The 55,438-nt window shown below is 70.8% G+C and carries 53 protein-coding genes (1 of these 53 cut by a window edge); 23 read left to right on the forward strand and 30 right to left on the reverse strand.

Translation table 11 applies throughout. From position 1 onward, the window contains the following. Positions 1-171: 171 nt before the first annotated feature. The 5 genes from ACFFR3_RS06760 to ACFFR3_RS06780 all read left to right on the forward strand — a co-directional run bounded on the left by ACFFR3_RS06760 (position 172) and on the right by ACFFR3_RS06780 (position 3,399). The gene (locus ACFFR3_RS06760) at positions 172-1,062 is read left to right on the forward strand and encodes an ABC transporter ATP-binding protein (protein ID WP_379482777.1); all 891 of its coding nucleotides are present in this window, start codon (positions 172-174) and stop codon (positions 1,060-1,062) included. A gap of 47 nt (positions 1,063-1,109) precedes the next feature. Then, complete coding sequence (locus ACFFR3_RS06765) at positions 1,110-1,829, forward strand: ABC transporter permease (RefSeq protein WP_379482778.1); 720 nt, start codon at positions 1,110-1,112, stop codon at positions 1,827-1,829. A gap of 257 nt (positions 1,830-2,086) precedes the next feature. Then, complete coding sequence (locus ACFFR3_RS06770) at positions 2,087-2,239, forward strand: hypothetical protein (protein WP_355424685.1); 153 nt, start codon at positions 2,087-2,089, stop codon at positions 2,237-2,239. Further along, positions 2,236-2,970: a GOLPH3/VPS74 family protein gene (locus ACFFR3_RS06775; protein ID WP_345405222.1), complete on the forward strand. Its 735-nt coding sequence runs from the start codon at positions 2,236-2,238 to the stop codon at positions 2,968-2,970. Before ACFFR3_RS06770 ends, ACFFR3_RS06775 begins: the two co-directional genes overlap by 4 nt. Before the next feature lie 219 nt (positions 2,971-3,189). Further along, positions 3,190-3,399 (forward strand): hypothetical protein, encoded by a 210-nt coding sequence (locus ACFFR3_RS06780; RefSeq protein ID WP_379482779.1) that lies wholly within the window; start codon positions 3,190-3,192, stop codon positions 3,397-3,399. 2 nt (positions 3,400-3,401) lie between these two features. Here the strand turns inward: ACFFR3_RS06780 and ACFFR3_RS06785 are convergent, their stop codons facing one another. Beyond that, positions 3,402-3,809, reverse strand: a complete 408-nt coding sequence (locus tag ACFFR3_RS06785; RefSeq protein ID WP_345405224.1) for an ACT domain-containing protein — start codon at positions 3,807-3,809, stop codon at positions 3,402-3,404. A 726-nt stretch (positions 3,810-4,535) separates the two neighbouring features. On the opposite strand from ACFFR3_RS06785, the gene ACFFR3_RS06790 reads away from it, so the two are divergent. The 4 genes from ACFFR3_RS06790 (at position 4,536) to ACFFR3_RS06805 (ending at position 7,163) form a co-directional block, all read left to right on the forward strand. Continuing rightward, positions 4,536-5,087: a DinB family protein gene (locus ACFFR3_RS06790; RefSeq protein WP_355424676.1), complete on the forward strand. Its 552-nt coding sequence runs from the start codon at positions 4,536-4,538 to the stop codon at positions 5,085-5,087. 178 nt (positions 5,088-5,265) lie between these two features. Further along, positions 5,266-5,715 (forward strand): MerR family transcriptional regulator, encoded by a 450-nt coding sequence (locus tag ACFFR3_RS06795; protein ID WP_364385153.1) that lies wholly within the window; start codon positions 5,266-5,268, stop codon positions 5,713-5,715. Then, on the forward strand, positions 5,712-6,275 hold the full coding sequence (locus ACFFR3_RS06800) for a GyrI-like domain-containing protein (RefSeq protein WP_345405231.1): 564 nt from the start codon (positions 5,712-5,714) through the stop codon (positions 6,273-6,275). Before ACFFR3_RS06795 ends, ACFFR3_RS06800 begins: the two co-directional genes overlap by 4 nt. 222 nt (positions 6,276-6,497) lie before the next feature. After that, positions 6,498-7,163 (forward strand): MOSC domain-containing protein, encoded by a 666-nt coding sequence (locus tag ACFFR3_RS06805; RefSeq protein ID WP_364385149.1) that lies wholly within the window; start codon positions 6,498-6,500, stop codon positions 7,161-7,163. A 3-nt stretch (positions 7,164-7,166) separates the two neighbouring features. Here the strand turns inward: ACFFR3_RS06805 and ACFFR3_RS06810 are convergent, their stop codons facing one another. Continuing rightward, positions 7,167-9,410, reverse strand: a complete 2,244-nt coding sequence (locus ACFFR3_RS06810) for an ATP-binding protein (RefSeq protein WP_379482780.1) — start codon at positions 9,408-9,410, stop codon at positions 7,167-7,169. Between the two features lie 376 nt (positions 9,411-9,786). On the opposite strand from ACFFR3_RS06810, the gene ACFFR3_RS06815 reads away from it, so the two are divergent. Beyond that, positions 9,787-10,002 carry a hypothetical protein gene (locus tag ACFFR3_RS06815; RefSeq protein ID WP_364385143.1) on the forward strand — a complete coding sequence of 72 codons (216 nt, stop codon included), beginning with the start codon at positions 9,787-9,789 and terminating at the stop codon, positions 10,000-10,002. A gap of 49 nt (positions 10,003-10,051) precedes the next feature. Here ACFFR3_RS06815 and ACFFR3_RS06820 read toward each other — a convergent pair whose 3' ends face one another. The 5 genes from ACFFR3_RS06820 to ACFFR3_RS06840 form a co-directional block, all read right to left on the reverse strand. Then, entirely contained in the window at positions 10,052-10,453 is a 402-nt protein-coding gene (locus ACFFR3_RS06820) for a DUF5360 family protein (RefSeq protein ID WP_345405246.1), read from the reverse strand. Beyond that, positions 10,437-10,988: a TetR/AcrR family transcriptional regulator gene (locus tag ACFFR3_RS06825; RefSeq protein WP_364385140.1), complete on the reverse strand. Its 552-nt coding sequence runs from the start codon at positions 10,986-10,988 to the stop codon at positions 10,437-10,439. Before ACFFR3_RS06825 ends, ACFFR3_RS06820 begins: the two co-directional genes overlap by 17 nt. 233 nt (positions 10,989-11,221) lie before the next feature. Continuing rightward, entirely contained in the window at positions 11,222-11,905 is a 684-nt protein-coding gene (locus tag ACFFR3_RS06830) for a cation efflux transmembrane domain-containing protein (protein WP_345405252.1), read from the reverse strand. Then, positions 11,902-12,270 (reverse strand): ArsR/SmtB family transcription factor, encoded by a 369-nt coding sequence (locus ACFFR3_RS06835; RefSeq protein ID WP_345405255.1) that lies wholly within the window; start codon positions 12,268-12,270, stop codon positions 11,902-11,904. The genes ACFFR3_RS06830 and ACFFR3_RS06835 overlap by 4 nt, the downstream gene beginning before the upstream one ends. Positions 12,271-12,423: 153 nt before the next feature. Beyond that, on the reverse strand, positions 12,424-16,347 hold the full coding sequence (locus tag ACFFR3_RS06840) for an nSTAND1 domain-containing NTPase (protein ID WP_379482781.1): 3,924 nt from the start codon (positions 16,345-16,347) through the stop codon (positions 12,424-12,426). Positions 16,348-16,526: 179 nt separating this feature from the next. Between ACFFR3_RS06840 and ACFFR3_RS06845 the strand changes: the two genes are divergently transcribed. Beyond that, complete coding sequence (locus ACFFR3_RS06845) at positions 16,527-16,877, forward strand: hypothetical protein (protein ID WP_364385128.1); 351 nt, start codon at positions 16,527-16,529, stop codon at positions 16,875-16,877. A gap of 41 nt (positions 16,878-16,918) precedes the next feature. On the opposite strand, the gene ACFFR3_RS06850 is transcribed toward ACFFR3_RS06845, so the two are convergent. The 3 genes from ACFFR3_RS06850 to ACFFR3_RS06860 are packed head-to-tail and all read right to left on the reverse strand — an operon-like array spanning position 16,919 to position 19,744. Continuing rightward, a complete protein-coding gene (locus ACFFR3_RS06850; protein ID WP_345405262.1) occupies positions 16,919-18,133 on the reverse strand; it encodes an aminopeptidase in 1,215 nt (404 codons plus the stop codon). Further along, positions 18,114-19,238: an MFS transporter gene (locus ACFFR3_RS06855; protein WP_379482782.1), complete on the reverse strand. Its 1,125-nt coding sequence runs from the start codon at positions 19,236-19,238 to the stop codon at positions 18,114-18,116. Before ACFFR3_RS06855 ends, ACFFR3_RS06850 begins: the two co-directional genes overlap by 20 nt. Next, the gene (locus tag ACFFR3_RS06860) at positions 19,235-19,744 is read right to left on the reverse strand and encodes an ArsR/SmtB family transcription factor (RefSeq protein WP_364385119.1); all 510 of its coding nucleotides are present in this window, start codon (positions 19,742-19,744) and stop codon (positions 19,235-19,237) included. Before ACFFR3_RS06860 ends, ACFFR3_RS06855 begins: the two co-directional genes overlap by 4 nt. A gap of 46 nt (positions 19,745-19,790) precedes the next feature. Between ACFFR3_RS06860 and ACFFR3_RS06865 the strand changes: the two genes are divergently transcribed. After that, the gene (locus tag ACFFR3_RS06865) at positions 19,791-20,525 is read left to right on the forward strand and encodes an MBL fold metallo-hydrolase (RefSeq protein WP_345405271.1); all 735 of its coding nucleotides are present in this window, start codon (positions 19,791-19,793) and stop codon (positions 20,523-20,525) included. Here ACFFR3_RS06865 and ACFFR3_RS06870 read toward each other — a convergent pair. Further along, positions 20,510-21,796 (reverse strand): serine hydrolase domain-containing protein, encoded by a 1,287-nt coding sequence (locus tag ACFFR3_RS06870; RefSeq protein WP_379482783.1) that lies wholly within the window; start codon positions 21,794-21,796, stop codon positions 20,510-20,512. The two genes, ACFFR3_RS06865 and ACFFR3_RS06870, sit on opposite strands and share 16 nt — an antisense overlap. 48 nt (positions 21,797-21,844) lie before the next feature. Here ACFFR3_RS06870 and ACFFR3_RS06875 point away from each other — a divergent pair, with 48 nt between their 5' ends. Both ACFFR3_RS06875 and ACFFR3_RS06880 read left to right on the forward strand, forming a co-directional pair. Continuing rightward, the gene (locus ACFFR3_RS06875) at positions 21,845-21,991 is read left to right on the forward strand and encodes a hypothetical protein (protein WP_379482784.1); all 147 of its coding nucleotides are present in this window, start codon (positions 21,845-21,847) and stop codon (positions 21,989-21,991) included. A gap of 593 nt (positions 21,992-22,584) precedes the next feature. Continuing rightward, positions 22,585-23,457 carry a DUF8189 domain-containing protein gene (locus tag ACFFR3_RS06880; protein WP_364385113.1) on the forward strand — a complete coding sequence of 291 codons (873 nt, stop codon included), beginning with the start codon at positions 22,585-22,587 and terminating at the stop codon, positions 23,455-23,457. A gap of 206 nt (positions 23,458-23,663) precedes the next feature. Here the strand turns inward: ACFFR3_RS06880 and ACFFR3_RS06885 are convergent, their stop codons facing one another. Further along, on the reverse strand, positions 23,664-27,650 hold the full coding sequence (locus ACFFR3_RS06885) for an nSTAND1 domain-containing NTPase (protein ID WP_379482785.1): 3,987 nt from the start codon (positions 27,648-27,650) through the stop codon (positions 23,664-23,666). A gap of 12 nt (positions 27,651-27,662) precedes the next feature. Continuing rightward, complete coding sequence (locus ACFFR3_RS06890; RefSeq protein WP_345405295.1) at positions 27,663-27,983, reverse strand: NBR1-Ig-like domain-containing protein; 321 nt, start codon at positions 27,981-27,983, stop codon at positions 27,663-27,665. A gap of 592 nt (positions 27,984-28,575) precedes the next feature. Here ACFFR3_RS06890 and ACFFR3_RS06895 point away from each other — a divergent pair. Beyond that, positions 28,576-29,010: a hypothetical protein gene (locus ACFFR3_RS06895; protein ID WP_379482786.1), complete on the forward strand. Its 435-nt coding sequence runs from the start codon at positions 28,576-28,578 to the stop codon at positions 29,008-29,010. A 91-nt stretch (positions 29,011-29,101) separates the two neighbouring features. Here the strand turns inward: ACFFR3_RS06895 and ACFFR3_RS06900 are convergent, their stop codons facing one another. Together ACFFR3_RS06900 and ACFFR3_RS06905 are read right to left on the reverse strand one after the other, a co-directional pair. Then, a complete protein-coding gene (locus tag ACFFR3_RS06900) occupies positions 29,102-29,470 on the reverse strand; it encodes a DUF6223 family protein (protein ID WP_345405301.1) in 369 nt (122 codons plus the stop codon). A 75-nt stretch (positions 29,471-29,545) separates the two neighbouring features. Further along, positions 29,546-29,917 carry a DUF6223 family protein gene (locus ACFFR3_RS06905; protein ID WP_345405304.1) on the reverse strand — a complete coding sequence of 124 codons (372 nt, stop codon included), beginning with the start codon at positions 29,915-29,917 and terminating at the stop codon, positions 29,546-29,548. A 192-nt stretch (positions 29,918-30,109) separates the two neighbouring features. Here ACFFR3_RS06905 and ACFFR3_RS06910 point away from each other — a divergent pair, with 192 nt between their 5' ends. From ACFFR3_RS06910 to ACFFR3_RS06920, 3 genes are read left to right on the forward strand one after another with little or no spacing between them, the layout of a single operon-like run. After that, entirely contained in the window at positions 30,110-31,297 is a 1,188-nt protein-coding gene (locus ACFFR3_RS06910; protein WP_379482787.1) for a sensor histidine kinase, read from the forward strand. Continuing rightward, the gene (locus ACFFR3_RS06915; protein ID WP_364372151.1) at positions 31,294-31,956 is read left to right on the forward strand and encodes a response regulator; all 663 of its coding nucleotides are present in this window, start codon (positions 31,294-31,296) and stop codon (positions 31,954-31,956) included. The genes ACFFR3_RS06910 and ACFFR3_RS06915 overlap by 4 nt, the downstream gene beginning before the upstream one ends. Positions 31,957-31,988: 32 nt before the next feature. Then, on the forward strand, positions 31,989-32,873 hold the full coding sequence (locus tag ACFFR3_RS06920; protein ID WP_345405310.1) for a phosphotransferase enzyme family protein: 885 nt from the start codon (positions 31,989-31,991) through the stop codon (positions 32,871-32,873). 156 nt (positions 32,874-33,029) lie between these two features. Here the strand turns inward: ACFFR3_RS06920 and ACFFR3_RS06925 are convergent, their stop codons facing one another. From ACFFR3_RS06925 to chrA, 4 genes are read right to left on the reverse strand one after another with little or no spacing between them, the layout of a single operon-like run. Continuing rightward, the gene (locus ACFFR3_RS06925) at positions 33,030-33,509 is read right to left on the reverse strand and encodes a carboxymuconolactone decarboxylase family protein (protein WP_345405313.1); all 480 of its coding nucleotides are present in this window, start codon (positions 33,507-33,509) and stop codon (positions 33,030-33,032) included. After that, positions 33,506-33,922, reverse strand: a complete 417-nt coding sequence (locus ACFFR3_RS06930) for a MerR family transcriptional regulator (RefSeq protein ID WP_345405316.1) — start codon at positions 33,920-33,922, stop codon at positions 33,506-33,508. Before ACFFR3_RS06930 ends, ACFFR3_RS06925 begins: the two co-directional genes overlap by 4 nt. Before the next feature lie 44 nt (positions 33,923-33,966). Next, positions 33,967-34,707 carry an arsenate reductase/protein-tyrosine-phosphatase family protein gene (locus ACFFR3_RS06935; protein ID WP_345405319.1) on the reverse strand — a complete coding sequence of 247 codons (741 nt, stop codon included), beginning with the start codon at positions 34,705-34,707 and terminating at the stop codon, positions 33,967-33,969. A gap of 15 nt (positions 34,708-34,722) precedes the next feature. Next, entirely contained in the window at positions 34,723-35,871 is a 1,149-nt protein-coding gene (chrA, locus tag ACFFR3_RS06940) for a chromate efflux transporter (RefSeq protein WP_345405322.1), read from the reverse strand. Between the two features lie 114 nt (positions 35,872-35,985). Between chrA and ACFFR3_RS06945 the strand changes: the two genes are divergently transcribed. Further along, positions 35,986-36,369: a VOC family protein gene (locus tag ACFFR3_RS06945; RefSeq protein ID WP_345405325.1), complete on the forward strand. Its 384-nt coding sequence runs from the start codon at positions 35,986-35,988 to the stop codon at positions 36,367-36,369. A gap of 173 nt (positions 36,370-36,542) precedes the next feature. Further along, positions 36,543-37,922: a pyridoxal phosphate-dependent decarboxylase family protein gene (locus ACFFR3_RS06950; RefSeq protein ID WP_364372164.1), complete on the forward strand. Its 1,380-nt coding sequence runs from the start codon at positions 36,543-36,545 to the stop codon at positions 37,920-37,922. A gap of 15 nt (positions 37,923-37,937) precedes the next feature. Here ACFFR3_RS06950 and nhaA read toward each other — a convergent pair whose 3' ends face one another. Together nhaA and ACFFR3_RS06960 are read right to left on the reverse strand one after the other, a co-directional pair. Beyond that, complete coding sequence (gene nhaA, locus ACFFR3_RS06955; protein WP_345405329.1) at positions 37,938-39,167, reverse strand: Na+/H+ antiporter NhaA; 1,230 nt, start codon at positions 39,165-39,167, stop codon at positions 37,938-37,940. Positions 39,168-39,261: 94 nt separating this feature from the next. Then, positions 39,262-39,852 carry a TetR/AcrR family transcriptional regulator gene (locus ACFFR3_RS06960; protein WP_364372166.1) on the reverse strand — a complete coding sequence of 197 codons (591 nt, stop codon included), beginning with the start codon at positions 39,850-39,852 and terminating at the stop codon, positions 39,262-39,264. 71 nt (positions 39,853-39,923) lie between these two features. On the opposite strand from ACFFR3_RS06960, the gene ACFFR3_RS06965 reads away from it, so the two are divergent. Together ACFFR3_RS06965 and ACFFR3_RS06970 are read left to right on the forward strand one after the other, a co-directional pair. After that, positions 39,924-40,571 (forward strand): O-methyltransferase, encoded by a 648-nt coding sequence (locus ACFFR3_RS06965; RefSeq protein WP_364372168.1) that lies wholly within the window; start codon positions 39,924-39,926, stop codon positions 40,569-40,571. Positions 40,572-40,661: 90 nt separating this feature from the next. Continuing rightward, the gene (locus tag ACFFR3_RS06970; protein WP_364372170.1) at positions 40,662-41,438 is read left to right on the forward strand and encodes an SDR family NAD(P)-dependent oxidoreductase; all 777 of its coding nucleotides are present in this window, start codon (positions 40,662-40,664) and stop codon (positions 41,436-41,438) included. Between the two features lie 136 nt (positions 41,439-41,574). Here the strand turns inward: ACFFR3_RS06970 and ACFFR3_RS06975 are convergent, their stop codons facing one another. The 9 genes from ACFFR3_RS06975 to uppS all read right to left on the reverse strand — a co-directional run bounded on the left by ACFFR3_RS06975 (position 41,575) and on the right by uppS (position 53,215). Continuing rightward, positions 41,575-42,480: an NADP-dependent oxidoreductase gene (locus ACFFR3_RS06975; RefSeq protein ID WP_379482788.1), complete on the reverse strand. Its 906-nt coding sequence runs from the start codon at positions 42,478-42,480 to the stop codon at positions 41,575-41,577. Between the two features lie 441 nt (positions 42,481-42,921). Then, a complete protein-coding gene (locus tag ACFFR3_RS06980) occupies positions 42,922-43,617 on the reverse strand; it encodes a response regulator (protein ID WP_364372174.1) in 696 nt (231 codons plus the stop codon). After that, on the reverse strand, positions 43,614-46,136 hold the full coding sequence (locus ACFFR3_RS06985) for a DUF4118 domain-containing protein (protein ID WP_345405344.1): 2,523 nt from the start codon (positions 46,134-46,136) through the stop codon (positions 43,614-43,616). The genes ACFFR3_RS06980 and ACFFR3_RS06985 overlap by 4 nt, the downstream gene beginning before the upstream one ends. Before the next feature lies 1 nt (position 46,137). Further along, complete coding sequence (locus ACFFR3_RS06990; protein WP_345405347.1) at positions 46,138-46,947, reverse strand: potassium-transporting ATPase subunit C; 810 nt, start codon at positions 46,945-46,947, stop codon at positions 46,138-46,140. Further along, on the reverse strand, positions 46,948-49,029 hold the full coding sequence (gene kdpB, locus ACFFR3_RS06995; protein ID WP_379482789.1) for a potassium-transporting ATPase subunit KdpB: 2,082 nt from the start codon (positions 49,027-49,029) through the stop codon (positions 46,948-46,950). Between the two features lies 1 nt (position 49,030). Beyond that, positions 49,031-50,680, reverse strand: coding sequence for a potassium-transporting ATPase subunit KdpA (kdpA, locus tag ACFFR3_RS07000; RefSeq protein ID WP_379482790.1), 1,650 nt, complete (start codon positions 50,678-50,680; stop codon positions 49,031-49,033). After that, a complete protein-coding gene (gene kdpF / locus ACFFR3_RS07005) occupies positions 50,680-50,769 on the reverse strand; it encodes a K(+)-transporting ATPase subunit F (protein WP_345405350.1) in 90 nt (29 codons plus the stop codon). The genes kdpA and kdpF overlap by 1 nt, the downstream gene beginning before the upstream one ends. Before the next feature lie 317 nt (positions 50,770-51,086). Beyond that, positions 51,087-52,496 carry an oxygenase MpaB family protein gene (locus tag ACFFR3_RS07010; protein ID WP_345405353.1) on the reverse strand — a complete coding sequence of 470 codons (1,410 nt, stop codon included), beginning with the start codon at positions 52,494-52,496 and terminating at the stop codon, positions 51,087-51,089. Next, entirely contained in the window at positions 52,493-53,215 is a 723-nt protein-coding gene (gene uppS / locus ACFFR3_RS07015) for a polyprenyl diphosphate synthase (RefSeq protein ID WP_345405356.1), read from the reverse strand. Before uppS ends, ACFFR3_RS07010 begins: the two co-directional genes overlap by 4 nt. A 599-nt stretch (positions 53,216-53,814) precedes the next feature. Between uppS and ACFFR3_RS07020 the strand changes: the two genes are divergently transcribed. After that, positions 53,815-55,438 carry the 5' portion of a hypothetical protein gene (locus tag ACFFR3_RS07020; protein ID WP_364372194.1) on the forward strand. It continues 65 nt past the right edge of the window, so the window shows 1,624 of its 1,689 coding nt (coding positions 1-1,624); its start codon is at positions 53,815-53,817; the stop codon falls past the right edge of the window.

Genomic DNA, 55,438 nt, shown 5'->3' on the forward strand with positions numbered 1-55,438 from the left:
ATCGTTGCAGACTTCCGTCTACGTTTGGTGATCATTTCCACACCTAGAGTGATACCCCCGACGTCCGGCACCAGTGACGTGGTGTCATGTGTTCACCCGACGGAATGTCATCGCAGATCAGTGACGTGGTCGCACTGCCGTTCTCGGGGCGGTGGCACTGAGATGTCAGGTATGACTTCCACGGCAGTGATCGATGTTGAGCGGTTGAACCTGACGTACGGGGACTTCCACGCGGTGCGGGATCTGTCCTTCCAGGTGCGGCGGGGCGAGTTCTACGCGTTGCTGGGGACGAACGGCGCGGGTAAGACCTCGACGCTGGAGACGATCGAAGGGCATCGGGCGCCGACGTCGGGGACCGTGCGGGTGCTGGGCCAGAGCCCGCGGATTCGGGCGGCGGTGCGCCCGAAGATGGGCATCATGCTGCAGGAGAGCGGCTTCAGCCCGGATCTGACGGTGCGGGAGTCGATCGAGCTGATCGGCGTGCTGTCCCAGCGGCAGGACCGGCTGGAGCGCGTGCTGAGCATGGTGGACCTGACAAGGAAGGCGCGCACGAAGGTGGCGCAGCTCTCGGGCGGGGAGAAGCGGCGGCTGGACTTCGCGACGGCGGTGTGGGGGACACCGGAGCTGGTGTTCCTGGACGAGCCGACGACCGGGCTGGACATCCAGTCGCGGGATGCGCTGTGGGACGCGGTGGACAAGCTGCGTGAGGACGGCTCCACGATCGTGCTCACCACGCATTATCTGGAGGAGGCGCAGCAGCGCGCGGACCGGATCGGGTTGATGCACCGGGGGACCTTCCACCGGGAGGGCACCGTGGCGGAGCTGACGCGGACGCTGCCCGCAGTGATCCAGTTCGAGCTGCCGGGGACGTCGGCCGCGCTGCCGCTGCCGCTGCCCGGCCGCCGCGACAGCGGTGGCACGTTCCTGATCGAGACCCACCAGCTGCAGAAAGACCTGTTCGTCCTGCTGCGATGGGCACAGGACAACGCGATAGAGCTGCGGGAGCTCGCAGCCGGGCCGACCCGGCTCGATGACGTCTTCCGCGCGATCAACAACCAGTGACGGCTTTCTCGCCGGCCCGCTTTCCCCAGAGAGGTAGCGCCGTAGGCATGCTTTCGATCGCTCGCAGTGAGCTGATCCAGATTTTCCGGAACCGGTCGGTACTGATCACCAGCTTCGTGATCCCGATCGTGGTCTGTGCGTTCTTCGTCCACCGGCACGAGGTGTTCGCACAACTCGGCTCCCTCGGCTACATCGCGGGGATCGTGATGTTCACCGTGTGCGCGTTCGGCCTGTACTCCACAGTGGTGACCACGCTGGCCTCGCGACGACAGAACCTGTTCCTCAAGCGACTGCGCTCCACCGCCGCCGCCGACGCGCAGATCCTGGTCGGGCTGGTGTTGCCGGTCACCGTGATCGCGCTGATCCAGGTCGCGGGGATCATGACCGTGCTCGGTGCGGTCGCCGGAGGCCCGGACAATGCCGTGCTGCTGGCGGTGGCCGTGCTGGTCACGGTGGCGATGATGATCGGCCTCGGCCTGGCCACCGCCGGTGTGACCAACTCGCCCGAGCACGCTCAGGTCACCATCCTGCCCGTCACCCTCGGCGTGATCGCGGTGGCAAGCTGGGTCGGCATCACCGGCACCGAGGACCTGGCCACGCTCAAACGCCTGCTGCCCGGCGGTGCGGCCACCGAACTCGTCCTGAACGCCTGGAACGGTGGCGCCGCGCTCAGCGACTCCCTCGTCCTGCTCGCCCCCACCCTCGCCTGGGTCGCCATCGCCGTCACCCTGGCCACCCGCTACTTCCGCTGGGAACCCCGCCGCTGAACGGCATGGCACCAGGGCCGGTGACCGTGACGTGTTCCGGCCGGCGTCTGGCCAGCGCCCGACCCGAGCAGCGACCCGCGGACCGATGAGGAGACCACTCATGCCCAGTGACGATTTCGCCGAGGCGAAGACCGGGCGACCCCGGAGACTCAGGCGGCTGACAGCGGGGGTCACGGCTGCCGGAGCAGTAGCCGCTCCGGCGGCGGGCACGATCGCGTCCCGGAGCGGCGGCAACGGTGAAGGGAAGGAGACACCGGATGTCGCCGTACTCGCCGGTCGCCGCAGGCAGGCCCCTGCCCAGGGAGGAGTCCACGTACGAGTCCTGGACGCCGCTCGACGAGAACGCCGAGCACACCACCGGCGTCCCCCGGTTCACCGACCCGACCATTCCCGCTGAGAGGAAACGATGAGCGACGAGGACCAGGCACCGGTCGATCGGGCGGACGACGTGCCGCTCGTGCGGTCGATCGACGAGCCGCTGCTCGTCGAGGACGTGCTGCTGCTGCTCTATCAGCCGTCCTCCGGCGCGATCGCGGGGGAGAACGTCCTGTACTACGTGCTGGGCGGTGCTGTCGTGGCGGACCTCATGCTCCGCGGTCTCACCGAGGTGCAGGAGCCGGGCCGGCTCGTCCGCCGCGTCGCCGCACGCGGCGACGCCCCGCACGACGACATCCTCCGCCCGGCGTGGGACTACCTCGCCATGAAGCCGCGCGGTGTGCAGACGGTGATCGCGGCGATCGGTCCGGAACTGCGCGGCAAGGTGCTCGGGAAGCTCGTCGACGACGGGCATCTGCGACGCAGGCGAAAGAAGGTGCTCGGTTTCATCCCGTCGGAGGTCCTCGATCTCGGGAGCGCACGGCGTTCGGAACTGCTCGCCCGCGTGCGCGCGACGCTCGTCGACGGGACCGAGCCCGACGCCAGGACCGCTGCGATCACGGCGCTGCTCTCGGCGAGCGCCAACCTGCATCAGTTCGTTCCCGAGATCCCGTGGACGTCGTCGGTCATCCACCGCGCGAAGGAGATCGAGAACGGCAACTGGGCCGCGGCCGCCGCAGGAGCGGCCGTCACCCAGGCGACGATCGCCGTCATCACTGCTGCCCTGAGCGCGTCGGCCGCCGCGACTGCGGCCGGCAACAGCTAGCGTCCCGTGGCATAGCGCGGGTTCCGGATCACCGCGTCCTCACGGGCGGGATACGGTGCAACGAGCCCCGCCGCCGGCCGGACCGTCGAGGGCATGCAGTTCGGGATGGCCGGACACGGCGAACCGTCTCGAACGGGAACGGGCGGCGACGTCGGCCGAAGGAAGGTGAGATCGCAGTGAACGTGGTCTTCTCGCCGCTGAGGGGATCCCCGTTTCCCCATGCATGTCACTCCGACCGGCTCTTCCTGGATCGACCAGGTTGAGCGCTGGTTCGGCCACCTCCCCAGGAGCGTCCAGGCGCTGGAGGACGACATCCGCGCCTGGAGGGACCGCTGGAACGCCGATCCCAAGCCCTTCGTCTGGACCAAGACCGCCGAGGAGATCCTCGAATCCCTCGCCGAATATCGCCGACGAATATCAGGCGGATGACACTAGTGCGGTGACCGGAAAGGTTCGCCGGCCTCGCCGTCCCCACTGTGCACCTGGTGCCCGGCTTCCTCCAGGGCGGTGACGGCCTGCAGTTGTCTCTCGAGTGGAACCAGGACCAGGTCGGCGTCGGACGTCGAGGCGACGAACACCGGGATCTCCGCCTCTGCCAGCGGCTTGATGATCGCTACCAGCATCCCGGGAACGTCCAGATCGTGGGCTGACGCACCGCTGTAGAAACCGATCCATCGTTCCCCCGACTCCAGAGGCCGGACCGCACGGACGACGGTCAGCCCTTCGGGCGCGCGTACAAGCACGATCCAGTCGTCCTCGGGCGACGCCGTATGTGGCAGCTGCTCGATGGCGAACTCTGGAGAGACGATTCGCAGGTGCTGGGTCGTGAACGAGCTCATGGACGCGTGTCTACCAGAGATCCGGCGCCCCGCCTGTTCATGTGGCGGTGGCACCCGGCGAGCGTTTCCGGCCACAGCGCTGGAGGCCCTGCGCCGAGTGTGCGGGCGGTGCCGTCTCACGCTGTGATGCCGGAGGGTTCGTTCATGGTCTTTCAGTCGTCGGCGCGGACGTTCTTACCGTTTGCCGCTGTCCTCGCCACACTGGGGCTTGCTCGACCGATGCCTGAAGGGCTTGGGGCATCCGTTCAGGCCCCACGACGGCAGCCCGGTCACCTATCCCAAGAACGCCTCCTACCTCGCCTGGCTCGGCGCGCGGCAGGTCGGCAGGTACGGCTGAAGCGGCCCGCCGGGCCAGGCCGAGGAGGTCGGGGCCGCGGTGCCCGCACCAGCGGCTGCACTATCCGGTCCTGGCGGGTGTCCCGCTGCTCGACATCGTACGGCCGGCCCGCGCGCTCTACCCGGAACTGCCGTCGCACCGGCTCGATGACCTCATCAGGTGTCTGCGGATCGAGCCGCCTCGGCGTCGCCATCGGGCGATGCCGGACGTACAGGTCACGGCGCAAGTCTGCGCACACCTGGACGCTGAGGGCGGACGGACGGGGCACTGGCGCATGCTCTTCGACCTTGACCGGATGGGCGGGCTGGCGCCCAAACGCTTGGCGTCTCCGGGCGGAGTGCAAGCAGGACTCTTTCGAGGCTGTCTCCGGAGGCCGATAGGGTGCGCGGATGACGAGAAGCGAGCGGCTCGCGGAGCAGCTGGATTGGCACTGGCGCAAGAACCTGCGGCCGCGCCTCGACGGTCTCACCGATGAGGAGTACTTCTGGGAGCCGGTACGCGGCTGCTGGAGCATCCGGCCCCAGGGGAGGTCGGTCGCGCCGATGCCGGCGGGGGCGGGGGAGTGGACGATGGACTACGCGTCCCCCGATCCGGTGCCGGCGCCGGTGACCACGATCGCCTGGCGGATGGCGCACGTCATCGTCTCGTGCCTGGGCTATCGGGTCGGATGGCACTTCGGCGGCGAGGACATCGACGTCCAGACGTTTCCGTACGCGGGACGCGCTGAGGAGGCGCTCAAGCAGCTCGACGAGATGTACGGGAGATGGAACGCGGGGGTCCGCAAGCTCTCGGACGCCGACCTGGCGAACCCGCCCGCGGTCGGCCCCGAGCGGAACCCCATGGAGATCATCGTCCAGCACGTCAACAAGGAAGTGATCCACCACGGCGCCGAGATCGCCCTGCTGCGCGACCTCTACCAGTGGCGGGACACCGGCCGCTGACGGCGTGAACGGAGTGTAGAGGGCGTCGGCCGGCGCGTCGGCGGCCAGGCTCCTCGACCTTCCTCGACACGTCCTCGACTTGGAGCGACCGGCACATGAGGGGCGCCGGTCGAGTCGTAACAGACTGCAGGCACGGGCGGCTGGACTCTCCCCCTGCGGGAGTGTCCATGCTGGTCGGGTGAACGACGGATATCTGCCGATCGGGCGGTTCGCTCGGTTGTGTCGGCTCAGCGTCAAGCGGTTGAGGCACTACGACGAGCTGGGGCTGTTGGTGCCGGCGCACGTCGACCCGGACAGCGGCTACCGCCATTACCGGCAGGGGCAGGCTCGCGAGGCGCTGCTGATCGGGCTGTCCCCCTCGACCTGTCGCAGCGGGCCGAGGTGGCAGTGGCCGCCGAGGCCAGGGACGGGCCCGACCTCCTGCCGGGCGGCGTGTACGCCTCGGCAACCCACATCGGCCCCCCATGACCAGGTCGCGCTCACCGGACACGCTCTGTTCGCGTGGCTGGGCGATCACGGGCACACGCCGCTCGGACCGCTACGCGAGGTGTACGTCTCCGACCCGACAACCACGCCGGCGGAGCAGCTGGTGACCCATCTGATGATCGAACTGGAGGACCCTGAATGAACTGGTATTCCGCTGCTGATTCCCCAGAACTCGTCGAATTCGGCCCGGTACGCGGCCTATCGGTGACCGGGCAGGGCGAGCCGGGCGGGACGGTGCACATCACGAGCATCCAGGCGCTGTACAGCGTTGCCGGACCTCTGCTGGGCATCGCCGCCGCGGGCGGCGCGCCCTTCAAGATGCCGCCGCTGGAGGGCCGCTGGTGGGTGGAGGACGAACGACCGCCGCTTGACGTGCCGCGCGCACAGTGGTGGTGGCACGTCTTCCTGCGGCTGCCGGACTCGGTAGCTGATGAGTGGTTCGACCAGGCCAGGCAGGCTGCCGACGATCCCGCCGCCGCCCGCGTCCAGCTCGTCACCTTCACCGAGGGACGGTGTGTGCAGGCGTTGCACCGCGGCGCATACGCGGACGAACCCAGAACGCTGGCCCTGATGGAGGAGTTCATGGAGCGCTCCGGGCTGGTCATGAACGGCTTGCACCACGAGATCTACCTGTCCGACGTCCAGGAGACCGACCCGGCACGGATGCGCACGATCCTTCGCCACCCGGTCCGCGCGGCCTGACCGCCCGCCCGAAGACGGCTGCGGCCGTCTGCCCGGTCAGGCGGGCAGACGGCCCGGCAGTACCCCGTTCACGTTCGCCGGTCGGTTCCATGTGTCGCCCGACGCCTGCACCGCCCGCATCCGCGGGATCATCGGCTCTCCGGGCCGTCCTGCAACGAGCCGTCCGCACCTCGGAGGAAAACGCGTGGCCCGCATCGGGCGACGCCACGTAGCGTCGTTGTCATGAAGCTGCTCTCGGTCAACATCGGCCACCCCCGTCCGAACCCGTGGAAGGGGCTGAGGCTGACGGGCATCGACAAGCGGCCGGTCGACGGCCCGGTCGCCGTCACCGCTCCCGGCCCCAAGGGCACCGGCGCGGTCGGCCTCGCCGGTGACCGGGTCCATGACGTGAAGCATCACGGTGGCGTCGACCAGGCCGTCTACGCGTACGCTCGCGAGGATCTCGACACCTGGGAGGCCGAGCTGGCGCGGACGCTCCCCAACGGCGTCTTCGGGGAGAACCTCACCACCCTGGGCCTTGACGTCAACGGCGCCCTGATCGGCGAGCGCTGGCGGATCGGCCGGGACGTCGTCCTGGAGGTGTCCTGCGCGCGCATCCCGTGCTCCACCTTCCAGGGCTGGCTGGAGCAGGAGGGCTGGGTCAAGCGGTTCACGAAGGCCGCCCGGCCGGGCGCGTACCTGCGCGTGATCGAGCCCGGCGAGATCAGCGCCGGTGACCTGGTCGAGGTCGTCCACCGCCCCGGCCATGAGGTGACCGTCGAGCTCGTCTTCCGGGCGATGACCTCCGAACCTCACCTGCTGCCCCGGCTGCTGGCCGCCGACGCGCTGCCGCAGGGGGAGCGGCGACGTGCCCTCCGGCGCGTCAACGCCCAGACGCCGGAGGAGTGACCGTCAAGGCGACGCCGCCGGTTGCCATTGGGCCTCCATCCAGGCGGTGTCGCCGCTGGTCAACGTCTCGACCTGGACACCGGGCGCGGCGGGTGGCGGCACGTCGACGGCGCCGCAGTCGGCGACCACGCTGACCGAGACGAGGGCGGGGGTGCCGAGAACGGTGACGCGGGCACGCGTGGCGGCGGTGGCGAGGCCGACGAGGACGGCTTCGGTGAGGTCTCTCCTGACCGGCACCGGAGGGGTGGGCCACTGTCCGCGGGTGTCCAGCTCCACCACGACGCCCTTGCGGTCGGCCACGTCGATGCAGTGGCGCAGCTCGTGCAGGAGCGGGTCGGCGGACTCGTCGGCCTCGGCGAACAGGCGGCGCATGCGGGCCGCCTCGATGGCGCTGCGCCGCTGCACCTGCGGGTCCTGCGGGTCGAGCGAGCCGTCGGCGAGTCCTTCCAGCAGCGGTACGGTGCTGCCCGACAGCTCCGCGAAGCGCTGCTGCCTGCGGCGATGCGACTCACCGGCGACCGCGTCCGCGACGCGTACCTGCTCGATCTCCCTGCGCGCGGCCACCGCCGCCGCGCCGAGGTCACGCAGCACGGTCGCCAGGACGGCCAGGAACAACGGGTAGCCGATCACCGTGACGGACCCGGTCGCGAAACGGGCCAGCGTCAAGAACGTGGACCCTTCGAGCACCACCAGGTGGAACAGCGCGACCAGTTCGTGGGCCGCCATGAACGTCAGGGCCGAGCGCAGCGGGCGGTCGAGCACGACGATGAGTCCCGGCCAGGTGGCGGCGGCGAACATCCAGTCCTCGCCGGTCGAGGTGCGCCCGTCGGGCAGGGAGACGTACGACACCAGGGAAACCGCGAGCACGACCGCGATCACCGGGCCCCGCCACCGGCCCCACGACCGTCCCCGCACGATCAGCACGGCCTCGGCGAGCAGCACGACCCCGATCATCGCGAAGGCGCCGAGCTGCGCCGCCGGCGCTTCATAGGTGGGCAGGTAGCGGATGACGGTGGGCAGCGCGATCCCGAACACGGCCGCCAGGGCGACGAACAGCGTCGTGATCCGCAGTCCGCGCCCCAGCCGCGCCTGCGCCGACGCCTCGACGGGGTCGTCCTGCGCGGCGCCGCTCCGGTCGGCGCTGCGCCACTCGAGCCGGACCCGCGTCCCCTGACCAGGGGCTGAGGTGATCGTGGCCGTGCCGCCCGCGCGCTCCATCCTCGCGTGGACGGACTCGCGCAGGCCGCGCCGCGTGCCGGGCACCCCGTCCGGGTCGAACCCCCGCCCGTCGTCGGCGACGTCCAGCCGCAGCGCCCGCGCGTCGCCGCTGAGCCGGACGGTCGCGCGGCCGGTGCCCGAGTGGCGGCGTACGTTGGCGAGGGCCTCGCCCGCCGCGTCGCTGATCGCCCTGGCGGCCTCGTACGGCAGGCGGAGCCGATCGGGAGCGTCGAAGTCCACCGCGAGATGCGTCAGGGCCGGCACGGCGCGCAGCAGCTCCACCAGGTCGGCCTCCTCGGGGGTCCGGCCGGCGGCCTCGCGTAACCGGGCCAGGTCGCGCCGCGCCTGCGGGGCCAGCCAGCCGGCGCCGGAGCGTACCTGGCCGAGCCCCACCATCAGCAACGTCGTCGCCGCCGTGTCGTGCAGCGAGTTGACCTGCTCGCGCTCCTCCGCGCGTACGCCGGCCGCCAGCAGCGCCTCGCCGCGCGCCCGCAGCGCCTCCCGCGCCAGCGCCTCGGCCCGTCTGGCCGTACGGTTCATGAAGATCCACGCCACCCTGCCGACCGTGGCACCCGGCAGCGCCAGCAGGATCCCCGTGGCCAGACTGGAGTCCACCTCCCACGCCCCCGCCGCCAGCAGGATCGCCACCGGCCCGGCGACGGCGCCGACCGCGGCCGGCGCGCCCACCCTCAGCGGGGTGTACCACTGGTACGTCACGACGGCGAAGTCGACCAGCAGCCGCAGCCATCCCGTGTTCAGCGAGTCCACGGCGCCGGTCCAGAAGACGGTGCAGAACAGCCCGTTCATGACGGCGACGTCGAGGGCGACCAGCGCGCTGCCCCGCCCGTTCCGCAACCACCACGTGAACCAGCACGTCCACCCCGCCGCGGCGACGACCACGACCAGAGTGCTGACCAGCTGCCCGGGCGCCGCCCTGAACGGCGCGATGAGACAGATGGGCACCAGCGTCGCCAGGCGCACCGCGGAGGCGTACTTGCGCCCGTACCCTTCGAGCAGCCCCTCCGCCAAGCCCCACCCCCCGTAATGTCGCCACGCAGCCTAACCTCTCAGCCGTGGGTGGGGAGAGTCGCCGCCATCGACATGACCCCGGCGCATCAGCCGCGCGACAGTGCGGCGTGCAGGGCTTCTAGCTGCTCTGTTGGGATTCCGGCCAGTATGAGACTGCCTGCTGGGCGGTGGCCGCGATGGCAACGCCATCGAGTTCGACGATGCTCAGTTCGATGCCGCGTCCGTGGCGCGGCGTTCGAGTGCCGTGACACCCACCGCGATCTCCCAGAAGTTCCTGGCCACCGGCCTCAAGGCGGGCTTGTGCATGGTCCCCGCGGTCACGGCCAGAGCGCCCAGGCGTGAGCAGCGGAGGAGATCCGTATCGAAAGCGCCCGTCGTGGCACAGGAAGATCGCCGTGCCGCCGATCAGGCACCTGCGGCGGGCGCCGGTCAGATCGACGGCGGGGGCGCCGGCCAGGCGGCGGTCGCGGGTGAGGCCGCGGACGAGCCGCCGGACCTGGTCGATGTCGGACGCGAGAAGGTCGGTGCGGCCATCCCGGAGGCGGGTGTCGTCATGCGGCCTCCCGTTGTGAAGCGTCTTCCCGCATCATGAGCGGCCCTGGCGCTCCACGATCCACCGTTCGGCGTTTTGCCGGTACGCGTCAGGCGTCGCTCGTCATGGGTCGCCTCGTCAGCGAGATGATCCCGGGGATGGGGAAGAGCAGGAGGTAGAGGTTCGGGATCCACCAGGCGAGGGAGAAGTCGCCCCGCAGCGTCCAGAACGCGATCGCCATGAGCCCCGAAGCCATGGTCAGCACCAGCGAGACCAGCATCAGCGACGGGCCGCTCGCCTGGTCGCGGCGCAGGAGCCACAGGCTGGTCAGGCCGGTCGCGCCGGCCAGCAGGTCGATCCAGAGGAAGGACCAGTTCCAGTCCACCATCAGCGGGTTGGTGTAGTCGGCGAACGCCCATTGCAGTGGGATGAGCCCGAGGCCGGTGACGGCGAAATAGACCACGAAGCCGACGTCGGTGGCGAGCATCAAGCCCTTAGTCGTGCGCAGCACGGTCGATGGCCTCCATCAGGTAGCGGCGGGTCTTCTCGTGCAGGTCAGGTCCTGGCGAGCCGAGGCCGAGCAGCCTGGCGGCCCACCACCCGTCCACGGCCAGCCGTACGGCGGTCGCCGCCGCCGGGTCGACGCCGTCGTCGACGAGCCTGGCCTGCCAGGCGGCGAACCGCTCACGCAACGGCTGCAACTGCGCCGGGTCCACGAACAGCACGGCGAGCAGCGCCGCGGTGACACGGTCGGCGGGCGCGGTGGCGGTGGTGTGTCGTTCGGGGATGGTGGCCTCGACGTAGGCGCGCAGGAAGTCGCCCGGACGGGTGCCCGCCTGCGCGAGCGCCTCATCGAACGCTCTGGTCAACCGGTCGGCCATGGCGGCGACCAGGGCCTGTTTGGTGGGGAAGTGGTAGAACAGCCCGCCCTTGGAGACCCCGGCCCGCGTGGCGACGGCTTCGAGGGTGAGCGACTCGGCCCCCTGCGACAGCAGCACGTCGGCGGCGGCGTCGAGGAGGCGGTCCTTCGAGCTCGGTCGTGGCATGCCCGAAACTATACCGGTCAGCCGGTACAGTTTCAGCATGCCGTCGACAGAGGTGATGCCATGACGGCGTCACAAACTGAGGATGATGGGCAGAGTCTGCTTAACCCGGCAGGCGGCCGATGCCGGGCGGCAAGCGGCCGACCCGTGTGGCGTACCGCTGGTAGGCGGCGCCGTGCACGCGCCGCGGGTAGGGCTCTGGTGGTGACCAGGGCGGCGGCGCGGAGAGTGCCATGTCAGGCTTCCGGGGATGTGGGGCAGGTGCAGGTGGGTCCGCATCCGTCGGCCTGGTCGGTGGCCGGGGCGCAGCAGGCGTCGCCGCGCCAGGCTTCGCGGCCTTCCTTGACGGCGACGGCGGCGATGACGAGGGCGGCGACCGGGTCGGCCCAGGACCAGCCGAACAGGCTGTTGAGCGCCAGCCCCACCAGCAGGACGCCCGACAGGTACGTGCACAGCAGGGTCTGCTTGGAGTCGGCGACGGCGCTGGCGGAGCCGAGTTCGCGGCCGGCGCGGCGCTGCGCGGCCGACAGGAACGGCATGACGACCAGCGAGAGGGCGGCCAGGATGAGGCCGGGGGCCGAGTGTTCGGCCTGGCCGTCGCCGAGGAGGGCGCGTACGGCGTCGAAGGTGATGTACGCGGCGAGCGCGAAGAACGAAACGGCGATGACGCGCAGCGCCGTACGTTCCCGCTGCTCGTGGTCGGCGGCGGCGAACTGCCAGGCCACCGCGGCGGCGGAGGCCACCTCGACCAGCGAGTCCAGGCCGAAGCCGATCAGGGCGGCGGAGGAGGCGATCGTGCCGGCGGTGACGGCGACCGCCGCTTCGATCACGTTGTACGTGATGGTGGCCGCGACCAGCAGCCGGATCCGCCGCCGCAGCACCGTGCGCCGGGCGGGGGTCAGCAGGTCGATGGAGGTCATGCCACCACGTCCGGTGTCGTGGGGCGGAGCCTGACCGCGTGGCCGGTGGCGGCGAGGAGCTGCTCGGCGGCGGCGAGCAGGTCCATCAGCTCGGGCCGGGTCAGGCTGTAGAAGGACTGGCGGCCTTCTGCGCGATAGTCGACCAGGTCGCAGTCACGCAGGCAGGCCAGGTGCTTGGACACGGTGGACTGCGCCAGCCCCAGCTCGGTCACCAGATCCACCACGCGCGCCTCGCCGCGCGCCAGGCGCTGCACGATGCGCAGCCGGTTCTGATCGGCCAGCGAGTGGAACAGCGCGGCCGCCGGAGGAACCCCGGCGGCGATGTCGGCACTGACGCAGAAACCGGCCTCGCTATCAATCGCCATACGGCGATGATAGCCCGATAGCGTGATGCTGAACAGACGACCGCTTCGACAGGCACCCCCACCGGGGGCTCAACGGCCGTAGATGGCAGGGGCGTCGAGCACGATGACAGGGCATCCACTGGTGCTGCTGGAAGAGAGCGCGGTAGTGATCGATCACTTGCTCATCATGGAGCGCGCTTGGCATATCGGGCGGATCGGTTCGTGGGGGAGGTACTGCCGCCATTCGGCCGGGGTGAGTTGGGGGCGCGCGCGGCTGGCGATCGTGCAGAGTGCCCCGGCGAGGTCGGGCGGGAGCGCCACGTCCCAGAGCCGGGTGTCGCCGTCGTCGCCGGCGGCGGCCAGCGTGCGGCCGTCCGGGTTGAAGGCCAGCGTGCGGAGGGCGAGGTCGGAGGCGGTCAGCGGAGCGCCGATCGGGCGGTGGGTGGCGACGTCCCACAACCTGATCGTCCCGCCGACGTCGGCGCTGGCCAGCCGGCCGTCCGGCGCGAACGCCACGTCCGTCACCTCCTCGTCGTGACCGCTCAGCGGGACGCCGATCTGACGGCGGGTCGCCACGTCCCAGAGCCGTACCATCTTGTCGGTGCCTGCGCTGGCCAGGATGTGCCCTTCGGGGGCGAACTCGATGTCGGTCAGGGCGCCGGTGTGGCCGATCAGGGGAGCGCCCGCAGGCCGCCGGGTGGCCACGTCGTAGAACTCGACCTGGTTACGCGTGACGCCGGTCTCCCTGTCGAAGGTCTGCTCGCCGGCGACGGCGAGGGTGCGGCCGTCCGGGCTGAACTCCAGGTCGACCAGCCCTTGGGTGCGGTCGAGCAGCGGTGCGCCGAGCGGGCGGCGGGTCGCCACGTCCAGCAGTTGCACGTTGGGTATCTGGGCGCGCTCGTAGCCCTCGACGATGCCGGTCCTGGCGGTGGCGAGCAGGCGGCCGTCGGGGCTGAAGGCCGCCTCATCCCCGTACACCTCCTTCAGGACGGCCGCGGGACGGCGGGCGCGGACGTCCCACAACCGCACAGGTGCGGCGGTGTCGGTGCTGACCAGCGTGCGGCCGTCCGGGCTGAACCGCAGTTCGGTGACCGGACTGAGATGCCCCGTGAGCGGCGGTCCGAGCGGATGGCGGGTGCGGGCGTCCCACAGCCGCACGGCCCCGTGCTGTTCGTCCTGATCGGTCACGCCTGTGGCCAGGACCCGGCCGTCCGGGCTGAACGCCACGGCCTGGACCGCCCCGGCCTCGCGGTCGATCGGCGGGCCGAGCGGCCGGTGCGTGGCCATGTCCCACAGCCGTACGGTGTTGTCACCGTGAGAGGAGCTGCTGACCAGGAGCCGCCCGTCCGGACTGAACTCCACATCGGCGACCCAGTCGGCATGGCCCAGGAGGGGCGCGCCGATCTGATGGCGGGTGGCCACGTCCCACGCCAGCAGGGCCCCGCCACCTCCGCGCCCCCCGCCGACCAGGGTCCGGCCGTCGGGGCTGAAGGTGACCGTGTCGATCCGGTGATCAGGGCGGCCGGTCAGGGGCGCGCCCGCCGGGCGGCGGGTGGCCGCGGCCCACAGGCGTACCGTCCTGTCGTCCGCCACGACGGCGATCAGCCGGCCGTCCGGGCTGAAGTCCACATCGGGCACCGCGTGATCGTGACGGGCGAGCGGCTCGCCGACCTGCCGGCGGTCGGCGACGTTCCACAGCCGTACGGTCTTGTCGGCTCCGCCGGTGACCAGGAGACGTCCGTCGGGGCTGAAGTCCGCCGCGTAGACGGCGTCCCGGTGGCCGGTGAGTTCGCCAACCTGGCGGTGGTCGGCCACGTCCCACAGGCGCACGGTGCCGTCGAATCCGGCGGTGGCCAGCAGGCGTCCGTCCGGGCTGAAGTCGGTGGCGTGGACGGAGCCTTGGTGGCCGGCGAGTTCGGCGACCTGGCGGCGGGTGGTGACGTCCCAGAGCCGTACGGTGCTGCTGGCGCCGGCGGTGACGAGGAGGCGTCCGTCAGGGCTGAAGGCCGTGGTGTAGAGCCCATGGTGATGGCTGGTGAGTCGGCCGGTCTGGCGGCGGGTGGTGACGTCCCACAGCAGTACGGTGCCGTCGAAACCGGCGGAGGCCAGCAGGCGGCCGTCGGGGCTGAAAACCGACCTCACCACCGGTTCGCTGTGGCCGATGAGCTCCCCGCGGGCAGGGTGGGCCAGCGCGTTCAGCATGGCCCGCCGGGCGGCGGCGGTCGGCGCGATGCGGTGGGCGGCCACCGCCAGCAGCTGGGCGACGGTGGAGTCGCGGTCCAGCAGGCTCTCGCTCTGCACGGCGAGGCTGTGTGACAGGTTGAGGTTCTTCTCCTTCTGCGCCAGAACGAGCCGCTGCTCGGCGGTACGGGCGGCGTTCACCGCGAAGACCGTCGAGGTCAGCGCCGCTACCAGGAGCACGGCGAGCCCGGCGAACGCCTTCCGCCGGAGGCGGGCATGACGGCGGGCCGTGGCCTGTTCCGCCGCCTGCGCTGCCTGGCACGCGTCCAGGAACTCCTGCTCGGTGGTCGTGAGGGCGGCGCGGTTCGCGGCGGCCCAGTCGAGGGCGGTCCGCAGGCGTGTGCCCCGGTAGAGCAGTGACGGGTCACGGGCCTCGCGGTCCCAGGCCGAGGCCGTCTCGGCTAGGCGTCGGTGGGTACGCAGTCCCGCGCGGTCGGCGTGGATCCATTCGCGGAGTCTGGGCCAGGCTCGCAGGAGGGCTTCGTGGGCGAGTCGGGCGGAGTCGTCGGTGAGGGTGAGGAGGCGGGCGGTGGTGAAGGCGTCGATCACCTGTGCGGTGGGGGCGGGTGGGAAGTGGGCGGGTGGCAGTGTGCTGATGTCGATGGGGCGGCGGGTTTCTGCGCCGGTTTCCTCGACGCGGACCATGTGCAGGAGCAGGCGGCGGGCGATGTTCTGGGCGGTGGGGTCGAGGGCGGTGTAGACCTGTTCGGCGGTGGCGGCGACGGCGCCTGTGATGCCGCCGGTCTTGCGGTAGCCGGCGAGGGTGAGGGTGTCGCCTGTGCGGTGTTGCCAGGTGGTGAGCAGGGCGTGGGAGAGCAGGGGGAGCGTGCCCGGCTCGTGGACGCTGTCGTGTTCGTCGATCGTGGCTGGGAGGCCCATGTCTCTGAGCAGGAGTTCGACCAGTGCGGGTTCGACGGTGAGTCCGGCTTGGTGGGCGGGGCCGGTGATGGCGGTGCGGAGTTCGGCGACGTTCATGGGGCCGAGGGGGATCTGGGCTTCACGCAGGGCGGTCAGGAGGGTGGGGTGGCTGAGGCAGTGGCCGTAGAAGTCGGCGCGCAGTCCGAGGACCACCAGCGCGCCGGCACCGGCCAGGGCGTCGATCGCTGAAAGGAAGGTACGGCGTTCGGTCTCGTCGCTGCAGAGCGTGAAGATCTCCTCGAGCTGGTCGACGATCAGCACCAGGCGGCGGGCGGCAGCGGCGCAGGTCTGGTCGTTGAACGCGTCCGCGATCCACCGGATGAGGACGGCGGGATCGTCAGCAAAATCTTCGGCGGGGTCTTCGGCGGGGTCTTTGGCGGGGTCTTTGGCGGGGTCTTCGGCAGGATCTTCGCCGGGGGTGTGGCCGATGAGCGTGCCGATTCGGGTCAGCAGTGTGGCTACGGGGTGCTCGCCGGGCGTCAGCACGATGACCGGCCATGTGCGGGAGCTGGGTGTGGGCAGCGTTCCCCGGCGCAGGGCGGGCAGGAGACCGGCTCGGAGCAGGGAGGTCTTGCCCGCTCCTGAGGGGGCGACGACGATCAGCGGGCCGCGCGGTGGGTCGGCCAGGCGTGCGAGCAGGGCGCCGACGGCTCGGTCGCGGCCGAAGAACCAGCGGGCGTCCTCCGGTTCGTACGGTCGCAGCCCCCGGTAGGGGCACCCGCCGCCGGGCGGGGCGAGCGCCTCGGCCAGGTCGGTCAGCTCGCCGCCGGTCCGCAGCGCCGCGTCGCAGGCGCGGGCGACTCCGATCGAGAGCGCCTTCTCGCCGGTCTCGACCTTGCTGAGGTAGCCCTTGGTGTAGTGGGTCAGCCGTGCGAGCTCGTTCAGCGACAGCCCGCGCGCCACCCGCAACCGCCGCAGCACGGCACCAGGAATCTCCACACCCAGAACTTTACTCAACGCATCTCGTCGATTGCTCTTTGTGATGATCCGTCCGGGTTTCCCTGACCACCCCGGGTGCGAGGCGACGGGAAACCCCTCCTGCTCCGGCCGTGGCGGGCCGCACGATCGGTGCCGTGGACGCCGCCACCCCGGCGGCGCCGGAACAGAAAGGCAACGACATGCGTACTCAGATCAAGACCATCAGCGGCCTCGCCCTCGGTCTGGCCCTCGGCTTCGGCGCACTCGCCGTGCCGGCCACGGCGGCGGCTCCTGGGACGGCGGTCGCGGCGCAGGCGCGGTCGGGCATCGACTTCCGGGTGCCCGGGGTCAGGATCTTCGCTCGGGCCGACGGCCAGTCCACCCGGGTCGGCCTCGGCTATCCCGGTCAGGGCTGGGAGATCCACCGCGCGGTGGACGGCACCTCCTACACCTGCGACAACGGCGTGACCACCACCGTCTGGGAGTACGGCCGCAACCTCCGCACCGGCGTGGTCGGCTATGTCCCGAGCTGCAACACCGTGATCGTCTGACGTGACCCGCCCTGGGCGCCGGACATCCGGCGCCCAGGGCCTCAGAACTGCCAGACGTCGTCGCGCAACAGCACCACCTTCCCGCCCGGCCCGAGGCCGGTGACCGTGACGTCCGGGCCGCCGACCATGAAGTCGACGTGCACGCGCGAGGTGTTCACGCCCGCCGCGTCCAGCCGTACGGGATCGTCCGTACGCAACTCGGCGGGCACGCCGGGCGGCAGCCCCGCGCCCCAGGCCAGGTGGCAGGTGGCGTTCTCGTCCAGGAGGGTCTCCATGTACGTGACGCCGCTCTCGCCCACCCGCGACGAACGATCGACCAGGGCGAGCTCGCCCAGCCGGGCCGCCCCCGCGTCGGTGGCCTGGTGCGTACGGACGACGTCGGCCCCGGCGCTCGCCCTGACCTCGGTCACGACGCCGCCGGCGAACGTCAGCTCCAGGTCGCGGATGACGGTCCCGTCGAGGGACAGCGGCCGGGTGGCGCGGACCGTCCCGTCCACGCGCCGGTGGTCGGGGGTGGTGAACACCTCCTCGGTCGGCAGGTTGGCCTGGAACGGGCGGCCCTCGACGTCCTCCAGGCGGGCGGCGGTCCAGTGGGCGTCCGGGAGCAGGCCGATGGTCAGGTCGGTGCCGGGGCCCTCGAACCGTACGGCGTCCAGATGCAGCTCGGTGAGCCGCCGGGCGCGGTCGAGCAGCTCGGCGACGCGCTGCCGCCAGGCCGCGCGCGGGTCGGGCTCGTCGAGGCGGAGGATGCGGCGCAGGTGCCGCCACAGCCGGTCCTGGTCGGGTTCGCCGAAGACGGTACGGGCCCACTCGGGGGTGGCGTACGGGATGATCGTCCAGCGGACCAGGTTGCCGAGCTGGAGCCGCTGCCGTGAGGTGAGCGACGGCATGCGGTCCAGGCCGACGCGTACCGGGTCAAGCCCGGCCAGGAGGTCGGGGGCGGCGGCGCCGCGGATGTTGACGATGATGCCGCCGTGCCGTGCCACCTCGTTGTTGCGGGCGTCGAGCCACGCGGGCACCTCGGCCAGAGTCGCCGTTTCGGCGTGCTGGACGCGGGAGCGTTTGGCGTACGGGTCGAAGTACCAGATGTCGGCATAACGGGCGCCTCTGGTGTAGGCGGCCTCGGCGAGCGCTCGGGCCAGCGGGGCATGCTCGATCTCCGCGTTGATCAGCACCCGGTCGTCCGCCAGGAGAGGGACGGCCACGTCGAACACCACGTCCGCGTAGCCGGCCAGGTCAGCGTCGGGAATGGTCAAGGGGGGCTCCTTTGCGTACGGGCATGAACAGCAGGGCTCCGGCGGCGGACACGACGCCCGCCACGGCGAAGCCGGCGGCCAGGCCGAACCGGTCGGCCAGGGCGCCGAGGGACAGGGCGGCGCTGAGGAAACCGACGTCGAAGAAGGCCGTCGTGGTGGCCACCGCTGAGCCGCGCTCCTCCGCGGGCACGTCGTGCACGGCCAGCCGGAGGAAGGCGGGCAGGCCGAGGCCCTGCCCGGCGCCTATCAGCGCGATCGCGCACCACGTTCCCGCCGGGGATGGCCAGGCGGCGAGCAGGAGCGTGCCCGCTCCGGACAGCAGGAGGGAGGCGACGGCCAGACGCGCGGGGGAGGTCGTGGCCAGCCGGCGGTGTCCGGCCAGGCGGATGGTGATGAGGACGCCGCCGTAGACCAGGAAGTGGAGGTTGCCGGAGCCGCCGCCGAGGTGCAGGGGGAGGAAGGCGCTGATGGCGGTGTAGCCCCACACGGAGGCCAGGTAGGCGAAGCCGGGTCGCAGCGCGGACGGGTGGTACAGGCGGGCCCGCCCGGTTCCCGATGCGCTTTCGGCAGCGCTCACCACGGTCTTCGGCAAGGTGAGCCCGACCGCCGCCGAGCCGAGCGCCGCGGCTGCGGCCGTGGTCCAGACGGCGGCGAACCCCCACGTGGCGTACAGCGTCTCGGCGATGACCGGCCCCGCGAGCAGGCCGGCGTTGACGACGACCGAGAAGTGGTTGATCGCCGCCCCGGACCGCCGGTGATCACTGGCCAGCGTGGCGAGACCGACGTACGCCAGTGCCTCCCCGGCCCCGGCGACGCCGCGCAGGACGAGGAACAGCGGTAACTCCCCGGCGGCGAGCAGTGCGAGGGACGTACCGGACAGCAGCAGCGCCCCCGCGCACAGGGCCGCGCGCCGTCCGAGCCTGTCGGCCACCCGTCCGGCGAGCGGGCGGGCGAGCACCCCCGCCGCCGCGGTGACGGCCAGCGAGACGCCCACCATGCCGGGCTGCCGGCCCAGCGGGCCGTCCAGGTAGCGCGGAACCGCCGGGATGAGCAGTCCGATCGACAGGAACGCGCCGGCCGTGCAGACGAGCAGGCGCCCGATCACCGCTCGTCGCGGAGTTCGAGCAGGATCGCGGTCATGCTGACCTTGACGCCGTCGTGCGGCGGCCCTGCCTTGTCGTGCACGAGCGCCACGGCCTGGTCGATCAGGCCGACCACCTCCTCCCAGACGGGCCTGGGCAGCCACACCTCGGCGTCCATGGACGTGCGCTGGCGCTCGGTCTCCGTCATGCGCCTGGCCAGGTCGGAGCTCATCGCCTGGAACAGGAGCTGCCGCCCTTCGGACCGGTCGAGCCGCTCGCCGCTGGACGGGTCATAGCGGTAGCGCAGCTGCGGGCGGCCCTTGCCGGACCGCGGCTGCTCGTCCGTCTGCTGGAGGAAACCCGCCTTGGCCAGCTGGCGCAGGTGGTAGCTGGCCGAGGCGTGCGCGATGCCGAGCTCGTCGGCGACCTCGGTGGCCGACATCGACGCGCCGGTGAGCAGCGACACGATGCGGATGCGCAGCGGGTTGGCCAGGGCGCGCAGGGGGACGAGGTCATTTTCCGAAGACACATTGGGATAATACTTTTCCAACAGCTCTTGGGAAAGGGGTTTCGGAATGCTGCTGACGGTTCTCGGCGGATGCGGCGTTTGGCCGGCGGCGGGCCAGGCGTGCAGTGGGTACCTCGTGGAGCATGACGGGTTCAGGCTGCTCATCGATCCCGGGTACGCGACCGTGCCCCGTCTGCTGGAACGGGTCGGCGCCGACCAGATCGACGCCGTGTTCGTCAGCCACGGCCATCCCGACCACTGCGCCGACCTGAACCCGCTGCTGCGAGCCCGAACGATGCTTGAGAATCCGGCGGCACCGCTGCCGGTGTACGCGCCGCCGGGCGCCCTGGACGCGGTGCTCGCGCTGGACCGCCCAGGAGTGCTGACCGGCTCCTACGTCCTGCGTGATGTGGTCCCCGACATCGGCCCCTTCCGCGTACGAACCCGGCTGCTCCCGCACTCGGTGCCCAACGTCGGCATAAGGCTGACAGCAGGTGGACAGGTCCTCGTCTACACCGGCGACAGCGGCCCCAGCCCCGACCGCGTGGAGCTGGCCCGTGACGCCGACCTCCTCCTGGCCGAGGCCACCTACGTGGACCAGGTCCCGAAGGGCTCCCTCCTGACGAGCGCCCGCCAGGCAGGCCGGCAAGCCCGGGAAGCCGCTGCCCGGCACCTGTTACTGACGCACCTGCAGCCGGGCACCGCCCCCGCCGCCGCGCGAGCCGCCGCCGCGACCGCGTACGACGGTGAGATCGGCGTCGCCACGTCCGGTCTCGTCATCGATGTTCAGGAGATCCGGTAGGCGGCGGCGCCGTTGTGCAGGAAACGGGCGCGGCCGTGCTCGTCGGAGCCGACCAGCGACAGGACCTGATGGCCGGAGGGATCGGGGCCGAGGGTGATGATCGAGCTGTCGCTGAGGCGTACGACCTCGACCCGCTTCTCCGACCCGCCGGCGCGGTAGATGAGGAACGCGCGGTCGTTCTCGCTGGTCAAGGTGATGTCGTGCAGCGTGGAGCGGTAGGTGCCGCACATGCGGTCCGCGTCGATAGCGGCCGGGCTCAAGGGCGGCACAGGACGTGGCGCCGTCTCGACGCCCGCCAGCTCCCCGAGCACCGCCCCGAAGATCTCGTACGCCAAAGGCTCCCCACCCGCGCTGTTCGTCAGCACCGCCACCGCCACCCCCGCCGACGGGACGACGCGCAGCCACGCCTTCTGTCCCTTGGCGACACCGGTGTGCCCGACGACGCCGTCCTGATAGAGCATCCATCCGAGCCCCCAGCCGATGACGCCGCCACCGAAGTCCGGGACGTCGTCCAGCTGCGGCTCGCGCAGCGCCGCCAGCGCGGGATCGGCGAGATGCAGGCGGACGAACTCCAGCAACTCCCGCGCGCTGATCGCGAAGTGCGACCCGCTGGGCGCCGCGTAGTAGGAAACCGCCCACTCCTTGACCGGGACGACCTCGCCGCCGCCGCTGTGGACGTGGCCGACCGCCGCCCGGTGCAGGATCGCCTCATAGGGGTCGAGGGCGGCACTCCGCAACCCCAGCGGCGTCACCAGACGTTCGCGGAGCACGTCGTGAAAGGGCTTGCCGCGTAGCACCTCCACCAGCCGGCCGAGGATCACGTACCCGCTGTTGGAGTAGGAGAAGACGGTGCCGGGCGGGAGGAGGTGCGCTGCCTCGGCAAGGACGGCGACGAACCTCTCGATGGCGTCGTCGTTGCGACCGGTCTCGACGAAGTGGTTCCCGTCGATGCCGCCGGTGTGGGTGAGCAGGTGGCGGGCGGTCAGGTTCTTGGTGGCGGCCTGGTCGCCCAGCCGGAACCCGGGCAAGTAGTCGCGAACAGGACGATCGAGATCCAGTGCTCCGTCATCGACCAGTTGCTGGATCAGTGTCGCCGTCCAGATCTTCGTGATCGAGCCGACCTTGAACACCGAATCGGTCGTGGCCTCGACCTGGGTACGCAGACTCAGCACCCCCGCAGCCTCGTCCCGAATCTCCCCATCGGCCAGTACGGCGACCTGCGCGCCCGGTACGTCGTACTTCGCAACAAGCTCACCCAAGTCCCATCCCACCCCGAACAGGCTAGTGGGCCGTGATGTCAGCCCCAGTAGCGTAGGCGGATGCGGGACGCATCGACCGATCACCACCGCTTCGCGGTCCTCGCCGATCACGGCCAGTTCCGCCTCCAGGATCTCGACGCTCACGCGGCATGGACGAGGTCGCATGCCGACTCGGGCGCTCCGGCCGGATGGACCGAAGAGCCGTGAACTCGGACCGCATCGCCGTGCGACCCCATGCGATCGCAGTGGGAACAGCCCGAAGCGATGTGGTGGAAACGACCCTCCACGAGCCCTTGGGCCGGCTGGACGGAGCATCGGCCTGTGGTCATCCGCGGGTATGGCCTGCTTCAAAGCGTGCGATCGGGAGCGTAAGTGGGCGACCGTGGGAGTGAAGCGCCAGCATGAAGATGTGCGAGCTTATGTGGATTGTCTCGTTCGCGCGATGCGGCCTGCCCAGACAGGGAACAAAGACCAGGACGGTGGCTTTGCCTGGAGGCCGGATAAAGAAAAGTCGATTCCAAGGATTGAACGCTGAACCACTCGAGCGTTCCGGTTTCGTCGCCTGCTTGCGGAGGCCATTCATGGCCATCGTCGGCGGCTGAGCAGTACTGACCGATCTCATACTCATCGTCAGTACGCAGCGCATCGGAATATCTCTTTCCCTTGCCGCGGCTCGGACACCGAAACATCGGTTCCGGCCGCTCATGACGCATGCCCAACTTTCGCAACGTGGTCTGGTCCTGCCTGACGGCTGAGTCCACTCCCAATCATCCGTCGCACAAACGAACCGGGGGAAACAAATGAACCACAACCGCATCTACGTGAATTCCGCTCGGCAGAACCAGCCGTTCGACGGCTGGAACGAGATCCAGGGCGGCGGCCTCACGGACCACCCGCTGGCGGCGGCGGCGTTCGGTGACCGGCTGTACGTCTTCGCCGCGGGCACGGACCGGCGGATCTACGTGAACTCGGCCCGGCAGAACCAGCCGTTCGGCGGGTGGAACGAGATCCAGGGAGGGGGCATCACCGATCATCCGCTCGCGGCCGCGTCCTTCGGCGACCGGCTCTACGTCTTCGGCAGGGGTACCGACAGGCGGATCTACGTCAACTCGGCCCGTCAGGACCACCCGTTCGACGGCTGGACGGAGGTCCAGGGCGGCGGCCTCACGGATCACCCGCTCGCGGCCGCGGCGTTCGGTGACCGGCTGTACGTCTTCGGCGCGGGCACGGACCGGCGGATCTACGTGAATTCCGCTCGGCAGAATCAGCCGTTCGACGGCTGGACAGAGGTCCAGGGCGGCGGCCTCACGGACCATTCGCTGGCGGCGGCGGCGTTCGGTGACCGGCTGTACGTTTTCGGCACGGGGACGGACCGGCGGATCTACGTCAACTCGGCCCGTCAGGACCACCCGTTCGACGGCTGGACAGAGGTCCAGGGCGGCGGCCTTACCGACCATTCGCTGGCGGCCGCGGCGTTCGGCGACCGGCTCTACGTTTTCGGCACAGGGACGGATAAGCGGATCTACGTGAATTCCGCTCGGCAGGACCACCCCTTCGACGGCTGGGCCGAAGTCCAAGGCGGAGGCGCCACCGACCACCCGCTGGGCGCCGCGGCGTTCGGCGATCGGCTCTACGCCTTCGGCGCGGGCGTGAGGGTACCGGCCCACGTGTAGGCGTACGCGAAAGGTGTCCAGTTGACGTCCTGGTGACGAGTGGGCGATACACGCGCCCCAACTCCTCGACACAGGACGTCGACTGCGGTCACCACGGCAACCTGCTAGGTCGAGGCGGCCATCAGGCTGATGTACCGGCCTCGAGCAACGAGAGTCACTACGTAGTCGGGCGGCTTGTAGCCGTTCAACGCGGAAGGACAGCGGCGTCAACACGCCTGCCTGTATGGGAGGTCATGCGCGTATGTGTGCCACTCCTCCTCGGTGAGCGGTCTCCCAGCCGTCGTGCATATGGCCGCTGCGGCTTGGGATGCGTCGGTGCTCCAAATCCGGACCTTTCTGTCGTGGCCGCCGGCGGCGATGGACTTCCCGTCCCGGCTGAACGCGACGGCGAAGACATCGTCTGCCGGACCGGTCAGGGTGGTGCTGATGCGCGGGTCGCCCGGCCGGCGCAGATCCCACAGTGACACCGTGTGATCGGTGTTCGCGGACGCGAGGGTTCCGTCGATCGGGTGGAACACCAGGTGGGTAGAGTGCCCGGGGCCTGTTCGTACACGAGCCAGGCGCTTCGGGTGCTTCGGCTCGGCCAGGTCCCATACCTCCAAGGTGCTGTTGTCACGTCCGACCGCGAGGATCCTGCCATTGTGGTTGAAGGCCGCAGTCAGGACTGAGCTCGTGAAGTTCCGCTGCCCCAGCCACCCCATCAGCACAGGGCGGGCAGGGTTTGCGACGTTCAGGAGTGCTGCGGATCCGTCATCGCTGCCCACAACGAGCGTGTCGCCTTTCGGGCTGAAGGCCACTGTCTGAATGTACGAGGCTGAAGTCCGAGGCACCGAGACGAGCAAACGAGGGTCGCTCGGCTCAGCGACACTCCAGAGCCGTACGATCATGTCGTCACCTCCGACGGCTAGCACTTCGCCGTCCGGGCTGAACGCCATAGCGTTAACGTGCCCGCGCGCTCCTGCCAGAAGACGAATCGACGGGGTCGGACGGCGCGGGTCCGTAACATTCCAGAGCTGAATCGGTCCCTCTCGGCTGGCTGCCGCCATGGTGTGTCCGTCGGGGCTGAACGTCATCACGCCGTTATGATGGAGCCCTTTCAGCGTGCTGGTCAGAGGGCGCAGGACAAGGGGGGCCTGGGCGGAGACGTCCCATCGCCACACGTTCCCGTCCCGGCTGCCGGCGGCCAGAGTCTTGCCGTCGGGGCTGTACTCCACGGAGAACACGCCTTGGGCGGGGCCGGCAAGCACAGGGCTGGGCATGGCCCACAGCCGCGCTGTCCCGTCGTAGGACGCCGTGGCCACGGCCGCGCCGCCCGTGGTGAACCTGACCGCGGTGATCTGCCCCGGGTGGGGAAGCGTGGCGACGGGTTCTCGGTTGGGCAATGCCCAGACGAGCACGGTGCCATCCGAGCCACCGGCGGCGAGAGCCTTGCCGTCTTGGCTGAACGCGACAGAATTGACATAGCTGGCGAGCCCGATGAGCGGATCGTCAAGGCGACCTCGGATGCCGCCTTCATGCAGCCGCCACGTCCAAACCTTCCCGTCATCGTCGCCGGCAGCCAAGGTGCGACCGTCAGGACTGATGGTCAATGAGAAGACGGTCCCACGAGGGCCGGCCGGAGCTGGGCCCATGAGCCTTGGGCGGTGGGGGTCTGCCACGTTCCACAGCCATATGGCGCCGTCTTGGGAGCCCGCGACAAGGGTGCGTCCGTCCGGGGTGAAGGCGGCGGCGCGGACGGCCGGATGAGGGCGCAGGCGCGATGGCGCGATCAGCGGATCCCCCAGGCGTCCGTGTCGCGCAGTGTCCCAGAGGAGGATCGTGCCGTCCGCATGGGCTGCAGCAAGGACCCGTCCGTCAGGTGCGAACGCCACGGACTGGACTGCCGCGGGCGATCCGCGCAGGAGAGGCTCCTTCAAGCGCGGGTGCGTGGGATCGGATATGTCGAACAGCCGGACCGTCCAGTCCACGCCGCCAACGGCGAGGGTGGTGCCATCGGAGCTGAAGGCCATCGTCAGCACCGCGTACTGCCCGGCTTGGAGCCCGCCTCGGACGGTGGGTCGCTGTGGGTTTGTCGCGTCAGTCAGCACGACGTTGCCGTACTGGTTGCTGGAGGCGAGAAGACGGCCGTCCGGCCGCACCGCCAACGTGTGCGGTCCTCTTACGCCGACCGAAGAATGGAGCCGGGTCACCAGGTGACCTGCGGAGGAATCGAGCACGCTCGCTCGTGCTTCCGCGGTGGCCGAGGTGTTGTAGGCGATCACGCTGAGCTGTCTGGCCAGCCACACGTCGCTGTCGCGCAGCTGGCTGGCGGTGTTGGCGAGCTTGCGGGACTGCGCGACCAGATGCGCCTCGTCGGTGGCGAGCTGCTGCCGCACTGCGACGAGAGTGAGAACGAGGATGACGGACATGATGCCGGCTATGCCGGCGACGCGCGCCCGGCGTCGAGTACGGATGCGTGCCCGATTCGCGGCGAGGAATGCCTGGGCTGCGGGGTCCAAGTGAACCGGGGAAACGCCTCGGTCGCCCTTAGGCTGACCGCCTATCTCGGGGTGCAGGCGCAGGGCGGCCTCGACCGCAGTGAGCCTCGGAGCCTCCCAGAGGAAGTGCTCGCTTCGCTCGGCCGCAGCCCACTCCATCGCGGCTTGCTCGACCGAACGTACCGTGGCCAGCACCGCCTCTTGGTCGGCGATCACGGTGTTCAGCGCAGGCCAGTTCGTCAGTAATGCCTCATGCGTGATTCCGACGCGTACCCGATCGCCGTCGATGACCCCCGTGAGGAGACGTTGATTCATGAACGTGGTGAACGCGGCACGCATCGCTTCGGCCAACTTCGTCGGGTCCACCGGGCGGCTCGCTCGCCTGCCCTCATCATCGATGGTCACCAGCAGGACAAGACCTGCGAGGACCTGCTCGCGGGTGAGGCTGCTCTCGAAAGTCGCTCGCTCAAGGGCGCGGTCCGCGTGCTGCACCAGAGCACCAGGCACGCCACCGAGACCGAGGTATCGGTCGAGGGAAAGCGCGTCGCCTCGAGTGAGGTCCTTCGCCAGCTCATGCAGGGTGAACGCCAGAAGCGGCAGCGCGGTGCCGCTTTTCGTGTCGTCGACCAGGCGACTGGCCAACTCCGCAGCCAGCCGGAGCCCGGCGACGCGAGCCGGTTCCTCGATCACCAGACGGAGCATGGCAGCGTCGAGGGGACGGATCATATGGACGTCCAGATCCATGTCCACCAGTTCGGGCAGAGCGGCCAGGTCGGAGAGGAACTCCGCCCGAATGACGGCGAGGAGGCGTACGTCGTCGCTGATCGCTTCTCTCAGTAACGCGGCGAACGAGCCGGCCGCCATGCCGCTTCTCGTGAAAAGCTCCTCGGCCTGGTCGATGACGAGTACGAGGCGTCTCGGCCGGGCGCGGATCAGCAGCTCTTCAACTTGCCGGAACAGACCGCGCTCGCTTTCGACGAGCTTCTCGCGAACTTCGGACGGTGACCAGTCCAGCTGGATTTTCTCGGCCACGTCCGTGAGGGCATGTCTCAGCGCCGAGATGGGATCTTCGCCGGGCTTCATAGGGGGAGCCACGAGCCAGTGATCCGCATCGAGTGACGGCAGGAGTCCTGCGAGCAGCAGCGATGTCTTGCCACACCCGGATGGTCCTGCGACAGCGAGAAAACGAGGCCCGGCCGGTCTGCGCAGCACCCTCACGAGTTCCTTGACTTCGGCATCTCGGCCGACGAAGACGCCGTTCGCGCCGGTGAGCGGATCGAGACCCGGATACGGATTCTTCCCTTCCTGCCAGCCCTTCCGCCCTTGGGCGTCAAGGCCGCGCAGCGCCTTTGCCACCCGCTGCTTAGCCGCCATCGGATCGGCGTCGTAGTGGACGTGCTGGAGACGTTGCATGAGCGGATGCGCGAGCCCGGGTTCACGGCTGAGCGGCAGCAGTTGGCGGCCGTGCGCGTCCGCGATGGCGATCTCCGCGGCACACCAAACCGACGTGAGGTACTTGGGCGTCACCAGGCAAATGACTGCGTCTGTACGAAGGAGTTCGTGGTAGAGGCGTCTGTGCCACTCCTCACCGTGGTCTATGCCATGCACCGGGTGCCGGTCGAGGAACGGATCATGCCCCTCGGCATGGAGCCAGTCGCAGATCTCCCTGACGAACTCAGAATCGTCGCCGGCATGACTGATGAAGACACGCGCCATGGCCGCTGCGCCTCACCTGACGACGATGACGTCGAACCAAATTCCAGTCAGCTGGGGAAAGTAGTGGTGTCCCTGCGCGTCTGCCATCTTCCAGGACACATGGCAAACCGTCGGATTGGAGGGCGCGGTCACTTGCACGGTGATCGTGACGGTCTCGCCAGGATCGGCGTCCGGTACCCGTACCTTCGGCTCCGTCGTGCAACCGCCTCCTGGTCCTTCACGTACGAGGTAACGATCCTTCCAAGGGACTGTGCCCGCGTTACGCAAGTCCCAGGTCTTGGTGAAGACCTGGGACGCCCTGATCTCGGTCCCGTCGGTGATGGTCTCAGTCATGAGTTCGGAGCCATCACCAGGGATCGGGCGCGATTCCTGCGCGGCGGTCGCGGGCGGTTGCTGGCCCTTCGTCCCACTCGTACATGAGGACATGACGGCGATCAGGACGAGGAATGCCGACGTCAGCGTCGTATCACGAACAAGACTTTTTGGCATGGCGAGATCGATTCAAGAGAGCGGCTGCAGAAATGCGCCGATTCCTGTGAAGGATAAATCGAACTCACAGCGGAAGCTGGATTACTCGCAAAGTAGTGTCCCAAACGGATGATTCGGCCTGCATGAGAACAGTGCAGTCATTCTCTGCGGTGGAGGGACTTGTGCGCCTAGTGATCGGGATCTGCGGGCCGGCTCGGGGCTCACACGTTTCGGCTCGATGAGCTGGGTAGTGGCCGACTCGCCTGCGGTCATTGCTTCAGCGAGTGGAAGCAACGGCTCGCTCTGACGGCTCCTTTGAAGGCCTTCACGCTGCAGTCACATGCCTCGTGTGGGGAGGGAAGCTTGTGATCTTGCGGGTTCATCGCCACGCCTCTCCCTGAGCACAGTTGAGGGCCTCAAGAAGCTCAGGAGCCGTCTTGAAGGGCCTGAGCAGGCGGTGACCGCCGCATCGATGGCACCCGATGCTGGTGGCGGAGCGCTGCTGCTGGCGGGCGACCGGTCAGGTCGGGCAGGAGCCTGGCGGCTTCCCGACCTGACCCCCATCGCACCCATGCGGCACCTCGCGCCCGAGGCCCTGCGCAGTCTTCTGGCGTCTCCGGCCGTCGGTGGCCTCGTCGCCGGCACTCACTCGGGCCTGCTCCGGTTGGAAACCCCGCACGGTGTCGTGACGCGATCGGCACACCGCCGGAATGTGACCTGTGCGTTGGAAACCGGGGAACTGATCATTTCCGGAGGCGAGGACGGGCTGGTCAATGCCTTCCAATCCGCACAACTGGACGCCCCGCCCGTCACCATCGACGTCGGCGCGCCCATCAGCGATCATCACGATGCCAAGACCGGCAAGGCTCACTTTCCCTTTGCTCCTACGTAACGTGGCGAGTCGGTGACGCAGTAGTGGGCCTTGGACCCATGGATCATGAGTCCGCAGGTCTACGCACGACATCCGATGGTCCAGTTGCGGGTCAGGTGGTCCGGCGGGAGCGGATCAACGCCAAGGCGCCGAGGAGGAGGGCGATCAGGGCCATCGCCAGGTCCACGTAGCCGCCGACGATGCCGTACCCCGTGCCAGGTCCGCCTTCTGCGGCGGCGATGATCCAGCCGCCGATGACCGCGGTGGCGAGCCCCGCCGTCAGAGCTATGGCTGCGCCCCGCCTTCCGAGGCGGCCGGTGGGGCGGGCCAGGGCCAGGCCGCCGATGGCGATGCCGGCCAGGCCCAGCACTGCGCCCACCACGGACCAGACGCGTCCCGTGGTCAGGGCGTAGGCGTCGACGGGCTGGGCCAGGAGATGTGCCGCTGGTGTCTCGAGCGTCAGCGTGGCAAGGATGGACATGAGGGTTCCTTCAGTCGAGTGAATGCCGAAGCAGAGTTTTCGGATCGCAGCGTCTCGGTCGGGTCCTTGCCGAGGTCAGCGGCTCATTTCGGGGCGGCGGCCGCGGGTCAGGGCCAAGCGGCCCAGGAGGGCGCCGAGCAGCCCGAGTGCCAGGGCCATGGCCGCGCCGAACACGCCGTTGCCGGTGCCGAGGCCGCCGTCGGCGATCGCCAGTTTCACTGCGCCGTTGAGGGCGCCGACGATCCCCAGGGTCAGGGCCGTGAGGGCTTTCCACCGCCCGGCGTTGCGTAGTGCCAGCCAGCCGATGATGGTGCTGCCCACCGCCACCAGGGCGGCCACGCTGGCCCAGATTCGTTCGGGGGTGCCGAGGAAGGTGTCGACGCCCTGGCCTGCGCATTCTGCGGCCGACGTACAGACGGGTGAGGCCAGCGCGAGCAGGAGGGACATGGGACGTCCTTTCGCCGAAGTTCTGTTGCCCATCGAGCGTCGCGCCGATGAGAGGGGTCTCGCTTCGGGCAGCGGATGGCGGCTGCTACGCAGGTGCGCGTAGGTGGGTGCGCGGTCGGTACGTCCGTTGCCGTAGGCGGGCGGGACTGCGGGGGGAGGTGGTTCCAGCGGCGGCGATCGTAGGATCGCGGCATGAAACAGTCGTGGCGTCTGCCGGTGGCGGTGCAGGATGCGTTGATCGCGCTCTTCATCACCGTCATGCAGGTTCAGGGCACGATCGTGCGCAATGCCGGTGAGGTGGTGCCGCGGCCGCTCACCGACCTCGGCGATCTCGGGTACGTCCTGCTCGTCGTCAGTGGGCTGGTCGTCGCGGTTCGCCGGCGGTGGCCGGTGCCGGTGTTCGTCGTCACGGCGCTGGCCAGCTTGGTGTACTACGTCCTTGATTTTCCTGATGGGCCCGGGTGGCTTGGGCTCTTTCTCGCGCTCTACACCCTGGCCGCCTATGGGGACGGGCGGCGGTCGCTGGTGATCGCCGGCGTGGGTGTGGCGGTGTTGTCCGCTGTCTGGCTGGTCGCCGCGGCTGATGTCGAGCCACGGGCGGCCATCGGGTGGGTGTACTTCCGGATCGGAGCCTCCGTCATGAGCGTGGCGCTCGGTGAGTCCGTACGGTCCCGGCAGGTCATCGCCGCCGACGCGCAGCGGCGGGCCGAGCTGGCCGAGCGGACGCGTGAGGAGGAGGCGCGGGCACGGGTGGACGCCGAGCGGCTGCGGATCGCGCGTGAGGTCCATGACACGGTCGCGCATGCCATCGCGATCATCAACGTGCAGTCCGGGGTGACGGCGCACGTGCTGGACAAGCGGCCGGACGTCGCGCGGGAGGCGCTGCGCGCGATCGAGCAGACGAGTTCGCGGGCGTTGCGGGAGATGCGGGCCATTCTCGGGGTGCTGCGGGATGACGATGAGGAGGGACGGGAGCCGTATCCGGGGCTGGAGCAGGTCGGGGAGCTGGTCGCCAAGGCCCGTGCGGCCGGGCTCGACGTCGAGGTTCAGGAGAGCTCGCCCGCGACGCCGTTGCCGAGCGCTGTGGGCGGTGCGGCGTACCGGATCGTGCAGGAGTCGATCACGAACGTCGTCCGCCACGTCGGTCCGACCCGGGTGACGGTGGTGCTCGATCCTGGGCCCGAAGCCTTGGAGGTCCGGGTGACCGATGAAGGCCGGGGCACCGTCGTGGAGCCGCCTGACGAGTCCGGGCGCGGGATCGTCGGGATGCGGGAGCGCTGCCGGTTGCTGGGTGGGGAGCTCGCTGCCGGGCCGAGGCCGGGCGGTGGGTTCGAGGTCAGGGCTCGGCTGCCTCTCGCGCCGACGGGGGTGCGGCTGTGATCAAGGTGTTGCTCGCCGATGATGAGGGGCTCGTACGGTCGGGGTTCAAGGTGCTGCTCGACCTTGAGGACGACATCACGGTGGTCGGAGAGGCGAGGAACGGCGCGGAAGCCGTCGAGGGGGCCCTGGCCACGCGTCCCGACGTCGTGCTCATGGACATCCGCATGCCCCACGTGGACGGGATCGAGGCCACCGCCGAGATCGCCCGGACGCGCGGGCTGGAGCAGGTCCGCGTGCTGATATTGACCACGTACGACACCGACGAGTACGTCTTCGACGCCCTCCAGGCCGGAGCCAGCGGGTTCCTGCTCAAGGACGCGGGGCCGGCCGAGCTGCTGCATGCCATCCGGGTGATCGCCGCCGGCGACGCGCTGCTCGCACCCCGGATCACGCGGCGTCTCATCGGTCAGTTCACCGCCCGGCGGACGGCCGTACGGGTCGCGGAAGACCGGCTGGCGGTGCTGACCGAGCGCGAACGCGAGGTGCTGGCCCTGGTGGGGGAGGGGCTCAGCAACCAGGAGATCGGCGCCCGGCTGTTCCTGAGCCCGGCGACCGCGCGGACGCATGTCAGCCGCGCGATGACGAAACTGGGGGCACGTGATCGTGCGCAACTGGTCGTGATCGCCTACCAGACGGGCCTGGTCAGCCCTTCGGCGTGAGGCCGGGAGCGGCCGAGGCATAGGTTGGGCGGATGATTTACGTCCAGACGCCTTTCACCCGGGAGATCCGCGAAGCCGTCGCGCTGGCCTGGGGTGTCATGGGGGAGGGGGAGCGGCTGCACGGTGGTGAGGAGTCGGCCGCCTACCGTCTCGACGGGCACGTGGTCCGGCTCGGTCCTGTGGGGCGTAGCGTCGCCGAGGCGGAGTGGTGTCATGCGGTCGCGCGGCATGGCGCCGCTGGTCTGCCTGAGGCCGTTGCGCCGCTGGCGACTCCTGAAGGGGCGACGGTCGTCGTCGTGGGTGGCCGTCCGGTCTCCTGCTGGCCGTACGTCGAGGGTGGCTGGCCGGACTCCGACGTCCCGGCTCAGCGCGAGGCCGGTGCTCGGTTGCTCGCCAGGCTGCACAGGTCGCTCTCCGGGTGTCGTCCTGGTCCGCGGCCGGTGGCCGCCTTCCAGGAGTCCGGTCTGTACGGCGATCCGCCCCAGGACGCCGCCGAGCTGGCCGACCCCGGCCTGGACCGCTGGCTGGCCGACTTCCACGCCAGGCATCCCGTGCGCCACCCCCTGCACGGCGACTACTACACCGGCAACACCTTGGCCCGGGACGGCCGGTTGGTGGCGGTTCTCGACTGGGACGAGGCCTTCGTCGGTGCCCCTGAGCTGGAGCTGGCCGCCGCCGCTCTGGAGTGGGGTGATGACGTGGCCGGGCCGAGCAAGGAGTTCGTGGCGGCGTACCACGAGGAGGGCGGCACGGCGGGGCACCTGGACGACGAGTCGCTGACCCAGCTCGTCAGGCACAAGCTGCGCAGGGAGTACGCCTACTTCCACAAGGCCGCCCGCGCCGGAGTCGCGCACGATGAGGAGGACCGCGAATACCACCGCGCCCGGATGGAGCTGTTCCACCGTCTGCGCCCCTGACGCAGCCACGACGGCAGGCGGAAGCCCGGGAATCATCGGAAGGTGGGCGGAGGTCCGGGCCCCGCCAGGCGTAGGGCCATGGCGGACAGGTCCAGCGCGGGAAGGCGGTCACCCAGGCGGCCGGGCGGGCGGGTTCGGGCTGTCGAGCATCGCCGTCTAAGAGTCCTTCAGCAGACCGCGTTCGCCGAAGACCTTCTTGGCGACGAACGTGGCGTTGATGGCCTTGGGCATGCCGCAGTAGACGGCGGTGTGCAGCAGGGCTTCGGCGATCTCGTCGCTGGTGAGGCCGACGTTGAGCGCCGCGTTGATGTGCACGTCGAGCTGGGGTTCGCAGCCGCCGAGGGCGGTGAGCATGCCGAGGGTGACCAGTTGGCGGTCGCGTGGCGACAGGCCGGGCCGGTTGTAGATCTCGCCGAAGCCCCAGGCCACGACCTGGTGGCCGAGCTCGGGGTTGACGTCGGCGAGTGCGTCGATGACGCGCTGCCCGCTCTCGCCGTCGACGCGGTTGAGTACCTCCATCCCGCGCTCGAAACGCTCCTGACGGGTCTCGGCGGTGCTGTCCGAGGTGGGGTGCGTGGGTCCCAAGGTGGGGTCGGTGGGTCCCGTGGTGGGTTCCGTGGTGGGGCCGGTGGTCATGGTTGGTCCGTTTCCGGCTGCTGGTCGAGCAGCGTCTCGTAGTGCGTGATCTTGTCGCCCAGGGCGGCGGCGTTGCGGAGCAGGCCGCGGATGCGCTCGTCGAGCTCGGCCTGGTGTTCGCGGAGCAGGGCCAGCCGGTCGGCGAGGGTGGCGTCGCCGGCGGCGCGCAGCCGGGCGTACCGCTGCATGTCGCTGATCGACATGCCGGTCTCGCGCAGCCGCAGCAGGAACTCCAGCCAGTCCAGGTCGGAGGCCGCGTAGCAGCGCTGGTTGCCGGGGGTGCGGCCGACTCCTTCGATCAGCCCGGCGCGCTCGTAGTAGCGCAGGGTGTCCGGGGTGAGGCCGGTGCGCGCGGCGACCTGGGCGATCGTGAGGGTCGGCTGCTCCTCTGGCCGGGCATGTCCGTCACTCATGGGACGAACGGTAGAAGTTGGAGCGCGCTCCAAGTCAAGCCGGGTCAGACGCTCAGGGTGTGCAGCAGGAACCGGATGCGGGTGGTGAGGTCGTCGGCCGTACGGACGAATGCCGGGTAGCCGCCCTGATCAGGGGCCGCCGGGTCGGGGAGGCTCCAGTGCGTCGTCTCGGGAGCACCGGGCAACTCGGGACATACCTCGCGGACCCGGTCGCACAGGGTGATCACCCGGTCGAAGCGGCGGCCGGTGAACTCGCCCAGGTGCTTGGGGTGGTGGGCGCTCATGTCGAGGCCGCGTTCGTGCATGACACGGATCGCGTCGGGATGGAGCGGTTTGGGGGCGCTGCCCGCGCTGGCGGCCTCGGCCCGCGGCCCCGCCAGGTGCCGCAGGAGCGCCTCGGCCATCTGCGATCGGGAGCTGTTGCCCGTGCAGAGGAACAGGACGCGGAGGGGAGCGGAGCCGACCTGGGGCGGGGGCGGCGCGGCGGGGATCAGGCGAAGGCCGGGATGCAGCGCGGCGCCGGCCTGCATGAGCAGGGTGCGGCAGGCGGCGAGGTCGAGGCTGTAGTACGTGTCGCGCTTGTCGGCCGAGCTGCGGCGCATGGTGACCAGGCCGCCGGTGCGCAATTGGCCCAGATGGTACGAGGTGAGGCTCTGCTTCTGGCCTACCAGGGCCGTGAGCTCACGTACCTGCAGATCGCTGCGCGCCAGCTCGTTCAGCAGCCGCCACCGCACCGGATGCCCGGTCAGGCGCAGGACCTCGGGCGGCGAGAGAGTGTCGCTCACTCTCACCACGATACATCAAATCAAATTGATGAGAATGCCGATCGCGACGCCGCCCGCGATGAGCCAGGCGTTGTTGAGTTGGGTACGCCACAGCAGCACCAGGCTGATCACGGCGATGGCCACCGTCGGCACGTCGATGAGGGCGGTGCGGGCGAGCTGGTACGACACGCCGGCCATGAGCGCCAGCGCGGTGGCGTTGACGCCGTCGAGCAGGGCGGAGGTCCACCGGGATGCGCGGAGCCGGTGGGTGATCTTGGTGAGCAGGCCGACGAAGACGAAGGAGGGCAGGAAGATGGCGACGGTGGCGAGGAACGCGCCGATGGGGCCGGCGACGAGGTAGCCGATGAAGGTGGCGGTGGTGAAGACCGGCCCCGGAGTGACCTGGCCGATGGAGACGGCGTCGATGAGCTGGGCGGAGGTGATCCAGCCGAGCCGGTCGACGAAGTCGCCGCGCAGGAAGGCGAGCAGGACGTAGCCGCTGCCGTACAGCACCGAGCCGATCTTGAGCATGGTGAGGAAGAGCTGGGCGAGCTGGCCGCCGGTGGGGTCGGGGAAGACGGGTGCGCCGAGCATGGGGACGCCGAGCATGGGGACGCCGAGCAGGCCGTGCACGCCGCCGGGGCGGCGCGGGAGGTGGGCGGCCGCGGCCAGGAGCGCGCCCGCCGCCAGGATGAGGAGTTCGTTGACGCCCAGCAGGTACGCCGCCAGCGCCCCGGCCGCCACCGCCGCGAGCCACCAGGACTTGATCACGGCCCTGAGCAGGCCGAACAGGGCGTGGGCGATGATGGCGATGACCACGGGGACGATGCCGTACAGGATGCCCTCGACGGCCGGGGTCCTGCCGTAGGTGACGTAGGCCCAGGCCAGGGCGGTGACGATGAGGGCGGCGGGCAGGATGAAGCAGGCGCCGGCCAGGATGAGGCCGCGCCGTCCCGCGCGGTCGTGGCCGAGGTGGATGGCGAGTTCGGTGGAGTTGGGGCCGGGGATCAGGTTGGTGGCGCCCATCAGGTCGGCGAAGCGTTCGTCGGTGACCCAGCCGCGGCGGCGTACCAGCTCGTCGCGCATCATCGCGGTGTGCGCGGCGGGGCCGCCGAACGCGATGGTGCCCAGTTTGAGGAAGAGCAGCGCCACCTCCCGCGCCGCGCCGCCCTGGCGATCGTCCACCCCGCCGTCCTTCCGCTCGCCCTCGCTTGTACGGGTACATCAAACCAGATTGATGTACCATCGCCTCACGGCGGCCCCCGGGTACCGACGCCGCCGCGACAGGAGGCTCCCATCATGGCCACATCCGACCAGTACGCCGGCGTCCGCTACCTCGTGGACGACGTCCAGGCCGCCGTCGACTTCTACACGACCCACCTCGGTTTCACCGTCCGCACCGCCGTCGCGCCCGCCTTCGCCGACGTCGTACGCGGCCCGCTGCGGCTCCTGCTGTCCGGCCCGCCCAGCTCCGGCGCCCGCGCCACCCCCGAGGGCACCCCGCCCGGCCGTAACCGCGTCCACCTCCTCTACGAGGACCTGGACGCGGAGATCGACCGGCTCCGGGCCGCCGGGCTGTCGTTCCGCAGCGAGGTCGTCTCGGGTCCCGGCGGCCGGCAGATCCTCCTCGAAGACCCCTCCGGCAACCTCGTCGAACTCTTCGAGCCCGCCACCCCGCACTGAACCACCGGCCCGCGCAGAGGCACGCCCGTTCACGCCGGCGCGGGGGTGACGAGGGCCCCCTTATCGCTCTGGCGGGTGCTGGGCCTGCACGGGCTCGCACGCGTCCGTGGGTGGTGCGGGCTGACTTCTCACCCGCGGGGCCGCGCCTAGGCCGCGCTCTCTACGCTGGCTCCATGCACCCACGACTCAGGGACGATCTCGCCGACCTGCCCGGCCTGCTGCACGAGGCTCGCGAGCACGCCACCCGGTTCCTGGCGGGGCTGGGGGAGCGGCCGGTAGGGCCGCCGCCCGGCCCGCGCGAGCCGGTCGCGCTGCCGGAGCGCGGAGCCGGGGCGAGGGGTGCGCTGGAGGTGTTCGAGCGGCGCTGGGCGGCCGGGTTCTCGGGTGGTGCCGGTCCCCGGTACCTGGGGTTCGTCGTCGGTGGCAGTACGCCGGCCGCGCTCGCCGGTGACTGGCTGACGGCCGCCTACGACCAGAACGCCGACAGCGGTGTCGACTCCTCGGTCGCCGACCTCGAACGTGAGGCCGTCGGCTGGCTGCGCGACCTGTTCGGGCTTCCTGGCGCGCACGAGGGGGCGTTCGTCAGCGGCGCCACCATGTCGAACGCCACCGGCCTGGCCATCGGCCGCGAGTGGGTCGGGGAGCGGCGCGGCGTCTCGGTGGCCGATCAGGGGCTCGCGGCGCTGGGGCCGGTGCGGGTGCTGTCCGGGACGCCGCACTCCAGCATCGGCAAGGCGCTGTCGATGCTCGGGCTCGGCCGTGCGGCGCTGCGCAGGGTCGGCGTGCTGCCCGGCAGGGAGGCGGTGGACGTGCAGAGCCTCGAAGCGGCGCTGCGCGAGCTGGACGGCGAGCCCGCGATCGTGGTCGCGAACGCCGGCACGGTCAACACCGTCGACTACGACGACCTGCGGGCGATCGCCGCGCTGCGCGAGCGGTACCCGTTCTGGCTGCACGTGGATGCCGCCTTCGGCGCCTTCGCCGCGCTCTCGCCCGGCCACGCCCACCTCGTGGACGGCCTGGGAGAGGCCGACTCGATCTGTCTCGACCTGCACAAGTGGCTGAACGTCCCGTACGACAGCGCCGCGCAGTTCACCCGCCGCCGCGACCTCCAAGCGCGGGTCTTCCAGAACTCGGCCGCCTACCTCGGCTCGCTCGGCGACCGGCCCGACTTCCTGCACCTCACGCCGGAGAACTCGCGGCGGCTGCGGGCGCTGGCGGCCTGGTTCACGCTGGCGGCGTACGGGCGGGAGGGCCACGCCGAGATCGTCCGGCGGGACATCGCGCTCGCCGCCCGCCTCGGTGAGCGCCTGGCCGCGATGCCCGCGTACCGGCTGCTGGCCCCGGTCCGGCTGAACGTCGTCTGCTTCACCCTCGCCGACGCCCCCGAGCGGGCCGCCGAGGTGGCCCGCTCGGTCGCGGAGTCCGGCGAGGCGTTCGTCACCACCACCGAGTACGCGGGCGTTCCGGCCCTGCGGGCGGCGTTCTCCAACTGGCGCACGACCGAGGCCGACGTCGACCGCGCGGCCAAGGCCCTGGAACGCGCGGCCGGCTGAGCCAGCCGGCCGGGTCTAGCGAGCGGCGGCGTGCGTACGGGCGCGCAGGCGCAGGATCACCATGGCCACCAGCGCCGCCGCGACCGACCCGGTCAGCACGGCCACCTTCACCTGCGCGACCTCCGCCGCACCGAAAGCCAGCTCGCCGATCAGCAGCGACACCGTGAACCCGATCCCGGACAGCACGGCGAGCCCCGCCATGTCGATCCACCCCAGCCCCTCGTCCAGCGTGGCGCGGGTGAACCTGGCCACCAGCCACGTCGCGCCCAGGATGCCAAGGGGCTTGCCGATCAGCAGCCCGGCCAGGATGCCGGCGGCGATCGGCTCGGTCAGCGTGCCGGCCAGCCCGCTCAGCCCGCCCAGCGACACCCCGGCGGAGAAGAACGCGAACACGGGCACGGCGACCCCGGCCGAGACCGGGCGGAACCGGTGCTCGAAGTGCTCGGCGAGCCCGGTCGCGTTCTCGCCTGAGTGCGCCGCGACGGGAACGGTCAGCGCCAGCAGCACCCCCGCCACGGTGGCGTGCACCCCGGAGGCGTGCACCAGCGCCCATGTGGCGAACGCGAGCGGCAGCAGCAGCCACCAGGCCCGTACGCCGCGTCGTACCAGCACCGCGAAGACCGCCAGCGGGACGAGGGCGCCCAGCAGCGGCAGCACCGCGAGGTGTGCGGTGTAGAAGAGGGCGATGACCACGATGGCGATCAGGTCGTCCACCACGGCCAGGGTCAACAGGAAGGTCCGCAGCGCCTCCGGCAGGGAGCGGCCGATCACGGCCAGCACCGCCAGCGCGAACGCGATGTCGGTGGCGGTCGGGATCGCCCAGCCTTGCGCGCCGCCAGAGCCGCCGGCGATCGCGAGGTAGACCAGCGCGGGCACGACGACCCCGCCGACGGCGGCGGCCACCGGCACCGCGGCCCGCCGAACGTCGCGCAGGTCGCCCGCGACGAACTCGCGCTTCAGCTCCAGGCCCGCCACGAAGAAGAAGATCGCCAGCAGGCCGTCCGCGGCCCACGTGGCCAGGTCCAGATCGAGGTGCAGCGTAGCGGGGCCCACCTCGAAGGCGCGCAGGTCCTCGTACGTCTGCGCCCACGGCGAGTTGGCCCAGACGAGCGCGACGAGTGCGGCGGCCAGCAGCAGCGCGCCGCCGATGGTCTCCTTGCGCAGGATGCCGGCGATGCGGCGGGCCTCGGAACGGTAGAACAGGTTCCGGGCAGGACGAGATGGCGTGGTGAAGGTGCCGGGCATGAAGCTCCGCTCGTGGTCGGGGAACAGGACGTACGCTCGCCGACCAGACTTCCCGGCACACCACCTAAAACCTATCAAACTACGCAAACATCGCTTAGCCCCGGGAGAGGACGGCGTCCACCAGCGTGTCGGTGAACTCCCGCGTCACGGGCTCGCCGGTGACCAGGACGCGGTAGTAGATCGGCCCCATGATCTGGTCGACGGCCAGGTCGATGTCCACGCCGGGGTCGAGGTCGCCCCGGATATGCGCGCGTTCGAAGGGGAGCCGGTCGTGGCCGCGCTGCTTGCCGAGGTGCTCGGCCTGCAGCCGGGCGGCGAGCGCCGGGTCGTGCTGGGCCTGGGCGGTGAGGGCGCGGAACACGGCGCCGGCGTCGGAGGCGGTGAGGAAGGCGGCGACGTTGCGGGCGTGGGTGCGCAGGTCATGCCGCAGGTCGCCGGTGTCGGACGGGATGAGCGCCTCGGCGGCGTCCTGGACGAAGGCGTCCATGAGGATGTCGTTCTTGGACGTCCACCAGCGGTAGATCGTCTGCTTGGCCACGCCCGCCCGCTCGGCGATGCCCTCGATGGTCAGGCGCGCGTAGCCGACCTCCACCAGCAGGTCGTCGGCCGCCTCCAGCACGCTCTGGCGCGCCTCCTCGCTGCGGCCGTACCGGTTGCCGCGGTGTTTCTGCGCGGTGCCGCCCATGGGCTCCCTCCTTCGACGCGTCCGACCTTAGCAGGTTGTCTAGACGCAACGGTGAGTCTACGGTAGACGCCATGAACACCTTGACGAAGCCCGAAACCGCGCGACTCCTCGACCGCCTCTTCACTGCGGCCGACCGCGAAGAGGCCGACCCCGCCCCCTGGCCGCTCGACATCCCGTACGCCGAGGCGACCGCGCGGCAGCGTGCCGACGCGCTGGCGGGGGAGTACATGCCGATCTCCAGGGCGGGCGGCCGGCTGCTGTACGCGCTGGCGCGCAACGGCCGCCCCGAGACGATCGTCGAGTTCGGCACCTCGTACGCCATCTCCACCCTCCACCTGGCGGCCGCGGTCGCCGACAACGGCACGGGCCACGTCTGGACGACCGAGCTCAGCGACGTCAAGGTCAAGGCCGCCCGCGCCAACCTGGAGCAGGCGGGGCTGGCCGAGCACGTGACGATCCTGCCCGGCGACGCCTTCGAGACGCTGGCCGAGGTGCCGGGACCGATCGGCCTGCTGCTGCTCGACGGCTGGAAGGAGCTGTGCCTGCCGGTGCTGCGGCTGCTCGAAGACCGCCTGGCCCCGGGGGCGCTCGTGGTGGCGGACGACATCACGTTCGCGAGCATGGCCGACTATCTCGCCTACGTCCGCGACCCCGCGCACGGCTACGTCTCCGTCGCCTTCCCCGTGGAGGACGGCATGGAGATCAGCTGCCGGCCCTAGCGCTTTGCCGTTGCGGCAAACGGCTTTGCGGACCACGCGCCGCCGCCCCGACCCTGGTCACTGAGCAACCCCTACCGACAGGAAGCCACAGTGAACAAGGACCTCGCCGGCCCCACCGCACCGGTCACCGGAGCCGCCGACCTCGCCGGCCGGACAGCGCTGATCACCGGAGCCACCGCGGGCATCGGCCGCGCCACCGCCCTGGCCCTGGCCGGGCGCGGCGCCCGCGTCATCGTGCACGGCCGCGACCGCGAGCGTGCGGAGGCCACGCTGCGCCGGATCGAGGAGGCGGGCGGCTCGGCCCGCTTCGAACCCGCCGACCTCACCCGGCCGGCCGAGGTGACGGCGCTGGCCGAACGCGCCGGGGACGTCGACATCCTCGTCAACAACGCCGGCGTGTTCCACTTCGCCCACACCGCCGACACCGACCAGACGACCTTCGACACGCACGTCGAGGTCAACCTGCGCGCCCCCTACCTGCTCGTGCAGGCCCTGGCCCCCGCCATGGCGAAGCGCGGGCACGGCGCGATCGTCAACGTCAGCAGCGGCGCCGCCACCACCCCCGGCCACGGCACCGGCGTCTACGGCGCCACCAAGGCCGCCCTGGAATCCCTCACCAGGACCTGGGCGGCGGAGTACGGCCCGGCGGGCGTCCGGGTCAACGCCGTCGCGGCCGGTCCCACTCGCACGGAGGGGACGGCCGCGTTCGGCGACGCCTTCGAAGCCGCGGGACGGTCGGTCGCCCTGGGACGCCTCGCGGACGCCGGGGAGATCGCCGCGGCCGTCGCCTTCCTCGCCTCCCCGTCCGCCAGCTACGTCAACGGCACCACCCTCAGCGCCGTCGGCGGCCTGCCCGCCCACGGTTGAGCGTGATGATGGAGCGAGCTCGCGGATGACCTCGCTCCATCGTCAAAGCCCTACCTCCTGGCACCAGAAACGGCCAGACGCAGGTGGAGGAGATCGCTTCCCGCCTTGAGGTTGATCGTTTCCCGGGACGGCCCGTTCAGAAGATCAGCGCGACCTTGCCCTTCAGGCTCCCCCGCTGGAAATGCTCGTGCGCGGCTTTCACGTTCTGCATGGCGTATTGCGCGTCTACCCGGATCTTCAGTCGCCCGCCGTCCACGGCTGCGGCAAGTTCGGCGAGCCCGCGGCCGTCTTCGCGTACCTGGTTGACCGTGGTGCGCACCCGACGATGCGACAGGTCGGGTACGGGCCCGGCTTGGGTGGCGATCGAGGCGTACCTGCCGCCATCGGCCACGGCGTCGGTGACGAAGGCGCCGAAGGTGTCGAAGACGGCGTCGTAGCCGCCCGCCGGCAGGGTGGTCCTGTCGGTGGTGATGTGGTCGGCTCCCAGCTCCTGTACCACCTTGATGTGCGCCTGTCTGGACACCAGCGCGTCCACCTGCGCTCCGCGAGCACACGCGAGTTGCACTGCCAGTCCGCCGACGGCTCCTGCCGCGCCTGCCACCAGCAACTTGTCTCCCTGGCCGACCCGCAGCCAGTCCATGGTCTGCAACGCGGTCAGTCCCGGCAGGGGCAGGGTCGCCGCCTCGACGAGGCTGACCGACGTGGGCGCCTGGGCGATGGAGGCAGCCGGGATGGCGACGAGGTCGGCCCATGACCCCCGCCCGGTCGCCAGCTGATGCGACATGCCGAACACCCGCTCGCCGACGGACAGCCCGCTCGTGCCCGGGTTGACGACGATCCCCGCCAGTTCCCAGCCCAGCGTCATCGGCAACGGTGGCGTGCCCTCACCGATGGCCCCTTCCCTCGTCTTGTCATCGACCGGGTTGATGGCCGAGGCGATGACCCGCACCAGCACCTCGCCATCGGCCGGTTGCGGTTCCGGTACGTTGACCAGCGCCAACACATCTAGATCTCCAAAGCGGTCGATCTGAAGAGCACGCATACCCAACTCCCAAACTGTCCGATGAACGTCCAACATTAACGGTGGCCCCTTTCGCGCCGGTGGCAGACCGGCGCCCTGTGCGGTGATGGCTCCGGGTTCAGTAAGGGGATCTTGCAGTCCTGGGGCCCCGGCGATGCCATTGCCGCCAACCGTGTGGAGTTTCAGCTATGCCTTGAGCCTTCCGCGACACCCACCATGCGGGCCCCAGAGAAGCCCGACGGTTCGCCCTGCGCGGATATCGGGGTGGGGTTCCCCTCGCGGTGAGGTGGACCGAACGATCGTGTGTTCCGATCGCCGGCGGCTCAGCCGTATGACGAACGGTGCGGATGCGGTCCACACCTCACAGCAGTGCTCGCACTGCGGCTGGGCAGTGAGTCACGCTGCCTGACGCGGACCGGACCGTCGAAGCCGTCGACGGCGAGGAGCCGCGAGCTCGGTCGTTCACGGCCGAGAAGCCGACGGGGTGTAGCGGTAGCCCATGCCGGGTTCGGTGATGAGATGGCGGGGGTGGGCGGGGTCGGGTTCGAGTTTCTTGCGCAGCTGGGCCATGTACTGGCGCAGATAGTGGGTCTCCTTGACGGCCTGGCCGCCCCAGACCTCGGTGAGCAGGTAGCGCTGCGAGATGAGCTTGCCGGGATTGCGCAGCAGGATCTCCAGGATGTGCCACTCGGTGGGGGTGAGCCGGAGCCCGCCGGAGACGGTCTTGCCGGCCAGGTCGACGACGTGCTCGCCGATGCGGACGGTGACCGGCTCGGCGTCCTGGGCGGCGTCGTGGACCGCGGCGCGGCGGGAGACGGCGCGGATGCGGGCCAAGAGCTCCTCGATGCTGAACGGCTTGGTCACGTAGTCGTCGGCTCCGGCGTCCAGGGCGTCGATCTTGTCCTGGTTGTCGGCGCGGCCCGACAGCACGACGATGGGCACGCGGGTCCAGCCGCGCAGGCCGTGGATGACGTCCGTGCCGTCGATGTCGGGCAGCCCGAGGTCGAGGATGACGAGGTCGGGGTGCCACCGGGCGGCCTGGCGCAGCGCCGATGAGCCGTCGGCGGCGACCTCGACCTCGTAGTGGCGGGCGACCAGGTTGATGCGCAGGGCGCGCAGGATCTGCGGCTCGTCGTCGACGACGAGGATCTTGGTCATGACGGCTCCACCGCGTCGTGGACGGGCATGCTCACCATCATCGTCAGCCCTCCTCCCGGCGTCTCCTCCGGGGTGAGGGCGCCGCCCATGGCCTCGGTCAGGCCGCGCGACAGCGCGAGCCCGAGGCCGACGCCGGTGTCGTTGTCGCGGTCGCCGAGTCGCTGAAAGGCCAGGAAGACGCGCTCGCGGTCGGCGCGCGGGATGCCGGGGCCGCGGTCGATCACCCGGATCTCCACCTTGTCGTCGTGCCTGCTTCCGGTGATGAGCACCTTGTGCTCGGGCGGGCTGTGGCGTACGGCGTTGGCCATCAGGTTGACCAGCACCCGCTCCAGCAGGGCGGGGTCGGCCACGATGTCGGGCAGGTCGGCGGCGAGGTCGCCCTCGATGCGGTCGCGCAGGGCGCCGAGGTCGTCCACGGCGCGGGGCACGACCTCCTCGAGCGCGACGGGTTGCAGCGACAACCCGAGGACGCCGGCCTGCAGACGGCTCATGTCGAGCAGGTTCTCCACCAGCCGGTGCAGCCGGGTCAGGGACTCGTCGGCGGTGGCGAGCAGCTCGTCGCGGTCCTGGGGCGTCCAGGCGACCTCGTCGTTGCGCAGGCTCTCGACGGCGGCCTTGGCGGCGGCGAGCGGGGTGCGCAGGTCGTGGCTGACGGCGGCCAGCAGGGCGGTGCGCATCTTGTCGGCAGCGGCCAGCGGTTCGGCCCGTTCCGCCGCCTCCTGGAGGCGTTCCTGGCGCAGCGCGACGGCGGCCTCGGCGGCGAATGCCTCCAGCACCCGCCTGTCGCTGGCGTCCAGCAGCCGGCCGCGGGCGGCGAGGACCAGGTCCTCCCCGACGGCGACGTCGGTGTCGGCCATGGCGGGCGCAGTGCAGGGGGCGGCGCCCGAGGTGGCGACGATGCGCCAGGCACCGGGGTCCTGCCGGTCGCCGGCACGTTCGAGCAGGGTGACCGCGTCGAGCCCGAAGGTCTCGCGCAGCCGTCCGAGGAGCGAGGACAGCGCTGCCTCGCCGCGCAGCACGTGACCGGCCAGTGCGGACAGCACCTCGGCGTCCGCGCCCGCGCGTGCGGCCTGCCGGGTGCGCCGGGCCGCCAGGTCCACGATCGTGCTGACGGCCGCCGCGACCAGGACGAACACCACCAGGGCGAACAGGTTCTCCGGCGCGGCGATGGTGATCCGCCCGGTGGGCGAGGTGAAGAACCAGTTGAGCAGGAGCGAGCCGCCGACGGCGGTGACGATCGCCGGCCACATGCCGCCGACGAGGGCGACGCCGACGACCAGGCAAAGGAACAGCAGGATCTCGCTGGGTAGCGAGAGCACGCCGCGGAACGGCGACAGGGCGGCGGTCAGCGCGGGCATCCCGGCCAGCGCCACGGCCCATCCGGCCAGCCGGCGCGTACGGGTGAGCGCGGCGCGGGCACGCTCCGGCCGCCTGCGGCCCTTCTTGGCCTCCTCGTGAGGCACCAGGTGCACGTCGATGGAGCCGGACAGCGAGGTCGTCTCCACGCCGACGCCGCGCGAGAGGATCTGCGCGAACCGACCTCTGCGGGAGGCGCCCAGGACGAGCTGGGTGGCGTTGACGCCGCGCGCGAAGTCGAGCAGCGCGCGGGGGACGTCGTCGCCGACGACCTGGTGGTAGCTGCCGCCCATGTCCTCGACCAGCGTGCGCTGCCTGGCCAGGTTCGCCGGGTCGGCGCCGGCCAGCCCGTCGGAACTGGTGACGTGGACGGACAGCAGGTCGGCGCCCTTGGTGCGGGCCGCGATGCGGGCGGCTCTGCGGACGAGCGTGTCACCCTCGGGGCCGCCGGTGAGGGCGACCACGACGCGTTCGCGGGTCTCCCAGGTGCCCTCGATGCCGTGGTCGGCGCGGTAGCGGTCGAGCTGCTCGTCCACCTTGCCCGCCACCCACAGCAGCGCCAGCTCGCGCAGCGCGGTGAGGTTGCCGACGCGGAAGTAGTTCGCCATGGCGGCGCTGACCTTCTCGGGCGCGTACACGTTGCCGTGCGCCATGCGGCGGCGCAGCGCCTCCGGCGACATGTCGACCAGCTCGATCTGGTCGGCGCGGCGCACCACCTCGTCCGGCACGGTCTCGCGCTGCGGCACGCCGGTGATCTCCTGGACGACGTCGTTGACCGACTCCAGGTGCTGGATGTTCACGGTGGAGACGACGTCGATGCCGGCGTCCAGGAGCTTGTCGATGTCCTGCCAGCGCTTGACGTTCTTCGAGCCGGGCACGTTGGTGTGGGCCAGCTCGTCGATGAGCGCCACCCCCGGCCGGCGCGCGATCACGGCGGCCACGTCCAGCTCGGTGAAGGTGGCGCCGCGGTGGACGACACGCCTGCGCGGGACGACCTCCAGCCCTTCCAGCAGGGCGGCGGTACGGGGCCTGCCGTGGGTCTCGACCAGGCCCACGACCACGTCCCTGCCGCGCTCGCGCGCGCGGCGGCCCTCGCCGAGCATCGCGTACGTCTTGCCGACCCCGGGCGCCGCCCCGAGGTAGATGCGCAGCCGTCCCCTCATGTCACCTCCCGTCGAGGGCGAGGTTGAGCGCGAGCACGTTCACGGCGGGCTCGCCCATGAAGCCCAGCGCCCGGCCGATGGTGTGCCGCCTGATGAGCTGTTCGACCTCGGCAAGGCGGAGCCCGCGCGCTCTGGCGACGCGGGGCGCCTGAAGCTCGGCGTAGGCGACGGAGATGTGCGGGTCCAGGCCGGAGCCGCTCGCCGTCACCGCGTCGGCCGGCACCCGCACGGCGGTCACGTCACCGCGGACGGGGACGGTACGTCCGGCCGCGTAGTCCTCGCCCCTCCTGGCGCACTCCACCGTCACCCCCTGGTACGTGCGCACGAACGGGACGGCCGGACAGACCTGGTTGACGCTCACCACCCGGCCGGGGAACACCTTGAGCACCGCGCCGACCCCGTCCGCCGTGCAGTACGGACGCGCGCCGCTGACCCCCTCCAGCTCGCCCACCGCCTTGGACCGGGCGCAGACCAGGGTCAGCAGCGACGGCCTGCCCGCGTCCACGACGTCCTCGGGCCCCAGGTTGGAGGCGCCGCTCGCGGCCGGGTCGTAGCCGGTCGCCGACGGGCGGGACTGGAAGTACGCGCGGATCGGCTCACCGCCGGCGCCGGTGAAGGACTGGCCGATGAGCGCGCTGCCGACGGCCCTGCCGTGCGCGGTGACGATCGAGCCGTTGGCGCGGCCGTGGAACAGCGCCTGCGCGACGCCGGTGACGGCCAGCGGATAGACGACGCCGAGCAGCGCGCTGAGAACGGCCACCGCTCTCAGCGCGGCCACGTGCCGGCGAACCCAGCTGGGCATACGTTCCATTTAACCCATCCCTGGAAGGAGGCTGACGAGCAGGTCGATGGCCTTGATGCCGACGAACGGCGCGACGACGCCGCCGAGGCCGTAGACGTACAGATTGCGGCTGAGCAGCTTGGACGCGCTGGACGGCCGGTATCTGACGCCTCTGAGCGCCAGCGGGATCAGCGCGACGATGACGAGCGCATTGAAGATCACCGCGGCCAGGATCGCGGACTGCGGGCTGGACAGGCGCATGACGTTGAGCGCGTCGAGACCGGGGTAGACCGCGGCGAACATGGCCGGAATGATCGCGAAGTATTTGGCGAGGTCGTTGGCGATCGAGAACGTGGTGAGCGCGCCCCGCGTGATGAGCAGCTGCTTGCCGATCTCGACGATCTCGATGAGCTTGGTCGGGTCGGAGTCGAGGTCCACCATGTTCCCGGCCTCCTTGGCGGCGGAGGTGCCGGTGTTCATGGCGACGCCGACGTCCGACTGGGCCAGGGCGGGGGCGTCGTTGGTGCCGTCGCCGGTCATCGCGACCAGGCGGCCGCCCTGCTGTTCCGCCTTGATGAGGGCGAGCTTGTCCTCGGGGGTGGCCTCGGCGAGGAAGTCGTCCACGCCGGCTTCATCGGCGATGGCCGCGGCGGTCAGCGGGTTGTCGCCGGTGATCATGATGGTGCGGATGCCCATGCGGCGCAGTTCGGCGAAGCGTTCCCCCATGCCCTCCTTGACGACGTCCTTGAGGTGGATCACGCCGAGCACGCGGCCGGCCTCCGCGACCACCAGCGGGGTGCCGCCGGAGGCGGAGATGCCGTCCACGACCTGCCCGACCTCGCCGGACGGGCGGCCGCCCGTCTCGCGCACCCACGCCAGCACCGCGGCGGCGGCGCCCTTGCGCACCTGGCGGCCGTCCACGTCGACGCCGGACATGCGGGTATGGGCGGTGAACGGCACCCAGGTCGCGTGCGCGAGCTCGCCCGGAGGGCGCTCGCGCAGGCCGTGGCGCCTCTTGGCGAACACCACGATCGAGCGGCCCTCGGGGGTCTCGTCGGCCAGGCTGGACAGCTGCGCCGCCTCGGCCAGCTCGGTCTCGCCGGCCCTGTCCACCGGGACGAACGCGGCGGCCTGCCGGTTGCCGAGCGTGATGGTGCCGGTCTTGTCCAGCAGCAGCGTGGACACGTCGCCGGCCGCCTCGACCGCGCGGCCCGACATCGCGAGCACGTTGCGCTGCACGAGGCGGTCCATGCCGGCGATGCCGATGGCCGACAGCAGCGCGCCGATCGTGGTCGGGATCAGGCAGACCAGCAGCGACACCAGCACGACGCCGGTGACGCCGTCGCGGCCGATGGCGAGGGAGCCGGGGACGCCGGGGTTGGCGGCGACGGAGTAGACGGCCGCCGGCTGCAGGGTGACGGTGGTGACGAGGAAGATGATCGTCAGCGCGGCCAGGAGGATGTTGAGCGCGATCTCGTTCGGCGTCTTCTGCCGGTTCGCGCCCTCGACCAGCGCGATCATCCGGTCGATGAAGCTCTCGCCGGGCTTCTGGGTGATCCGCACGATGATGCGGTCGGACAGCACCTTCGTGCCGCCGGTCACGGCGGAGCGGTCGCCGCCCGACTCGCGGATGACCGGGGCGGACTCGCCGGTGATGGCGGACTCGTCCACGCTGGCGATGCCCTCGACGACGTCGCCGTCGCCGGGGACGACCTCGCTGGCCTCGACGATCACGTGGTCGCCGGGCCGCAGCTCGGCGGCCGGGACGACGTCCCAGGTGCCGGGGTCGTGCGGGCTGCGCAGCCGGCGGGCCCGGGTGCCGGCCTTGGCCTGGCGCAGCGTGGCCGCCTGCGCCTTGCCGCGGCCCTCGGCGACCGCCTCCGCCAGGTTGGCGAAGAGCACGGTCAGCCACAGCCACACCACGATCGCCCAGGCGAGGAACGAAGGATCGGCGACGGCGAGGATGGTGGTGAGAGCCGCGCCGGCTTCGACGACGAACATCACCGGGTTGCGCCACAGCGTGACCGGGTTGAGCTTGCGCAGCGCGTCCGGCAGCGCGGCGGCCAGCTGACGGGGGTCGAGCAGGCCGCCCTTCAGCACAGGGGTTGGCATGTCAGGACAGCCCTTCTGCGAGGGGCCCGAGCGCGAGGGCAGGGAGGAAGGTGAGGGCGACCAGGATCACGGTGACGCCGATGAGCAGGCCCACGAACAGCGGCCGGTGCGTCGGCAGGGTTCCCGCGCCCTCGGGGACGGGCGCCTGCGCGGCCAGCGACCCGGCCAGGGCCAGCACCAGGACGATCGGCAGGAAACGGCCGAAGGCCATGCACAGGCCGAGCGCCACGTCGTACCAGGGGGTGCCGGCCGTGAGGCCGGCGAAGGCGGAGCCGTTGTTGTTCGAGGCGCTGGTGAAGGCGTACAGGACCTCGGACAGGCCGTGCGGGCCGGCGTTCAGCATGCCCGCTCGCCCCTCGCCCGAGCCCAGCGCGGCGGCGCTGCCGGACAGCACCAGCACCGGCGTGACCAGGAAGTACAGCGAGGCCAGCTTGATCTCGCGGGCGCCGATCCGCTTGCCGAGGTATTCCGGGGTGCGCCCGACCAGCAGCCCGGCGACGAACACCGTGATGACGGCCAGCACGAGCATGCCGTACAGGCCCGCGCCGACCCCGCCGGGCGCGACCTCGCCCAGCATCATGTTCAGGAGCGTCATCATGCCGCCGAACGGGGTGAAGGAGTCGTGGAAGGAGTTCACCGCGCCGGTGCTCGTGAGCGTGGTGGCGGCGGCGAACGTGGCCGAGCCTGAAACGCCGAAGCGCAGCTCTTTGCCCTCCATCGCGGCGCCGGCCGCCTGCGGCACGGTGGCGGCGCCGGACAGCTCGAAGACGTTCGTGAGCAGCACGCTCGCCACCGCGAGCACCCCCATCACCGCGAGGATCGCATACCCCTGCCTGACCTGGCCCACCAGGCGGCCGAAGGTACGGGTGAGCGCGAACGGGATCACCAGGATCAGGACGATCTCGAACCAGTTCGTCCAGCTCGTCGCGTTCTCGAACGGGTGGGCCGAGTTCGCGTTGTAGAAGCCGCCGCCGTTGGTGCCCAGCTCCTTGATGGCCTCCTGGGAGGCGACAGGCCCGCCGGTGATGGCCTGCGTGCCGCCGGTCAGGGTCGTCACGTGCTGGACGCCGGAGAGGTTCTGCACCACGCCGCCCGCCACCAGCACCAGCGCGCCGGCGAAGGCGATCGGCAGCAGGATGCGCAGCGTGCCGCGGACCAGGTCCACCCAGAAGTTGCCGATCGTGGCCGACTCCCGGCGGGCGAAGCCGCGTACCAGGGCGACCGCGACCGCCATGCCGGCCGCGGCCGAGACGAAGTTCTGCACGGCCAGCGCGGCCATCTGCGTCAGGTGTCCCATGGTGGACTCGCCGGCGTACGCCTGCCAGTTGGTGTTGGTGACGAAGCTGATCGCGGTGTTCCAGGCGATGTGGCCGGTCACCGGTTCCATGCCGAGGCTCAGCGGCAGCCGGTCCTGCAGGCGCTGCATGCCGTACACGACGAGGACCGAGACCAGCGAGAACGCCAGCAGCGCGCGGGCGTAGACGGGCCAGCTCTGCTCGGCGTCCGCGCGGACCCCCAGCAGGCGGTAGACGCCGCGCTCGGCCGCGGTGTGCCGGGACGTCGCGTAGACGCGGTACATGTGGTCGCCGAGCGGCTTCCAGGCCAGCGCCAGCGCGGCGATCAGAGAGCCGGCGAAGAGCGTGGCGGCCATCAGAAGCGCTCCGGGAACAGCAGGGCCGCGACCATGAAGACCACCAGGGCGGCGGCCACGATGAGGCCGGTGGCGTCGACGGCGCTCACAGCCGCTCCACCGCCCGTACGACCAGCCCGAAGACCGCGAAGATCGCGATCGTCATGGCGACGAAGATGACGTCGGCCATCCCCACTCCTCAGCTCGGATGATCAGAGCGCCGCCCCTGGATGAGCGGCGCAGATCAAGCAAACGTCGGAAATATGGGTGTTTCGCCGTTCTTGACGGGATTCATACGGCTATGGCGCGGATATTGACGGCCTCGCTACGCCTACGGCTGGAGGGTCGCGCGGGTACCAGGCGCCGGGCTTGTCACCGACGTCCTCAGGGGCGGCCGGGCCGATCGGGACGAAACCGGCGCGCGACTCTATCCGGACGTGAACAGCGAGGTGTAGGCGCTGGAGTGCTGCTGGCCGGACATGAAGGAGACGAACTGCCGGACGAACGCGCTGCGCGAGTAGGCGTCGCCGCTGCCCGCCAGGTCGCGGTGGAAGGCCGTGCGGAACAGGTCGCGGTATTCGCCGGCGTCGATCTTCTCGTCGTCGTCGGTGTCGGTGACGTCGAACAGCACGTCGGCGATCCTGATGAGGCCGGTGCCGGGCAGGCGGGCCGCGGCGGCGGCGTACTCCTCGCGGGTGACCCGCCCGTCGCCGTCGCGGTCGAGCGCGGCCTGCAGCTCGGACCACCACGCGGCGTACGCCTGGAACAGCCGCTCCTCCTCCTGCCCGCCGAGGTCGAGCCGGGTGGCGATCTCGCGCGCCATGGCGGCCAGGTCGGGCCAGCGCAGGCAGCCGTCGCCGGTCTGGTCGAGCACCTCGGTGAAGAACCGGTCGGCCGAGCGGGTCACCTGCTCGCCCTCGTCGTCGCCGGCAGGGGTGAGCAGGCGTACGAGGGCCGCGGCCTTGCGGGCCTGCCTGCGTACGGTCTCCAACGGGGCTTCGCCCTGGCCGTCCAGGAGGTTCATGAAGAAGTCCACCCGCGTCCAGCTCTCCGGCAGGTGGCGGGTGGCGAGGGCGGCGCCCAGGTAGGCGCTCTGCATGAGCGTGCGGGCGCCCGGCAGGTCGGGCAGCGCGACCCGCCTGCTGAACGCCTCGGGGAGCGAGGCGATGGTGATCGCCGTGGCCAGCGGGCTCGCCACGGCCCGGCCCGCCGTCCACAACGCCGGGTGGGCGCGCAGCACGGGAGGAGCGGGCACGTTCGCGAAGAGCCGGTAGAGGATGACGCCGACCGCCTCGTTGTTCTCCAGGCGGTGCTCGACGATGTCGTCGAAGTAGGGCCAGAACTCGGGCAGCGTCGCGGGCAGGTGGTCGGCGGTGCCCTCCATCAGCGCGAGGAACGTACGGTGTTCGTCGTAGAGGCGGCGCATCGCGTCGGCGCCGAGCGCGTCGCCGCTCAGCCGGCACATCGTCACCGTCGAGTCGAACAGGGTGGCCACCACCCACGCGCGCGCCTCGGGATCGGTCGCGTCGTAGGGGCGGCCCTGGGCGTCGGTGCCGGACATGCGGGAGTGCAGGCGGTTGAGCCGGGCCGCCTCGCGGTCGCGTACGCGCGGGTCGGGGTCGAGCAGCCGTCGCGCGCTCGTGACGGTGTTGCGCAGCCGCCGCCACGGATGCGTCAGGAACGTGGAGTTCTCCATCAGCGCCGCGCCGATCTGCGGATGGGCGGCCTCCAGCAGGGTGGCCCTGGTCACCGCGAGCCCCCAGCGCGCCTCGGAGACCAGGGGGCGCAGGAGCGAGTCGGGGCCGAAGACGTCCTGCTGCGGGTCGGTGTGGCTCAACGAAGGCCCTTTCCTGTGGCGGTGGTGGGGTGGACGTCGCCGAAGCGGCGCCGGCGCCGCAGGTAGGCGTCGAGGCATTCGGCGAAGTGGGCGGCGCGGAAGTCGGGCCAGAGCACCTGGGGGAACACCCACTCGGCGTAGGCGACCTGCCAGAGCATGAAGTTGGAGATGCGCTGCTCGCCCGAGGTGCGGATGACGAGATCGACGTCGGGGGTGTCGGGATAGGGCAGGTGGGCGGCGAAGCCGGCCTCGGTGACCTCGTCGGCGGGTGTCGCGGACCTGATCAGCGAGCGGGCGGCCTGCACGATGTCGCGGCGGCCGCCGTGGTCGAAGGCGACGGTCAGCGTCATGCGGGTGTTGTCACGGGTGAGCGTCATCAGGTCGGTGATGTCGCGGACCAGCGGGGCTGGGATGCGCGGGTCGCTCATGCCGAGGAAGCGGCAGCGGATGCCGCGGGTGTGCAGCGCGGGCGCGTGCTTGCGGATGGCGCGGCGCACGAGCCGCATGAGGATGTCGATCTCGCCCGCCGGGCGCCGCCAGTTCTCGGTGGAGAAGGCGTACAGGCTGAGCCAGGTGACGCCGGCGGCGCGGGCCGCCTCGATGACGTCCATGACGGCGGCCTCGGCGGCCTCGTGACCCGCGGTGCGCGGCAGCGAGCGCTGCTCGGCCCAGCGGCCGTTCCCATCCATCACGCAGGCCACGTGACGCGGTACGGCCATGACCACCTCCATAGCTGAACGTTACGGTTCCAATACTCTAAGCGATGCACTTCGTGGGTGGGAGTGGCAGGTCCCGGTTGCCGCTCGGCGCGAAGAGCATCCTGTTCGACATGGAGCGAACGGGCCGTGTCGAGGTCTGGGCCGAGGTCCGGGCCGAGGTCCGGGCCGAGGTCCGTGCCGAGGTTCGGGTCGAGAGCCTTGAGGGCGTCGACGACTTCGCTCGGCGCGGCCCTGTTCCATCGAGGACCCGAACAACTACGCAACGTGAAGATGGAGTGACGTTCATCCACGAGATGGCTGGCGAAGGGGATCCGGGCCGCCATTTCAGGAGATTAGGTTCTTACGGGCCAATGGGCCAGGTTTGATATATCCGCAGGTCAGGCCGGTAAGCCCGGAAACGGTCACGGAACGTGATCATGGGAACGCTACCAAGCCCTTTTCATCCCGTTTTAAGGGCATTTATGGGCATTCATGAGTGCCGTCCACGCTATTTGACTATCTTGGTCTCCCCGGAATACTGGGTGGGCGAACGGCGCCGGTTCGCCCTTTCCTCCTAGCTCAGGACTGTCATGCCGTCAGATTTTGTCAGCGTCGCGATAGTGGCAGGCGTCGTCGCCATCGCTCTCGCCGCCGTGCTGATCTACCGAAACCGCGCCGGCCGTGAGCTCGCGCAGACCCGCGCGCAGCTGACCGAAACCCGGCGCGCGCACGAACGCCTGTCCCGCGAGGGCGGCCAGTGGGAGCAGCGCCTGCGGCAGGCCGAACACCAGGCCAGAGAGGCCGAACGCCAGATCAGGGAGGCCGAGCACAAGGCCAGGGAGGCCGAGCATCAGGCTCGTGAGGCCGAGCACCAGGCCCGTGAGGTCGAACGGCAGGCCCGCGAGGTCGAACGGCAGGCCCGCGAGGCCGCCGAGGAGGCCCGCGAGCTGCGCGCCCAGCACGACCTCGCCCGCGCCGAGACCGACCACCTGCTGACCACCCGCATCCCCGCCCTGGTCTCCCACCTGCGCGCCTCCCACGTCACCGTGCCAGGGCTGCAGAACGCGAAGCTGGCCGGCACCGACATCGACCGCCAGCACCTCGCCGTGCTCGACGCGATCTCCAGCGCGGTGCGCGAGGAGTCCGTACGCATCGACGAGGCCGCCCAGGCGATCGTGCGCGGCGCGATGTCGCGCGTGCAGACCCAGGCCCTGCGCGCCCAGGACCTGCTGTCGTCCGTCCAGCAGCGCTACAGCGGCGACGAGCACACCGACCTGCTGCGCGAGGTGCTCGGCCTCGACATGTTCAACGAACTCATCATCCGCCGCGCCCAGGCCACCGGCATCGCCTGTGGCGCCACCGCCGGGCTGTCGCGCGACGACACCTACCTCGTCGACCTCGTGGTCGGCGCCGTCGCCCGCGTCGAGAACTTCGACCAGCGCATCGACGGGCCCGCCAACCACCTGCGCCGCCGCGTCGGCGTGGCCGCCAGGGCCGCCGAGCCGATCCTGTTCGTCACCTCCGAGCTGCTCGCCAACGCCGTCCACCACTCCCACGGCACGCTCAAGGTGACCATCGCCCTCCACGAGACCAACACCGGCGCGGCCATCGTCATCGACGACGCCGGCGTCGGCCTCAACGAGGAACAGTACGCCCGCGCCGGGCGGCTGCTCAGCGGCCGGCACTCCGTACGCCTGGTCGACCTCGGCAACCCGCCCCACACCGGGTGGGCCGCCATCGGCCGGCAGGTCGCGCAGTACGGCATGCAGGTCACGGTGAAGAAGAGCGCCTACGGCGGCGTCCAGGCCGTGGTGAGCGTCCCCGCGGGACTGCTGGTGGAGATGCCGGAGAACACCCGCCCGTCTGTGCTCGCGCCCGAGCCGGTCAGGGCCGTCGTCGCGACGTCGCCGTACCAGCAGCGCCTGCCCGAGGCGGCGCCGGTGCCCGCCGCGATCGCCCCGCGCCCCATGCGCGCGCCCGAGCCGCCCGAGCCGCGCCCCATGCGTGCGGCCGAGCCGCCCGAGCCGCGGCCGGTGCGCACGGCCTCCCTGACGGACGCGCCCACCGACCCGGGCACCGACCCGGGCACCGGCCCGGCGGCCCTCTCGGACACCGGGATCGACGGCCTGCCAGGGCTGCCGCAGCGCCGCCGCCAGACGCCGCGGCGCGCCCCCACGGGCCCCGCCACCACCCCGCTCACCACCCCCGAGGAGGCCCAGAAGCGGTGGGGCGACTTCCAGACGG

It is taken from the genome of Nonomuraea salmonea (assembly GCF_042428605.1).
GTDB lineage: Bacteria > Actinomycetota > Actinomycetes > Streptosporangiales > Streptosporangiaceae > Nonomuraea > Nonomuraea salmonea.

Bases quoted from the DNA above. Each gene is read 5' to 3' on its own strand.
- ACFFR3_RS06990 (WP_345405347.1), bottom strand. From the start codon at position 46,947: ATGGAACGTATGCCCAGCTGGGTTCGCCGGCACGTGGCCGCGCTGAGA.
- ACFFR3_RS06760 (WP_379482777.1), top strand. From the start codon at position 172: ATGACTTCCACGGCAGTGATCGATGTTGAGCGGTTGAACCTGACGTAC.
- nhaA (WP_345405329.1), bottom strand. From the start codon at position 39,167: ATGCCCGGCACCTTCACCACGCCATCTCGTCCTGCCCGGAACCTGTTC.
- kdpB (WP_379482789.1), bottom strand. From the start codon at position 49,029: ATGCCAACCCCTGTGCTGAAGGGCGGCCTGCTCGACCCCCGTCAGCTG.
- ACFFR3_RS06825 (WP_364385140.1), bottom strand. From the start codon at position 10,988: ATGCCACGACCGAGCTCGAAGGACCGCCTCCTCGACGCCGCCGCCGAC.
- ACFFR3_RS06950 (WP_364372164.1), top strand. From the start codon at position 36,543: ATGCACCCACGACTCAGGGACGATCTCGCCGACCTGCCCGGCCTGCTG.
- ACFFR3_RS06975 (WP_379482788.1), bottom strand. From the start codon at position 42,480: ATGCGTGCTCTTCAGATCGACCGCTTTGGAGATCTAGATGTGTTGGCG.
- ACFFR3_RS06920 (WP_345405310.1), top strand. From the start codon at position 31,989: ATGATTTACGTCCAGACGCCTTTCACCCGGGAGATCCGCGAAGCCGTC.
- ACFFR3_RS06800 (WP_345405231.1), top strand. From the start codon at position 5,712: ATGAACTGGTATTCCGCTGCTGATTCCCCAGAACTCGTCGAATTCGGC.
- ACFFR3_RS06875 (WP_379482784.1), top strand. From the start codon at position 21,845: ATGCGGGACGCATCGACCGATCACCACCGCTTCGCGGTCCTCGCCGAT.
- ACFFR3_RS06885 (WP_379482785.1), bottom strand. From the start codon at position 27,650: ATGGCGCGTGTCTTCATCAGTCATGCCGGCGACGATTCTGAGTTCGTC.
- kdpA (WP_379482790.1), bottom strand. From the start codon at position 50,680: ATGGCCGCCACGCTCTTCGCCGGCTCTCTGATCGCCGCGCTGGCGCTG.
- ACFFR3_RS06780 (WP_379482779.1), top strand. From the start codon at position 3,190: ATGCATGTCACTCCGACCGGCTCTTCCTGGATCGACCAGGTTGAGCGC.
- ACFFR3_RS06845 (WP_364385128.1), top strand. From the start codon at position 16,527: ATGCGTACTCAGATCAAGACCATCAGCGGCCTCGCCCTCGGTCTGGCC.
- ACFFR3_RS06830 (WP_345405252.1), bottom strand. From the start codon at position 11,905: ATGACCTCCATCGACCTGCTGACCCCCGCCCGGCGCACGGTGCTGCGG.
- ACFFR3_RS06980 (WP_364372174.1), bottom strand. From the start codon at position 43,617: ATGACCAAGATCCTCGTCGTCGACGACGAGCCGCAGATCCTGCGCGCC.
- ACFFR3_RS06785 (WP_345405224.1), bottom strand. From the start codon at position 3,809: ATGAGCTCGTTCACGACCCAGCACCTGCGAATCGTCTCTCCAGAGTTC.
- ACFFR3_RS06835 (WP_345405255.1), bottom strand. From the start codon at position 12,270: ATGGCGATTGATAGCGAGGCCGGTTTCTGCGTCAGTGCCGACATCGCC.
- ACFFR3_RS06765 (WP_379482778.1), top strand. From the start codon at position 1,110: ATGCTTTCGATCGCTCGCAGTGAGCTGATCCAGATTTTCCGGAACCGG.
- ACFFR3_RS06945 (WP_345405325.1), top strand. From the start codon at position 35,986: ATGGCCACATCCGACCAGTACGCCGGCGTCCGCTACCTCGTGGACGAC.
- ACFFR3_RS06910 (WP_379482787.1), top strand. From the start codon at position 30,110: ATGAAACAGTCGTGGCGTCTGCCGGTGGCGGTGCAGGATGCGTTGATC.
- ACFFR3_RS06965 (WP_364372168.1), top strand. From the start codon at position 39,924: ATGAACACCTTGACGAAGCCCGAAACCGCGCGACTCCTCGACCGCCTC.
- ACFFR3_RS06770 (WP_355424685.1), top strand. From the start codon at position 2,087: ATGTCGCCGTACTCGCCGGTCGCCGCAGGCAGGCCCCTGCCCAGGGAG.
- ACFFR3_RS06930 (WP_345405316.1), bottom strand. From the start codon at position 33,922: ATGAGTGACGGACATGCCCGGCCAGAGGAGCAGCCGACCCTCACGATC.
- ACFFR3_RS06890 (WP_345405295.1), bottom strand. From the start codon at position 27,983: ATGACTGAGACCATCACCGACGGGACCGAGATCAGGGCGTCCCAGGTC.
- ACFFR3_RS06925 (WP_345405313.1), bottom strand. From the start codon at position 33,509: ATGACCACCGGCCCCACCACGGAACCCACCACGGGACCCACCGACCCC.
- ACFFR3_RS06985 (WP_345405344.1), bottom strand. From the start codon at position 46,136: ATGAGGGGACGGCTGCGCATCTACCTCGGGGCGGCGCCCGGGGTCGGC.
- uppS (WP_345405356.1), bottom strand. From the start codon at position 53,215: ATGGCCGTACCGCGTCACGTGGCCTGCGTGATGGATGGGAACGGCCGC.
- ACFFR3_RS06880 (WP_364385113.1), top strand. From the start codon at position 22,585: ATGAACCACAACCGCATCTACGTGAATTCCGCTCGGCAGAACCAGCCG.
- ACFFR3_RS06960 (WP_364372166.1), bottom strand. From the start codon at position 39,852: ATGGGCGGCACCGCGCAGAAACACCGCGGCAACCGGTACGGCCGCAGC.
- ACFFR3_RS06865 (WP_345405271.1), top strand. From the start codon at position 19,791: ATGCTGCTGACGGTTCTCGGCGGATGCGGCGTTTGGCCGGCGGCGGGC.
- ACFFR3_RS06790 (WP_355424676.1), top strand. From the start codon at position 4,536: ATGACGAGAAGCGAGCGGCTCGCGGAGCAGCTGGATTGGCACTGGCGC.
- ACFFR3_RS06805 (WP_364385149.1), top strand. From the start codon at position 6,498: ATGAAGCTGCTCTCGGTCAACATCGGCCACCCCCGTCCGAACCCGTGG.
- ACFFR3_RS06905 (WP_345405304.1), bottom strand. From the start codon at position 29,917: ATGTCCCTCCTGCTCGCGCTGGCCTCACCCGTCTGTACGTCGGCCGCA.
- ACFFR3_RS06900 (WP_345405301.1), bottom strand. From the start codon at position 29,470: ATGTCCATCCTTGCCACGCTGACGCTCGAGACACCAGCGGCACATCTC.
- ACFFR3_RS06775 (WP_345405222.1), top strand. From the start codon at position 2,236: ATGAGCGACGAGGACCAGGCACCGGTCGATCGGGCGGACGACGTGCCG.